We start from the raw sequence: 46,201 nt of genomic DNA on the forward strand, positions 1-46,201 counted from the left end.
CGAGTGCTGCCGGGCGTTGAGCACCGGGCGGCCCTGGAAGGTGCCGATCTCGTTGTAGGGCGTGCTGATCACGACCGCTTCGCCGTCGGCGTCGAAGTCCCGCAGGACCTCCTTCACCTCGGCGCTCGGCCTCGTCAGCAGCTTGCCCAGGCGGCGCTGTTCGACGGCGACGAAGCCGCCCTTGATGCCCAGCGAGACCCAACGGGCGATCACGGAATCATGCAGCGGGGCGTGATCGTCGGTATCGAGCACGAGCGTATGGCGAGCGCCGAGCGCATGGAGCTCTTGGGCGCGCTTGGCCAGACGCGTGCCACCGGCCAGCACGACGAGCCGGTCACCGAACAACCTGCCGAGGCGCTCGTTGAGCGCTGCGAGAACATGATTCATCGCCGAGAACCCGCTTTGAGAGAAGCAGAAGGATGCGACCGGCGATCGCCGGGTGACGCGTAGCGTAGAGCCACCCGGTATGCGTGTCGAAGCACGGTCCGGCAACGGCCGGATGAATCTTGCGGAGGGCCTGTCGGCGCGAGCCTCGCGGCAAGTGGATCAGTGGGCGAACCCGCTGGTCAGAGAGCGCGCGACGCGTCCCGGAGAACCTGGTCGACGCGGGTCAGGAAGCTGCGCCTGGGGTTGGTCGAGGGCAGCGGCGCCGTGAGTCCGGCGGGGGCGGGCTGCGGCGCGGGTGCGGCTCCCACGATGTCAGCCACGTTGCGAAGGAACTCCTGCCGCTTGAACTCGTGCACGGCGTGGTCGTGCAGAAGCTCGGCGATGCTTGTGTGCACAGCGCGATGGGGGTAACTCACTCGTGTGTTATCGGCGGGGTCAACGTCGACCTTTAGGGTCAACCCGTGCGAGTTCTGGTGACCGGTGCCACTGGCTATGTCGGCCGCGCCGTGGTGCGTGAGCTGCGGGTTCACGGCCATGAGCCTGTTCCGTCCCGGCAACGCCTCTCCGAACCGTTCGAGTTGCACGACGTGGACGCCGTCATCCACCTGGCGGCCGCGGCCCGCGTCCGGGAGTCGTTCCTCGACCCGCTGCCCTACTGGGAGACGAACGTGGGCGGGACGCTCAACCTGCTCAAAGCCTTGCGGGGCCAGCGGTTCCTGCTCGCCTCGACGGGCACCGTCTACCGGCCGTCGGACGCCCCGCTGACCGAGGGGTCCGTCCGCGAACCCTCCTCCCCGTACGCCGCTTCGAAAGCAGCCGCCGAAGACCTCGTGGCGTGGGCGGCGCGGTCGGGACGGATCGGCGCGACCACTCTCCGGTTGTTCAACGTCGCTGGAGGTGGTGACACGGACACCAGTCGGGTGATCACGCGTGCCGTGGCGTGCGCCGCCGGGATCCTGCCGGGCATGGAGGTCTACGGCGACGGCACGGCCGTGCGCGACTTCGTGCACGTGCACGACGTTGCTGCTGCTTTCGTCGTGGCTCTGGAGACCTGCGCCGTGGGCACGTCGTCGGTCTACAACGTCGGCGCCACCGCGGCCTCGGTGGAGGACGTGCTGTCGACGGTCGCGGAGGTCACCGGCCGGTCCGTGCACGTCGACTGGAAGCCCGCGCACGCCGGCGAGGTCCGCACGCAGCGCGCCGACGCCTCGAAGCTGCGCGCGCTGGGCTGGGAGCCGCGGTCGTCCTCGCTGACCGGGATCGTCACCGACCAGTGGCGCGCTTCGGCACCGGCACCCGGTCCAGGTCCTTCGCGATGACGATCTCGCCGTCGAACTCCGCGGCGGCCTCGGCGTGGAACTCGGCGGGGTCGTCGTAGCGCTGGGAGAAGTGCGTGAGGACCAGCTTGCGCACCCGGCAGTCCCTGGCGACGCGGGCGGCCTGCTGGGCGGTGAGGTGACCGTGGTCCCCGGCGAGCTTGGTGTCGCGCGCGAGGTAGGTCGACTCGATGACGAGCATGTCGGCGTTGTCCGCGAGCTCGTAGACGTTGTCGCAGAGCCTCGTGTCCATGACGAACGCGAACCGCTGCCCCTTCCGCGGCTCGCTGACGTCCTCCAGCCTGACGCCGCCGAGCTCGCCCTCCTGCTGCAGGACGCGGACCTGCGGCCCCCGGATGCCGTGCTCGTCGAGCTTCTCGGGCAGCATGCGGTGGCCGTCCGGCTCGACCAGGCGGTAGCCGAAGCTGTCGATGCCGTGGTCGAGCGCGAAGGCCTCGAGCCTGCCGAACCTCCCCTCGGCCTGGAGGCCGTCGCGTTCGACCGGCTCCTCCGAGATGTCCGCGGCGTCGTAGAAGGCGCTGGCGTACCGGAGGCGTTCGAAGAAGTGCGCGCCCGACTTCGGGAAGTGGGCGTGGACGGTGTGCGGGACCCGGTCCAGGGACAGCCGCTGGACGATGCCGGGGACGCCCAGGCAGTGGTCGCCGTGGAAGTGCGTGATGCAGAGCCGGGTGATGTCGCTCGCGGCCGCGCCCGACCTGAGCAGCTGCCGCTGGCTGCCGTCGCCCGGGTCGAACAGGAAGCCCTCGCCGTCCCACCTCAGCAGGTAGCCGTTGTGGTTGCGCTGGCGCGTGGGGACCTGGCTGGCCGTTCCCAGGACGATCAGTTCCCGGACTGTCACACCCTGACGTTAACGTCTGTCCCATGCAGAGCGTCGAAGTGGCAGCGTCGTGGCCCGTCGAGAACGTGGCGGTGGCCGTCGTGTCGTCCCCGGACGGCGTGGTCGGCACGCTGGGCGACCAGGAGCGCGTGTTCCCGCTCGCCTCGGTGACGAAGCTGCTGACGTCGTACGCCGTCCTGGTCGCCGTCGAGGAGGGCGCGGTCGAGTGGGACCAGCCCTGCGGCCCCGCCGGCTCGACCGTGCGGCACCTGATCGCGCACACCGCCGGCTACGCGTTCGACAAGCCAGAGGCGCAGGCCGCTCCGGGCACCCGCCGCATCTACTCGAACGCGGGCTTCGACGTGCTGGCGTCATTCGTGGGCGAGGCGTGCGAAATGCCGTTCGCGACTTATCTGCACGAAGCCGTTTTCGCGCCTTTGGGCATGAAATCCTCGGCCCTGGTCGGCTCGGCGGGCGCCGGCGCCGAATCCTCCGCCGCCGACCTGGCACTTTTCGCCGCGGAACTGCTTTCCCCCCGGCTGGTCTCGCCCGAACTGGTCGCCGAGGCGACGTCGGTCGTCTTCCCGGGCCTGAACGGCGTCCTGCCCGGCTACGGAATGCAGAAGCCGAACGACTGGGGCCTCGGTTTCGAGATCCGTTCCACGAAATCGCCGCACTGGACGGGCAACTCGTCCTCCCCGCGCACCTTCGGCCACTTCGGCCAGTCCGGCACGTTCCTGTGGGTCGACCCGGAGATCTCCGCCGCCTGCGTCGCCCTGACGGACCTGCGCTTCGGCCCGTGGGCGGTCGAGGCGTGGACGCCGTTCTCCGACGGCGTCCGCGCGGAACTGGTCAGTCGGCGAGCCTGAGAGCGAGCTGCCGCAGGATCTCCTGCACGTCGGCGTCCTCGTAGTCGTTCTCGTACGCCTGCGCCACCCCGTGGAAGGCGTACAGCAGGCCGGCGGTGAACCACCCGAACTGCGACAACACCTGGTCCATCGCCTGCTTGAGGGCCTGCGCACCGGCCTCGTTCAGCTCGCCGTCGACCTTGACCTCGTAGCTGAACACGCCCTCCTGCAACGACTTGAGGGCCATGCGCAGGTAGTCGTTCGACCCGGCGCCGTCGTAGGTGAGCGTGAGGACGCCGAGCGCCCGCTGCATGATCTCCCGCTGGTCCACGCCGCCACTCTGCCTCGTGGGCGTGGCTGCGTCACCACCCGACACCCCGACGGCGTCAGTCGAAGTCGTACACAGTGGTCGGGAGTCGACTGGTTTACGAGGTCACGGGCTCGTGAGACGCACGCGTCGCCGGGAGCCGGCGGCCGTCGGCTCGGTCTTGAAGCGGTCGCGGCGCAACGCGGGACTGGGCAGCGCGGTCGCGTCAGCGATGCCGCCGATCTGTTCGCGCGCGCACTCCGCACTGGTCTTCAGCGGCGCCCAGCCGAGCTCCTCGCGGGCTCGGGTGGTGTCGATGAGCGGAGACTTAGTGCCGACGTCGAACCACCCCGGCGACATGTGCAGGGCGCGCAGCCTCCACAACGCGCTGACCACCGCCTTCACCGCCCGCACGGGCACGGGCACGGCCCGCGCGCCGGCCGCGGCGGCGAGGTCCTCCAGCTCCAACGCGTCGGCGGCGACGTTGAACGGCCCTCGTGCGCGCCTGTGCAGGATCCGCACGATCGCGTCACCCACGTCGTCGGCGTGCACCAGCTGCACCCGCAGCGGCGAAGGCAAGGGCAGCAGCCGCAGCCGTCCGCGGCGCATCAGACCGAACACCTGCCGGGGCACCACCGGGTCGAGGAACAGCGCCAGGAAGCTCGCCGAGGCGCCGGCCTGGGCCACCAGCGCCGGTCGCACGACCGCCACCGCGACGTCCGGGTTCTCCGCGGCGAACCGCGCCACCTCGGCCTCGACCTCGGACTTGCCCTCCCCGTACGCCGAACCGGTGACCCCCGTGGTCGGCGCCTCCTCGGAGACGGTCGAGGTCGGCGCGGACCCGTAGGCCGCGATCGACGACCCGTGCACGACGTGCGGGACACCGGCACGCCGGGCCGCCCTGAGCACAGCCGCGGTGCCCTTGAAGTTCGTGCGCTGCAACCGCGCCCCGTCCCGGACGGGCTGGAACATCCACGCCAGGTGCACCACCGCGTCGGCGCCCCGCATGACGTCCTCCAGGATGTCCGGCGCGTCATCAGCCGCCAGGTCGCACACCTGCCACGTGACCGAGTCGTACGGCGCCACGGCCTCCGGTGGGCGCCGGCACACGCCGACGATCTCGTGGTCGGGGCTGTCCGCCGCCAGAGCGCGGACCAGACCGGTGCCGACGTTCCCCGACGCCCCGGTGATCACAACCTTCACCATCGACCTCTTCTCGCATAGGCCCCCGTTCCGGGCCGTGTACCCGGCCTAATGGGCGGTATGCGTTCGGTCGGGGTCCCTCGCACCGTCGAGAACAGCGATGGCCCAGAACGGTTCCTTGCCCGAAGCGACGCCACGAGGCACCTCGACGACGTCCTCGGTACCCGTCCGGGTGTCGGTGACCTCGGGTTGCTGAGCGAGCCGACGCAGGTTCTCCCCGACGGACCGGTAGAACCGGTGCTGCGCACGCCGGCCGAAAAGCGACCAGCCCAGCCTGATGAACGGATGCGCGCGGGGGTTGACCTGGTTGTAGCTGTTCACCTCCAGCGTCACCAGACCGGACTCGAGGTCTTTGACGACCCGGTAGTCGACCCGGCCGCGCTCGATGTGCCCCTGCAGCGTCTCGTAGCTCCAGCCCCACGAGTAGCGCACACCGTCCTCGTCGAACCCGGTCTCGGTGATCCGCACCCCCATCACGAACCGCACCACGGCGAACCGGCCCACCAGCAGCAGGTCCTTGCCGAGCAACGGCGCCTCGCGCAGGTAGTGGGCGCGCAACAGCCCGGCGGGCGTGAAGGCGTACGCGGCCACCTCCTTGTAGGCGTGCCACCACACCGAGCCCTCCTTCGGACGGCCCGGCGGGTCGGTGCCCAGCACGAACCGGTGGTGGTCGAAGTGCCACTCGGATCCGCGGATCTCTTCCACGTCGTAGTTGACGGCTCTGTCGTGGAGCTGGGTGACGGCTTCGTGGACCGGGAGCTTGTTCGCCCGCATGATGCGCATCCGGGCGGATACCCCGGGACGGCCGGTTGATCCGCGGGTCGTGGCGACGAGTTCGGGAGCGAGCACCGCGAAGGTATTCCACCTCGGCAGAATGACGTGCGCGCGATCTTCATGGATTCCCGTTCAGCCAGAATTGGACGCCAGAAGTGGTACGACGAGCGAATGTCCATTGTTTGTCATTAATCGGGTTGCGACATTCGAGTTAACCTCGGTCGCCGAACACTGATTCGCCATCGAACTGCGACACGATCACGAGGCCCCATCGAACACAATGACTCGCGGTCGACACGAGGAATCGCAGGTGATCAACATGTCGCAGTGCGACGGCGCCGACTTCTGCGAGGAAATCGCCGGAGCCGCCGATACGTCGTTCCACCGTTTCTACGAAGGCGATCCCCCACATCGGCGAGCCTGGTCCACTGCGAACTTCGAGGTCCTGGCGGACATGTCCCCTCTGGTGACGGGCCACCTCCTGCTCCTGCCCCGCAAGCACTACCTGTCGTTCGCCCAGGTGCTCGGCGACCACCCCGGTGAAACGGAAGAGCTGCTGTCCGACATCTCGGACCGCTACCGCCGCACGTTCGGCGAGCCTCTGGTCCTGGAACACGGCTCCGGCACCGACGAGCACACCCACGCCTGCATCACGCACGCCCACCTGCACCTGTTGCCGGCCGATGGAACAGCAGTGGACGAATTGCTGATCCGCGACGAACTGCTGTACGTCGACCTCGAATCGATCACACAGCTCGGCGACGCCCCGTGGCCCGAATCGGCCTACTTCCTCCGCCACCACCTCGGACGCAGTCGCGTCTACATGCCGAACGGGAACCAGCGGCGCCAGTACCTCCGATCGGTCGTCGCGACCACGCTCGACATTCCCGATCCCGAGTGGGATTACGCGGTCGTCGTGCGCAAGGACTGCTTGCGGAGAACCATGGAAATGGTCGAGAGCTGGTCATGACGAGATCCGACGAACCGACCCGGCTGGCGAACGTCATCATGAACCTGTTCCGCGACCAGAGTGTCGCGACCAAGCAGGTGGTGGCCGACGAGGGAAGCACGGTCGATCTCATCGCCGGCGCCGACGCACAGGACGACTGCGCCGTCTTCAGGATGAGCGGCGACCAGGAACTGGTCGTGGGATCCGACTACGTGCGCGGCCCGAAGTTCCGCCTCTACGAAATGGGGCATCTGACCGAGTACGACTTGGGCTACTACCTGGCCGCCGCCAACGTGAGCGACATCGCCGCCATGGGCGCTCATCCCATCGGCCTTCTGTCGGTCGTGCGCTACCCGGCGGACATGAGCGACGAGACCTTCGAAAGCATCATGCAAGGGATCAAAGACGCTTGCCGCAGGTTCCGCTGTCCCAACATCGGTGGTGACATCGGGAGCGCCGAGAGGTTGATCCTGTCCGCGACGGCACTCGGCACGTGCAGGCGTGGAGGCGCGTTGTTCCGGAGCGGGGCAAAGCCGGGCGATCTCGTCTGCGTCACAGCGCCGACCGGTTTCGCCGGAGCGGCGATGGAGTACCTCCGCGCTCAGCGCCCCGATCCGGCCATCGATGAACTCCACCTCGCGACGCTGCTCGCGAGCTGGCGCCGGCCCAGTGCCCGAGTCGACGAAGGCATCGCGCTTGCCGCCTGCGGGCGCGTCACGTCCTGTCAGGACACGTCCGACGGGCTGAAGGCGACCGTCGAGTGCCTTGCCGCGGCCAGTGGCGTCGGAATCACCATCTTCGAGGATTCCGTCCCGCTGCCGGAACCCGTGGCCGCCGTCGCCCACCACCTCCGTCTGGACCCGCTCGGTCTGGTCTTCGGTGACTCCGTCGACTTCGAACTCGCCTTCACCGCGCCGCCCGATGCGGTGGAACAGCTGAGGCAGGAGATGGCACTGCACGCGATAGGCGAGGTCACGGACTCCGGCAGTGCCGTGATGCTCGGATCGAACGGTGAGCTCACCTCACTGCCCGGCAAGGCGTGGCGGCACGTTCCGGACCAAGCCGGCAGGTAGCGCGTGAAGCAAGTGATGGCCGTGGCGCTGGACAGAGCCGCTCTGCTCGTCGCGACGGTAGGACTCGCCGGCAAGGCCTACAACGTTCCCTCGAAGCTGTTCTGGGACTCGCTCCTGCAGGGGCACGGCTACGTACCGCTCGTCCTGCTCGTCGCGGCAGGTGTGTTCGGCGCGCTGACCCCGTTCGAGAGCCACCAGAAACGCTCGGTCCTCGACCGCAACGTCAACATCCGCCGAAGGATCCTCGCCGGCTTCGGGCAGATGCTCGAGATCAGCGGCAACGTCCAGCCGCCGTTGGAGACAGGTGACCTGGCAATGCACGTCTGGCGGCGCAAGCGGACCCTGCGCCACCCCCTGGTCGGGGTGCTGGTGCGGGTGAGCACCTACCGGATGTCCACCTACCCGCTCAACCAGCCGTTCACCCCTCAAAAGGGGGTCGGTGTGGTCGGGATGTGTTGGCAGTCCAACAAGGAGACGTTCTTCGACGCCGCCCCGCTCATCGACGAGCTGACGACCGAGGCCCAGTTCGACGCCCATGTCGAGCAGCACGGTCCTGAGTCGGTGATGAACCTTTCGTGGAGGAAGTTCCGCGCGTTCAACCACCGCACCGCCCTGCTGGCCACGCCGATCCGCGACGGGCGGAGCCGGTTCATCGGGTGCATCAGCGTCGACGCGAGCCACGGCTTCGAGGTGCTCGACTGCCGCGCGGTGCGCGAGGAGATGACCAGGCTCGGCCTGGTGATAGGTCAGGAGGACTTCGAGTGCACGTAGAAGATCCGCAACTGCCACTCATCACCGCGGCTACCCGGCGGGCGTACGACCGGGATGCGTCCGCCTACGCCGACAAGACGGACCGCTTCAGCGACTTCCCGGGTTTGGAGGAAGAACTCGAGAGGTTCCGCGGGAGGGCGCCGAAAGGTCCTGTGCTCGACCTCGGCTGCGGTGCGGGACGTGACACCCGGCATCTCATCTCGGCCGGACATGACGTGATCAGCGGTGATCTGAGTGCCGAGCTCCTCAAGCTGCTCCGAGCCGGACCGTCGTCGAAGCCGGTCCAACTCGATCTGCTGACGCTGCCGTTCCGCGATCGCGTCTTCGCCGGGGTCTGGGCGTCGGGAAGCCTGCTGCACATCCCCGGCTCCGCCTATCCGCGAGCCTTCGGAGAGATCTACCGGGTGCTCGCGGAGGGGGGTGCGACTGCGATCAGCCTGCGCGACGACGACAAGGAGGGGTGGCACCGAGGCGAGCGCATGGACGTTGACCGGTGGTTCACCTGGCGTCGCCCGCACGACGTCGTGCGGGAGCTGATCGCCACGGGATTCGCGTCGGTCGAGTGGGCCTACTGCGGACGGAAGGACTGGTACATCGTCGAAGCGGTCAAGACCTGGGCGCCCAGTCGTCGGGATGGTGAACGCCGGGCAGGATCTGCCTGATGCCGCCGCGCGGGTCCTCGACATCCCCCTCGTACCGCGGGATGAGGTGGATGTGCAGGTGATCGATGGTCCTGCCGGCAGCGGTGCCGTCGTTCACACCGATCGTGTACGCCGCCGGGCCGAAGGCATCGTCGATCTTCTTGCGGGCTTCCTGCATGAGCTCGAACGCTTCGGCGACCTCCGCCGCCGTCAAGTCGAAGAAAGACTCGACGTGTCTGCGCGGCACCACTTCCACATGCCCCCTGGAACTCGGGAAGTTGTCCCGCCGCACGACGAAATTCTCGCTGTACGTCATTATGTCGTTCAGCGAGCTGTCATCCAGGTTGCAGAACAGGCAATCAGCCTGAGCACGCGGCCTGCCTTGATCGCGGTTCGCCTCGACTGACTGCCTCATGACGCCCCTTTTCTCACGTTCCGTCACAGTCACCCCGCTCAGCTCCGCAGCGGACGGCCAACGTAGCGCGACACCCGCACGAATCGATCAGGTGTCCACCGGTCGAGTTCGCTCGTTTTGATCTTGTCTCGGAAAGCACTGGCACGTCAACCTCGTTCGAGGTCATGAAAACGTTACGCTTCGACGTTCACAGGCGGCACCCATTCGGGCAAGTACTTCTTCCAGATCCATGGTCGTGGTGTCGATGACTATTGCGTCGTCGGCGGGAACGAGCGGCGAAACTGCCCTCGACATGTCCGCCTCATCGCGACGGACGACGTCCGCGAGCACCTCCTCGTAGGAGGCTCCCCCCTCTTGGCCCAAGCGTCGGCGCGCCCGCTCCTCGGGACTCGCCGTCAGGTAGAACTTCACCGGCGCAGCGGGGAAGACCACTGTGCCTATGTCCCTACCTTCGACGATGCACCGCCCCTGGTGCCGAGCCCAGAGCCGCACCAGCTCGGTGACCCGCTTGCGCAGCTCGTGGATCCGCGCCACGTCCGACACGGCCACGTTGACCGAGGGAGATCTGAGGTCAGCGCTCCCGTACCGCCCCGAAGTCAGCAAGTCCTGTTCACGGCTCTCGCGGAGGAGCTCATCGCACAGATCCACAACATTCACCGGGTTGTCAGGTGGAAGACCGCGACGTAACGCTTCGAAGGCAATTATTCGGTAGGTTCGCCCGCTTTCGAGATAGCCCAAGCCGAATCGCCTGGACAGCGCCTTGCACGTGGTCGTCTTGCCGGCGGCAGCAGGACCGTCCACCGCCACCACCAGGTGAGGTGACACACCATCGAGCGAATGCTTCCCTTTATGTTCCAGCGAGTGATCCAAGGCCATCAAGTCCATGCACAACATTAGCATGATTCGTTCTTGACAGAAGATGCGCCACACGGTTATTCAAGCCAAGCTGTTGGATGAATTCCATTCAGCCGAGAAAGCCGTTTTGGTCATCTCCCCAGGTCACAGCACGAAAGCTCTCATTCTAGTCGATGTGGAATCAATTCCAATCGGGAAAGCAAGATGACAAATCATTGCCACAAGGCTCGAGAACAACACACGTAATCACTGGCTCGCACGCACCACCCGCCACAGGGGAGCAGCACGCGACGCCGCCTTGATCGACTCACCCACGGGTCGGTGGCCCGACCGACGACAGCTGACCGATGACGAGTCGGCCTCTCACGCCGTCAGCTGTCCACCATGTAATGCACAGCACAACCTTGCTTTCACGGCACCAGGATGCGCGTCCGCTTCCGTGAACACAGAAAAGCCCGGTTGCGTCTCCGCAACCGGGCTTCCTCTCAAGTGCGCTCGGCAGGATTCGAACCTGCAACCTTCTGATCCGTAGTCAGATGCTCTATCCGTTGAGCTACGAGCGCGAGCTATTCAATTGTAACCGATCCTCTAGAGGCTCGGCCTTGCGGAGGCTCCGGGATTTGAACCCGGGATGGGGGGTTACCCCAAACCGCATTAGCAGTGCGGCGCCATAGACCAGACTAGGCGAAGCCTCCCGGGACCATCCTTGGCCACGGGACATAGGTTACACAGGTCCTCAACCGACTTGCAAAACGCCCCCCTCCTAACCCGAAACGTGCTGGTCAGAGCACGTTCAAAGGGCCGGAGAAGGGCGCTGAACGCCTGGTCACCGCGAACGGAGTGACCTAGATCATTCCGAGGCGAGTTCCAGGAAGGGCCTGAGGGACTCCGGATTGCGCAGCGCGCCCCTGCTCACGGCCTTGTCGGGGTCGGCGCCGGCGAGGATCTTCTTGACCGGGACCTCGCACTTCTTGCCGTTCAGGGTCCTCGGGATCTCGGCCACGGCCACGAAGCGGTTCGGGACGTGGCGCGGGGACAGGGACGAGCGGAGTTCGCTGCGCAGCAACGGTTCCACGTCGGCCAGGGAGACGCCGTCCAGGACGACGAAGCACAGCAGCTCGCCCTCGGTGACGCCGGAGGTGTCGATCACGAGGGAGTCGACGACGCCGTCGACGCCTTCCACGACGCGGTAGAACTCCGAGGTGCCCATGCGGACGCCGCCGCGGTTCAGGGTCGAGTCGGAGCGGCCGTAGATCACCGCGGAGCCTCGCGGGGTGATGCGGATCCAGTCGCCGTGGCGCCAAATGCCGGGGTACGTGTCGAAGTACGCGTCGCGCAGCCGGGAGCCGTCCTCGTCGCCCCAGAAGAAGACCGGCATGGACGGCATCGGCTTGGTGATCACGAGTTCGCCGACCTCGTCCTCCAGGGCTCGGCCGGCTTCGTCGTAGGCGTGGACCGAGGCGCCCAGGGCTCGGCAGGAGAGCTCGCCGAGCCAGACCGGGCGGTCCGGGGAGGCGGCCACGAAGGCCGTGCAGAGGTCGGTGCCGCCGGAGACCGAGGCGATCTGGACGTCCTCGCCCACGGCGGAGGCGATCCAGCGGAAGCCTTCCGGGGTCAGGGGTGCGCCGGTCGAGCCGACGACGCGCAGGCCCGTCAGGTCGTAGGTGGACGACGGCTCGAGGCCCTCCTTCAGGCACGACTGGACGTACGGGGCCGAGGTGCCGAAGTAGGTGACGCGGTGCTGTTCTGCCAAGTGCCACAACGCGTTCAGCGACGGGTAGGCCGGGCTGCCGTCGTACAGGACGATGGTGGTGCCGACCATCAGGGCGCCCACCAGGTAGTTCCACATCATCCAGCCGGTGGTGGTGAACCAGAAGAAGCGGTCGCCGGGGCCGAGGTCGCTGTGCAGGCCGAGCATCTTCAGGTGTTCCAGGACGATGCCGCCGTGGCCCTGGACGATGCCCTTGGGCAGGCCCGTGGTGCCGGACGAGTAGAGCACCCACAGCGGGTGGTCGAACGGCACCGGCGTGAACTCCAGCGGAGCGCCCTCGTGTGCGGTCAGCAGCTCGGAGAACGACAGCGTGTCCGGCAGGGTGGCGCCGTTGTCGAGGTAGTCGACCAAGATCGTGGCGCGCAGGCCCGGCAGCTGCGCGCGGATCTCCTCCACGACCGGGCGGCAGTCGAACGACCGTCCGTTGTAGACGTAGCCGGAGACGGCGACGAACACGGCGGGCTCGATCTGGGTGAAGCGGTCGGCCACGGCCCGTGCGCCGAAGTCCGGCGAGCACGACGACCACGTGGCGCCGAGCGAGGCGGCCGCCAGGAAGGCGATCAGGGCCTCGGGGGCGTTCGGGACGAGTGCCACCACCCGATCGCCCCGGGAGACGCCCTGCGCGGCCAATGCGGCCCGGAAAGCGGCCACGCGTGATCGCAGCGCACCGAACGTCAAAGAAGAAGCGACACCGTCTTCGCGATGGAAGATCACGGCGAGGTCGTCGTCGGCGCCACGGCGCAACGCGTGCTCGGCGTAGTTGAGCGTGCTGCCGGGGAACCACCGGGCGCCCGGCATGTCCGCCGAGCCCAGCACGCGCTCGTGGGCCGAGTGGAACTGGACGTCGAAGTACGAAGCCACGGCGCCCCAGAACCCCTCGAGGTCGGAGACGGACCACTCCCACAGCGACTCGTAGTCGGGGAAGTCGTGGCCGCGTTCGGAGCGCAACCACGTCCGGAAGGCGGTCATCCCGTTGTCCCTCGTGGGGTCGGGGCGCCACAGCAGTTCGACGTCGGTGTCGGTCATGCCCCATGTCTAATCGAGGCACAACCGCACGTCCATGTGTGATTGGCGGACTTGCGCGAGCCCGCCGGTGTGGACCTACGCGGCGGCGATCAGCTCGTCGACGGCGGTGGTCAGCCGTGCCGCGTCCGCCGGGGCCAGCACGAGCCAGCCGTCCTGCTTGCGCAGGAGGTACCGGCCCTCCCGCGTGTCGAGCCACGACACCGAACGACCGGTCGGGCGCGGCACGCCGTCGCGGTTGCGGGCGGTCAGGCCGAGCTCTCCGCCGCCGATGCGGGACGTGACGATGCGCATCAGGTTGTGCGCCTCGGGCTCGCGGATGCCGGCGTCGCGCAGGACGTCGAGGAACGCCTGCTTGCCCTCCTGCTCCCCCGCCTTGCCCGCGCGCACGTAGTCGTCCCAGCGGACGTTGACCGAACGGCCGGTCCCCGGCGCGAGGCCCGGCAACGACGACACCGTGGCCGCCGCCAGCGCGTTCGGCCGGAACGGGTAGAGGTGCACCTGGTCGTTCACGCGGGCGGCGAAGGCACCGCCCCAGCCCGCGCAGGCGATGCCGCGGGCCAGTTCGGTCCCCTTGAAGTACGCGATCTCCACCGCGCGGTCGAACTCGCCCAGGCCGCTGACCAGTGCCCTCAGGTCGGGGTCGGGACGCTGGATCGTGCCCAGACGACGAGCGTGCAGCGTCCGGGAGCTCTCCTCGACGAGGCGCTGCCGCGCCGCCCGGGTCGCCCCGACGTGGGGCGTTCCGAGCGGCACGACGCGGTCCTCGCCGTGCACGGCCTGCCACAGCAGGAAGAACTCCTGCGAGCTCACCGTGAACTGGCGTTCGTTCACTGACCGATCACCGGCGGGGCCGCCTTGCGGTCCAGACCGAAGACGTTGTCGTCCTCTTCCAGGTAGCTCGCGGTCTTGTGCTCCCGCGAGTCGTCACGGCCGCCCGCCGCGGGGGCACCGGCGGCCATCGGCGCGCCACCCATCGCGAGCGGGTTCTGGAACGCCTTGGTCTGGCCACCACCGGTCGTGGACGACGCAGCGGCAGCGGCACCGCCGGCACCACCGCGCGGGCCGTCGCTCACGCCGGCCGCGCCACCGCTCGAAGCGGCCGCGCCACCGGCACCGGCGCCACCCGCGGCGCCCTGGTTGCCGGAGCCGGAGCCGAACGGACGGGCCATGCCGCCGCGGAAGCCGCCGGCCCCTCCGGCGCCACCGCGTCCGCCACCGCCACCGCCACCTCCGCCGCCACCGAAGCGCGAGGAGGCGTTCGTGGTGCCGCGGTTCTGGTTCTGCGTCCCGGTCGCGACCGGAGCACCCGTCGCACCGCCCGCGGTGCCGTCCGGCGGCGTTCCCGGCGTGCGGGTGCCACCGATCTCGGGACCGGCCGGCGTCGGGTTGATCGGGTTGACGGGGGGCGTGAACTGCGCGGGCACGGTCTGGTCGACCGCGGCGGAGTTGCGCTGGAACGCCGCCATCACGTCCGCCGCGCGGCGGTGCGAGGCGTCGTTGGCCGCGAGGGCGTCGACGGGGCTGGTGCCGATGGTCTCGAAGCCCGCGAACTCGCCCGGCACCGTGCTCGTACCCGCCACCAGGCGGGGGTCCTTGACGCTCGTGAACCCGTCGACCTGGTCGAAGCGGTCCTGCGGGGTCAGGATCGGCCGCTGGACCACGGCGTCCGTCGGCACCGGCGGCTGGGGGGCCGCGGGAGGCGGTGGCATCGCGGCACGGGCGGCCTCGACGTTGCTGGTCTCGGTCGTGATCGCGACGGACACCTTGGTGGCGTAGTTCGCGGTGTCGTCGACCCAGTTGGTGACCTCGGTCAGGCCGTCACGGGCGAGCCGGGCGGACTCGCTGTCCCAGCCGACCGCGGAGTCCTCGACGGCCTTGAGCAGGCTCGCCCGGACGCCGGCGATGTCCTCGCCGATCTTCTGCCAGTTCGCCGCGGCGGTCTGCGCACCGTCGAGGTTCACCCCGGTGTGCACCATGTTGTAGAGCTGCTCGTGCGTGTACGTCATCCAGTCGACCGGCTCGTGCAGGTCGCTGCGGTCGTACTTGTGGTCGTCGTGGTGGTGGTTCGAGGACCTGTCGTCCCGGTTGCCGTTGCCCTTGTTGTCGTTCGATCCCTGACTCACCAGGACCCCCCGGCGTTCTTCATGGCCTGCTCGGCCTCTTCGTCGGTGTCGCGGATGCTGTCGCGGCTGCGGCGCAGGGCGTCGCCGATGTCGTCGAGGACCTTGAAGAGGTCCAGCAACGCCTTGGCCGCCCCGGAGTCCTCACCGACGGCGAGGTCGGCGAACCGCGCGCTGATCGCCTTGGCGACCGGGTTCTCCCCCAGCTGCAGCGGTGTGGCCAACTGGTCCGTCGTGCGCTTCCACAGGTCCATCACCTGGTCGCGCGCGGTGTCGACGGCCTTGATCAACGCGTCCGCGGACTCGACGTCGAGCGTCAGCTTGCCGTCGTCGGCGGCCTGGTCGAGCTTGGCCGCCGCGTTGCTGGCCTCCGCCTTGTCCACCAGCATCTGCTGCTGGAGGGCGGGTTTCGCCGCTGCCAGCTGCTCGGCGGTGATCGGCGCGGTGACCGACGTCGAGACGTCCGGGGTCACCGGCGGTGCTTCCGCGGCGGTGGGCCCGGTGGTCGTCGTCGTGCCGGTCGTGCCAGTCGTCGTACCAGTCGTCGTACCCGTGGTGGTGCCTGTCCCAGTGCCTTCAGCCATCCCTCACAACCCCCTGCACTGCATAACTCGTCACCGCAGCACTGGGCGTTACGCAGCGCTACACCCAGTCAGCCGTCCGAAGCACTCCTTAGATGTACCTGGACGACGGTTCGGTTCCAATCCGCCGGAAAGACTCTTACCTCATGTGAGCGTCGAACCAGTTCAACGCACGAGACCACGCTTCGTCACTCGAAACGTTGAAACGCACCAGATCTGACGCGGTTTCCGAGCTGATCACAGCATCACGAAGCTTGCTCACTTCTTCCGAGTCCTCGTCGCGGAAGATCCCGAGCCACGGGCACGACAGGTCCGCGGCGACGTCGACCAGCGCGGGCAGCCCGTCGGAGAGCGGTTCGAGGATGCCGGGGGCCTGCACGGTGACGGCCGCGCCGATGGTGCGGCTCGCGGCGACCACCATCGCGACGGTGCCGCCGATGTCGAAGCCGACGACGCCCATCCGGTCGGCGCTCACGCCCTGCTGGCCCAGCCAGACGAACGCCACGTCGGTGTCCGCGAGCAACCGGTCGCCGTTGAGCTTGCTGACCCGGTCCTTGATGTCGGCACCGTGCACGCGGTCCTCGTCGTAGAGGTGCGGCGCGATCGCGAGCCAGCCCTCCTCGGCGAGGCTGCTGACCAGCGTGCGCACCCCCGTCGTGATGCCGCGGGCCTCGTGCAGCACCACGAGCCCGCCCCGCACCGCGGAGTCGGGCTCGGCGATCGTCACCCGCAGCTCACGGCCGTCGGTGAGGGAAAGCGTCTCGATGCGGGTAGTGGTCATGATTCCCAGCCTTCCACGCCGGGGTGAACTCCAGTCAACGTGACCAATCGGACGGAGCAATGCGAGGATCGGGCGTATGACCGTGCGAACCCGTGCTGACCTGGCGTCCCTGCCGTCCTACGTGCCCGGCAGGACCATCCCCGGCGCCATCAAGCTCGCGAGCAACGAGGTGTCCGCCGGACCGCTGCCGAGCGTCGTCAAAGCGATCGCCGACGCGGCCACCGGCATCAACCGGTACCCCGACTCGGGGAGCACCGAACTCACCGCCCGCCTCTCCGACAAGCTCGGCGTGCCGGCGGACCACCTGGCGCTCGGCTGCGGCTCGGTGACCCTGTGCCAGCAGCTCGTCCAGGCCACCTGCACCGAGAACGACGAGGTGCTGTTCGCGTGGAGGTCCTTCGAGGCCTATCCGATCGTCACGCACGTGGCGGGCGCGCGGCAGATCCGCGTGCCGTTGAACTCGGAGCACACGCACGACCTCGACGCGATGCTGGCGGCAATCACGCCGAACACGCGGATGGTCTTCGTCTGCAACCCGAACAACCCGACCGGCACCGCGCTGCGCACCGACGAGATCGAGTCGTTCATCGCGCGCGTGCCCCGGGACGTCCTCGTGGTGCTCGACGAGGCCTACAAGGAGTTCGTCGACGACGCCCACGTCCCCGACGGCGTCGAGCTCGCGAAGCAGCAGTGGGCCGCGGGCCACAACAACGTGGCGGTGCTGCGGACGTTCTCCAAGGCGTACGGCCTCGCGGGCCTGCGGATCGGCTACGCGGTCGCGCCGCCGGTCGTCGCGGACGTGCTGCGCAAGGTCTACGTGCCGTTCTCGGTGAACGCCCTCGCGCAGGTGGCCGCCATTGCCTCGCTGGACGCCGAGGACGAGCTGATGGTCCGCTGCCGCGCGATCGTCGCGGAACGCATCCGCGTGCGCGGCGAGCTGCTGGCCATGGGCTACGACGTGCCGGAGACCCAGGCGAACTTCGTGTGGCTGCCGCTGGGCGAGCGCACGGGCGCGTTCAACGAGCACTGCCTGGAGCACAAGGTCGTGGTGCGCGCGTTCGTGGGCGAGGGCGCCCGCGTGACGATCGGTGAGCCGGAGGAGAACGACGCCTTCCTGGCCGCCGCCCGCGCGTTCACGGTCTGAGCGGCTACTTCACGAGCAGCTGGACGATCGCCGCGACTCCCACCACCACGATGACGCCGCGCAGCACGGCGGGTGGGAGTTTGCGGCCGATCTTGGCCCCGATCTGGCCACCGACGACCGAGCCGACGGCCAGCAGCAGCACGGCCAGCCACGCCACGTCCGCGATGAAGATGAACATCACGCCCGCGACGAGGTTCACGAACGCGGTGAGCACGTTCTTCAGGGCGTTGAGCCGCTGCAGGTGCTCGCTGACGAGCACGCCCATCAGCCCCATGACCAGCACGCCCTGGGCGGCGCCGAAGTAGCCGCCGTAGATGCCGGCCGCGAACACGCCGAACCACAGCAGCACGCCGCCGTCGTTGTCGTTGCGCCGGTGGGAGAGCTTGCGGTTGAGCCACGGCTGGACCACCACGAGGACCAGCGCGATCACGATCAGCACGGGCACGATCGCGGTGAAGGCCTCGTCCGGCAACGTGACGAGCAGGATCGCGCCGACGACGCCACCCAGGATCGACGCGGGCAGCAACCGCTTGACCCGGTCCGCCTGCCCCTTGAGCTCCTCGCGGTAGCCCCACGCCCCGGACAGCGAGCCGGGCACGAGGCCGAGGCTGTTGGACACGTTCGCGACCACGGGCGGGTACCCGACGGCGAGCAACACGGGGAACGTCACCAGCGTGCCGCTGCCGACGACGGTGTTGATGCCGCCGGCGAACACACCCGCGATGACCACCGCGATCGCTTCCCAGACCGTCATGCCACCCCCGTTACCCGATGGTTCGCGACGCTAACACTCCGTTCGGACCAGCGAGGTGTGGCGCTGCTGACAGCGGGACCGGTGCCGGTCAGGCCGTCCTGGAACGCCGGCCGAGCACGCCGGCGCCGAGGCCGAAGGCCACGAGCAGCGCACCGACGAGGCCGAGGCCGAGCACGGAGGCGCCGGTCCTGGCGAGCGCGCCACCTCCCCGGTGACCGCCGGTGTCCCCGGTGCCCGGCGGTGCGGGAGGTGACCCCGGCACCACGAAGACCAGGTGGAAGGCGTCGCCTTCGGGGGAGGCCCTGACCTCGCCGGTGTAGCCGCCCTCGAACCGCCACGGTCCGTCGACCTGCAGCCAGTAGGTGCCGGCGGGCGCCCGGTCGTAGACCAGGACCCCCTCGGCGTTCGTGACGGCCTCCGCGACGACGCCGCCGTACTCGGGCTCGGTCATCAGCCGGACCCGGACGCCGCGGAGCAGTTCGCCGGGATCCGCCCGGAAGTCGCGGTCCTCGTCGTGCGCGAGCTGCGCCCGCACCGTGCCGGTGCCACCGGGAACGCTCGCCCAGTCGTAGCCGACGACGACGTCCTCGTTCCACCTCACCCACGGCGCGAACCCGCAGTGCACGACCACCTTGCTGGTCCTGCGCGCTTCCTCGGGCACCTTCTCGGAGACGACGACGGTCTTCGTCTCGCCGGCGGCGAGCGTCAGACCGGGTTCGTGCAGTTCGCCCCAGTTCGCGTTCACCGGCCAGCTGTTCTCGTCCCTCGCGCAGCCGGCCTGGACGTCGGTCAGCGCGTAGGAGGCCTTGTTGGTCAGCGTGACGGTGATCCGGACGTCGTCGCCGACGGCGTAGACCGGCCTGTCGAGCACGGTCGTCACCTTGAGCGCCTCGGTGTACGGGCGCTCCGCGCGTGCGGTGAGGCGTCCCGGTGTCCCCGGGAGCACGCGGACCTGCGGCTCACCGCTCTCGCGGTGCACGACCCAGCCGCCGTCGAGCGCGTAACCGGCGGTGTAGTCGCCGGAGGGGACGTTCTCGAACTCGTAGCGCCCCTCGGCGTCGGTCTCCGTCTTGAAGGACCCGTGGGGCGTGCCGCCGCTGATCTCCACGACGACGCCCCCAGCGGCCTCACCCGGGTCCTGCTGCCGGTTGTGGTTCCGGTCGACGTGGACGACGCCGGTCAGGTCCCCGTAGGTCTGCACGACCTCCGCGCTCGCGCTGACGTGCCTCGGCTGGTCGTTCGGCATGCCGCTGTAGCCGAAGTACAGCCACAGCCGCAGCTTGCCGCCGGTGAAGTGGCGGATCCCGCCCGACAGGCTGAACGTGCGGGACTCCCCGCCCGCGATGCGCACGCCGGGGCCGTGCCGGTCCGCGTCACCCCACTGCTCGTCGGCGATCTCCACGTCGTAGGTGCCGTTGTCGACCCGGAACTGTTCCGCGGCCTTTCCACCGGTGTTCGTCACGACCAGTTCCGCGCGCACGGTCTCGTGCGACTCGTAGCGCGGCTTGTCGAACTTCACCTCGTACTTCAGCGAGGCGGGCTTGAGGCCGCGGGACTCGGGCACGGCGAGCACCCGCGTGGGGTCGACGCCGCCGGTCACCTGCTTCTCGACGTGCAGCCGCACGCCGTCGCGGTTCCACGCGGCGTTCGGCGCGAACTCGCAGTCCAGAGTGAACTTCCCGGCTTTGACGGCCTCTTGCGGGATCTTCGCCGTGCTCTCGACCGTGCGCCGCTCCCCGGCCGCGAGCGTCTGGCCGGCCGCGTCGAACTCGAAGGCGAGCGCGTTGCCGGCCTTCGCGCGATCACACACGGCCTGGATGCCGTCGATCCTCCGGCCGGTGGTGTTGGTGAGCTCCACCGCGACGGTCGCGGACGCCGGGTGCTCGTAGCTGTCGCGGTCGAGGGTGGCGGTCGCCTTGAGCTGCTCCGAGTACGGCCGCTCCGCCCGCACTGCCACCTCCGCGGTGACGCCATCGGTGACCGAGATCCTGTCCGGTCCCCCGGCGTGGACGTGGTGCACGACCCAGCCGTCCGGCAGCTCGTAGGACGGGACGTAGTTGCCCGGGGCGAGGTTCGTGAAGGAGAACCGGCCGTCCGCGTCGGTGGTCGTCTTCTTCCGGGCGACGGTGACCACGCCGTCCTCGACCGCCTCGCCGGGGTCCTGCTGCCCGTTGCCGTTCTTGTCGGCGTAGACGACACCGGAGACGCTGGGCTCGGCGCTTGGTGGCGTTGGACCGTCCTGAGCGAACGCCGTGACGCCCGCCGTGCTGAACGACAGCCCGGCGACGATGGCCACAGCGCCGCACTTGAGCACGGCAAGGCACGACCTGCTGGACAACGGTTCCCCCCGGTGACTTGATCGTCCGCCGGGTGCCCCCGCACGCCTCCGCCGGACGTTCGGAAAGTACCGCGAACGGACTTCTCCCCGAAGCTTTTTTCGGCGATTCAAGGGGTCTGGTCTCCGGGTTTGCGTCATTCCGATGACATTTCAAGATTTTCTCCCAGGTGGGGCAACCGACCTCGCGGGAAAAGCGTGAGCACAGCGAGGGACGGGTGTGTCCGCGGCCTGGCATGCTGGTCGGCGTGACACCGGAGGACCTAGCGCACCTGCGCCGGGCACGTGACCTGATGGACCGCGAGTACGCGAGTCCGTTGGACGTGCCCGCGATGGCTCGTGCCGCCCTCATGTCGCCGTCGCACTTCTCGCGCCAATTCCGCACGGCATACGGCGAAACCCCGTACGGCTACCTCATGACGAGGCGCATCGAGCGCGCCAAAGCGTTGCTGCGCCTGGGAACGCTGTCCGTGACCGAGGTGTGCGTCGAGGTCGGCTGCACCTCGCTCGGCTCGTTCTCCGCCCGGTTCACCGAACTGGTCGGCGAGACCCCGTCCGCCTACCGCGCACGGGCGCACGACGCGCTCGCCGTCGTGCCGGGATGCCAGTTGAAGGGCCTGACGCGACCGAGCAGGTTTCGAGAAGCGACGCGCGCACGTTCTACCTAGGGTTTCGTCCCATGAAGCTCTCGCACACCTTCCTCTTCGTCCACGACCAGGACGCGGCCCTGGAGTTCTACCGCGACGTCCTCGGCCTCGAAGTCCGCACCGACGAGACCATCGAGAACGACTACCGCTGGCTCACCGTGGGCCCCGCCGAGCAGCCGGAGGTCGAGATCGGCCTGTCGCGCATCGGCCCGCCCGTCCCGCCGACCGACCACGAAGCGCTGGAAGCGTTGCTGGCCAAGGGGTCGCTGCTCGGCATCATCTTCGAGGTGCCCGACGTCGACGCGAAGTTCGACCAGGTCCGCGCGGCCGGCGCCGAAGTCATGCAGGAGCCGATCGACCAGTACTACGGCGTCCGCGACTGCGCGTTCCGCGACCCGTCCGGCAACATGATCCGCTTTTCTTCGCCACGCAAGTAAATCGCTTCCGCTTTCCGCGCGCCATGTGCTTCAGTGGTGCCTCCAGGCGCACTCAGAGACAAGGTCGATGCCATGGGCAGCCCCGGACACACCGGGTGCCTTCGCAGTACCCGGTGACCCTCGCGTTCTTTTCCCGCGATCACCAGGAGCACCACCTTGACTTGGTACACCTCTTTCTTCACCGATCTCGCCAACACCTTCTGGCGTGGCGCCGTCCACCCGTCGCAGACCACAGCGGAGATCGACTTCGCAACCGGTCTCACCGACGGCCGGCGCGTGCTGGACGCACCGTGCGGCAGCGGCAGGCACAGCATCGAACTGGCCAGCCGCGGCTACACGGTCACCGGCATCGACATCTCGGCCGAAGCCATCGCCCACGCCCGAACGCTCGCTCCCGCACTGGACTGGCGCCAAGGCGACGTGGCGGCGCTGGGCTCGTTCGGCGTGACAGCCGACCTGGCCCTGTGCATGGGCAACAGCTTCGGCTACCTCGACCACGAGGGCTCACGGCGGTTCCTGCGCGACCTGGCCACCGCCGCACCACTGCTCGTCATCGACTACAGCTGCGCGGCCGAGTCGCTGCTGCCCTCGCTCCCCGGCGAGATCCGCATGTCGGCGGGCGGCATCGACATGGTCGCCGTGAACACCTACGACGTGGCCACGGGCCGGTTGCTGATCGACTTCACCTTCACCGACGGCGAGCGGACGCAGCGGTCGACCTGCGTGCAGCACGTCTACACGGCCGGTGAGCTGACCCGGATGCTCGTCGAGGCCGGGTTCTCGTCGGTCGAGCTGCACGGGGGCGTGGCGGGCGAGGCGTTCTCGGTGGGCAGCCACCGGTTGCTGGCGGTGGCGCGCCGCTGACGCGGACGGGGCTGTGGAGGACGACCTCCACAGCCCCGTCCGGCTTGCGGAAGCGGAGGGATTTGAACCCCCGGACGGTTGCCCGTCTCCCGCTTTCAAGGAGCTGGCATTACCGTACGGACTCGTTCGCTGAGGTCCTTTTTGCTGGTTAACGGGTCCTCCCAGTTATGGATGAACGCTCCTGAACAGCCGTGTATGAGACTGCCCCTGAGACTGGATAGTCCATAGTGGACTCTCACCTCGCGGAGTCCTCGGGAGAACCCAAGAGCACCTTCAACTGCCCCCGCAAGATTCGCCAGCGGACCAGACGTGGTCAAGATCGACCAATACAGACACAGCAGTGCCACCATTGCCCGCACTGAACGCCATTACCACATCCCATCGGTCTGGCAGGCCATCCTGCCGCTGATCGCGGCGCAGTAACACAATGGGTGAGTTCGCGATTCTGCCTGCGTGACGACTGCCGATGCTTCGCCGCCCAGTGACCGCCCTGCCGGCCGGGTGGTCCGTATCCGACGGTTGGTAACCGGACGGCGTAGGTTGGGTGTGTTGGCGTGGCTGTTTGCCGCTGCGGGCCTCGGTATGGCGGCGTGGATAGCGAGATCCTGGTTCTGGTGGTCGGCGGCGTGGATGTGGCTGGGCCGGTGGTGGACGGTCCCGGTCATGGTGCTGCTACTGGCATCTGCGGCAGCGCTCGGGGTGCTGCGGTCTCGTCATCCAGCCTCACCACCCCGCCTGGCGGAAGCGGGGACAGATGTAATGCCGGCGTTGACACCTCGAGCGATCCTGCTCGGCGGACTCGTCCTGCTCGGCTTGGGCATCACCGCGGCGGCGCTGCTGCTGATCAATTTCGCCGGGACCGAGCCACGAGAACGCTTGGACGCCATCCGGACTGCGGCCACGTTGATAGTGGGCACCGGTGGCGCCGCCGCGCTGCTACTGGCCGCCCGGCGTCAACGCGCGGCTGAACTGACTCTTGCTGTGCAGCACAAGGCCGCCGCTGACACCGCTCACGACGCGGCGGCACGTCGAATCACCGAGCTGTATTTGAAAGCGGTCGAGCAGTTGGGGTCAGACAAGGCAGCAGTTCGTCACGGTGGCCTGTATGCATTGGAACGCGTCGCGCAAGACAACCCCAACCAGCGCCAAACGGTGATCAACGTGATCTGCGCCTATCTGCGCAGCCCGTACACTCCGGTAATTGAGCGGCTTAGCACCCGCAAGGGTGGACTATCTGCGGTTGCACGCCAAAGCACCGCAGCCGACCGCGTGGCCGCTCAAGCAGCGGCTGCGCGTCGCATCGGCCTCAGACCACCCACTTCGCCTGTAACATCTGAGCAGTTGAGGCAGGAACGCGAAGTTCGGCTCACTGCGCAACGCATTCTCACCTCCCATCTATGCCCCGGCCTGGATAGGACTTCCAACCAGCATACTGATTCCCTGTACTGGGCAGAAAACTACGACCTTGACCTCACCGGCGCCACTCTTATCGACTTCCGCGCCACCAACCTCACCGCACGAAAAGCGGCCTTCACCGACGTGCATTTTTCCGGTGATGCGGAGTTCAGCAACGCGAATTTCACTGATGACGCGGAGTTCAGCAACGCGAAGTTCACCGGTGGCGCGGAGTTCAGCGGAGCGAGATTCACCGGCCGCGCATGGTTCAGTACTGTGGCGTTTACGGGAGATGCAAACTTCCGCGAGTCGACATTTATCGGTAATGCAGAATTCATCGAAGCAACGTTCATCAGCGATGCGGAATTTAGTGATACCACCTTTGCTGCCAACGCGTGGTTCAATAGGGTTAAAATCACCGAAGACGCATGGTTCGGGAGAGTAAAATTTAACGGCGAGGCGGTGTTCAGCGAGGCCAAGTTTACCGGCAATGCATGGTTTGACGAAGCGAAATTTGCCGGTAATGCGGAATTTGGCGAGGCGACATTCAACTACGACTTGACGTTCACTGACACCGAGTTCACCAGCAACGCATGGTTCAACGAAGCGAAATTGACTGGTGACGCGGATTTCAGCAAAGTAAAGTTCAACGGTGAAGCAGAGTTCAGCCACGTGACATTCACCGGCGACGCGGAGTTCAACGATTCCACGTTCGTCCAAGACGCCATCTTTGATCGGGTAGAATTTAGCGGCGACACGACGTTCCGCAAGGCAAAATTTGTCGAAAGCGGAGACTTCGGCATGGCGATATTTATGGGCCCCGCACGGTTCGACGAGGTGAAATTCGTCGGCGACGCGTGGTTCAACAAGGCCATTTTCGCTGGCGATACGTGGTTCGACCAAGCCATATTCACCGGCCGCGCGCAGTTCGATCACGCAATGTTCCTCACTACCGCCTCGATGATGGAAACTAAGGTATCCGAGATATTCGATTGGTGCGTATTGCCGACGGGATGGACAATTGACAATTGCCAACAGGGAGCCGTGACAAACAACGAAGGGTCGGACATGTTGCGACTGGTGCCGGTACCCGTGGTATTAACCTGGAATGAATCTAGCGACGGGTTTTAAACCGGGTATAGCAGTAGCCGACCAGAGTGAGTACTCGCAGACGAACCCGCAATCTTCGATCCTCTTAAGGGTCTTACCAATGCGGAGACGGTAGATTTTTGACCTACCGTTTCGCGGCATCCGCTACTTGCGGAACGGTCACTTCGGCGCTGAATCCCCCGACGACAGTTGCGAGCGCGGCACTTCGTTCGGAACGGCGTTGCTAAACCGCGCCTCGTTGAACGAGGCTTCACCGTTGAACTGCGCGTTGTCGAACGAGGTTTCGCCGTTGAACTGCGCCCTGTCGAACGCGGCGTCTTTGAACTGCGCCCTGTCGAACGAGACATCGTTGTTGAACTGCGCCTCGTCGAACCGGATGGCGCCATCGTTGAACCGTGTCCCGTTGAAAAAGGCGATGCCGCCGAATCGCGTCCCGTTGAAAACGGCACTACCCCCGAACCGCGCGTCTCTGAACAAAGCTATACCACCGAACGACGCCTCCTTGAACGAGGCGTTGCCGTTGAACTGTGTCTTGTCGAACCAGGCAGTGGCGCCGAACTGCGCCTTTTTGAACAAGGCGTCGCCGTTGAATTGTGCCTCGGCGAACCAGGCGGATCCGAATCGCGTCATATTGAACCAGGCGTTGTCGTTGAACTGCACCTTGGAGAACCAGGCGTCGCTTTTGAACTGCGCTCTGCTGAATGAGGCGGCGGCGCCGAACTGCGCCTTTTCAAACGAGGCGGCGCCGATGAACTGCGCCTTTTCAAAAGAGGCGTCGCCGATGAACTGCGCCTTTTCAAAAGAGGCGTCGCCGTTGAACTGCGCGTTATCGAACCGGGCATTGCGAATGATTGCGTTGGTTAGGTCGAAGTCGATGAGGGTGGCGTCGGTGACGTCGATGTCGATGTCGGGCCAGAACGTGCGGACTGGGCGTGGGAACCATCGCATCCAGCTACGGGCGGGTGTGCGCGGTTGAAGGTGGTCGCGCAGGATGCGTTGGGCGGTGAGCCGGACTTCCCGTTCTTGCCGGGCTTCCTGATCGGCGTCTTTCGGCGTGGTCTCCGGGACGGTGTCTGGAAGAGGGCGTGCCCACCCAGGTCGCAGAGGTGCGCGTAGACCTTTGAGCTTGCTAGAGCCTGGAGCGCGGGGCGGGGTGTAGGGAGACCGCAGATAGGCACAGATGACGTCCACGATGGTCTGGCGGTGTGCCGGGTTGTCCTGGGCGACGCGTTCAAGGGCGTAGAAGCCGCCGTGGCGCACAGCGGCCTTGTCCGAGCCGAGCTGGTCAACGGCCTTGACGTAAAGCTCGGTCAATCGGCGTTCGGTGGCGTCGTACTCGGTGGCTTGCTGGCGTCGCAACGCCAGCGCCAGGGTGATCACAGCGCCGATGCCCGCGCCGATGGCCAACCCCGTGCGGATGGCGTCAAGCCGCTCCTGCGCGGTACCGGGGGCCAGCACCTTAATCAGTACCGTCATCGCGGCCGCCGTGCTGAGCAGCACAGGCACGACGACGGTCAGGCCCGGCCGCCACCAACTTGTCCCGCTACGTGATCTGCGCATCAGGTGATCATCGCGCAACCGGCCAGGTTCTCCGCCCGGAATCGACTCGTCGGCGCCGTCGACCGCGCGCATCGCCGCAGCGGGCCGGATCTGAGCATCCGCTGCGGCACCGCTACGACGTTCTCGGGTCCTTCGTTTCGCGTCAGAACAGACTATGCATTAGCGACTCAGGATTCCGCTTCTGAGCTTGGATATATGGAAGTAGAGTTAGTGGCATCTTCGGCCGTTTCCCCGACAGCAGGTCAGCCACCGTCATGACTTGCACCCGCGCGGCAACGGTCCTGCTGTTGTTGAACGTGCCTCAGCGGGTCGTCCAGGAGTTCATGGGCTGGTCCAACGCGAAGGTGGCGGAGCGGTACATGCACGTCACCGAGTCCATGCGGCAGGACGTCGCGGGCAGGCTCAACGGGTTCCTCTGGGCACCCGAATGAGACTGGACGCAGCAGGGGTGGCTCACCGACTGGTGAGCCACCCCTGTTTGTCCTGATCAGACTGCGGAAGCGGAGGGATTTGAACCCCCGGACGGTTGCCCGTCTCCCGCTTTCAAGGCGGGTGCATTCGGCCGCTCTGCCACGCTTCCCCGACGCCACCGGCGTCAGCCGAGAAGCCTAGCCGTTCGACTCCCGCAGGTGTGTGATGACCCGGTCGAACACCTTGGCCAGCACCTCGCCCTCCTCGGGGGTGAGCAGGTTGACGATGTGGGCGCGCACGCCGCGGAGGTGGGTGGGGGCGGCCTCCACCAGTTGGGACATGCCCTTCTGGGTCAGTTCGGCGAGTACGCCGCGGCCGTCCTCCGTGCACTCGCGGCGGGTGACGAGGCCTGCCTTCTCCATGCGGGCGACCTGGTGGGAGACGCGGGACTTCGAGGAGGCGACGTCTTCTGCCAGCTGGGTCATGCGCATGCGCTGGTTCGGTTGTTCGGAGAGGCGGACGAGGACCTCGTAGTCCGCCAGTGAGACCCCGTGGGTGTCCTGCAGCTCGCGGTGCAGGCGGTCCATGAGCATCGAGGAACCGTTCACGTAGGTGCGCCACGCCCGCATCTCGCCCTCGTCGAGCCAGCGCGGCTCCTGCTCGCTTGGTGTCACGAGAACAAGGCTAGACGGCAGGATGACGATCCTGTCATTCCTCTGGAAAACGCGGCCTTCGCGAGGCAGACTCCTCCGCCGTACACGCGCGTTAACCTTGCCTTCGAAAGGCTTCACCCATGAGTTCGTTCAGACGGCTCTCCGTTCTGGCGATCACCGCCGCCGCGGCCACTGTCATCAGCGCTACCGGGCCTGCCCAGGCCGATGTCCAGTCACTGCGCGGTCGGGGCACGGTTGACGTGCGCCTGATCGGCATCAACGACCTGCACGGCAACATCGAGCCGCCCTCCGGGTCGTCGGGGCGCGTCATCCTGCCGGACGGCACGACCGTCGACGCCGGTGGCGCCGCTTTCAACGCCACGCACATCAAGAACCTCCAGAGCGAGGTCAAGAACTCCGTCATCGTCGGGCAGGGCGACCTGATCGGTGCTTCGCCGATCGTGTCGGCGCTGTTCCACGACGAGCCGACGATCGAGGTGCTCAACAAGGTCGGGATGGACACGACCGCGGCGGGCAACCACGAGTTCGACGAGGGTTACCAGGAACTGCTGCGCATCCAGCGCGGTGGCTGCCACCCGGTGGACGGGTGCCAGTTCAACGAGAAGTACGAGGGTGCGAAGTTCCCGATCCTCGGCGCGAACGTCACGCACGCCAAGACCGGGCTGCCGGCCCTTCCGCCGTTCTGGGTGGAGATCCGCGACGGGATCCCGATCGGCTTCATCGGCATGCCGCTCAAGGACGTGCCGATCCTGGTCGACCCCAACGGCATCAAGGACCTCGCGTTCGGTGACGAGGTGAAGGCGGCCAACAGGTACGCCAACCTCCTCGACGCCATCGGCGTGAAGTCGATCGTGCTGCTCGTGCACCAGGGTGACCAGGTCACCTCGTCCGGTGGCGGCCCCAACGCGTGCAACGTCGCCGCCAACAACCCCGGCAGCTACATCGCCACGAACGTCAGCCCGAAGATCGACGCGGTCTTCTCCGGCCACAGCCACCAGCACTACAACTGCGTGATCAAGGACCCGGCCGGCAACCCGCGGCCGTTCATCGAGGGCCTCGCGTTCGGCCGTGAGCTCAGCGTCGTCGACCTCAAGATCGACCGCCGCACGCGCGACGTCATCCGCGGCGAGACCAAGGCCGACAACAAGATCGTCACCCGCACGGTCACGCCGGACCCGACCGTCCAGGCGATCATCGACCTGGCCAAGCAGAAGTCCGGCCCGATCGCGAACAAGCCGGTCGGCACGATCAGCTCGGACATCCCGCGGGCGCAGAACACCGCCGGTGAGTCGCCGCTCGGCAACCTGATCGCCGACTCGCAGCTCTTGGCCACCAAGGGCAACGGCGCGGTGCTCGCGCTGATGAACCCCGGCGGTGTGCGCGCGGACCTCACGTTCGCCAGCTCGCCCGTGGGTGAGGGCAACGGCGTGGTGACCTACGGCGAGATGTTCACCGTGCAGCCGTTCGGCAACATCCTGCAGACCGTCACGCTGACCGGCGCGGAGATCAAGAACGTGCTGGAGCAGCAGTTCACCGCTGCCCGCCAGTTCGTGCTCCAGCCGTCGTCCGGCCTGAAGTACACCTGGTCGAAGGGCGCGGCGTTCGGCTCGAAGGTCTCCGACGTCACGCTCAACGGCGCCCCGCTGGACCCGAACGCGAGCTACCGCGTGACGATCAACAGCTTCCTGCAGGGCGGTGGTGACGGCTTCAGCGAGTTCACCAAGGGCAGGGACATCACCGGCGGCGGCATCGACCTGGACGCGTTCTCCGCCTACCTGGCGGCGCACCCGAACCAGGGCGCACCGGCGCTCGACCGCATCACGCAGCTGCCGTAGCGGCGGCAGGCGGAACGCCGCCCCGGTGACCCTGGTCGCCGGGGCGGCTTTTTTGCGTGCCCCCGTTGCTCCGTTTGATCTAGGGTGGGGGCCGATGTCGTGGTTGCATCGGCTCCTGCTGCTCGCCGGTCTGGTGACCGGTGCCTGGCTGCTGGGCGGCACCGGGCACGCGAACGCCGACGTCCGGGTCGAGATCGACCGGCTGGAGGTCGGGCTGGAGATCCCCCTCGTCGACGTCGGTCTCCAGGTCGGGACGGGGCTCGCACCGCCCCAACCGGAAGCGCCCGTTCCGCCGAAGCCGGCCCCGCGCGTCGAGAACCCCGCGCCATCGGAGGAACTCCCGCCGCCCGCCCGGCCTGCCGTGAAGCCTCCCGTGCAGGCTCCCGTGCAGGCCGAGGCGCCCCAGCAACAACAACCGGCACCACAGCAGCAGCACCACGCACAGCCCACGAACCCAGCGCACGTTCCCGAGCAACCCCAGGCGGAGCAGCCGACGCCCGGCACGCTCCCGCAGAGCGGCGCGGGGACGTCCACCGGCACGCAGATCCCGGTGGGCACGCTGCCGCACGCGACGCGGCCGCCCACCACCACGACAGCGCTCGTCAGCACGGAACAGCACGACGTCCCGCGCTCCGTGCGCGCGGAGGAACCGACGTTCTCCCCGGACTGATCCCGGCCCGCACCTCCACGGCCAGACACAGGGATCCGTCTTCGCACTCCAGGGAGAAACAGCCATGCGCGAGAACCTCAACCGCACCCTGTCCGCCGCTCTGCTGACCGGTGGCCTGCTGGTCGCCACCGCCGGCTTCGCCCAGGCCGTCCCGGTGCCGCTCGACGTCGACGAGGAGGTCCGCGTCGGCAGCCTGCTGAGCGTTCCGGTCGAGGTCTGCGGCAACGCGGTCAACGTGCTGGGCACCGGCGACGCGACCTGCCGGGACAAGCCCGCCGAGCGCGTCCAGGCCGACAAGGCCCTCGTCTCCGCGCCCGTCACGGTGTGCGGCAACGCGGTCGGCGTCGCCGGTGGCGGCAACGGCAGCTGCGGCGACACCGGGCCGAAGCAGGCCAACGGCTCCGTCGAGGCCCCGGTGACGGTCTGCGGCACCAGCGCGGCGGTGCTCGGCACCGCGAGCGGCGACTGCGGCGAGACCGGGACGCCCGAGCAGCCGCAGCCGGAACCGGAGCAGCCCGAGCAGCCCGAGGAGCCGCAGCCGGAGCCCGAGCAGCCCGGCGAGAACCCCGGCGACGAGAACCCGGGCAACGGCACGCCGGGCGGCGACAACTCCGGCAGCGACAACTCCGGCGGCGGCGACACCGGCGACGACTCGGGAGCCGGCGCCCCGCAGACCGGCGACAAGGCCTCGCAGCGGGCTTCCGCGGTGGTCCCGGCCCTGTCGAGGACCGGTGCCGACCCGCTCGAGTTCCTGCTCGCGGGCCTCGGCCTGATGACCGCGGGTGTGATGGCCCGCCGCGGCGCGAGGCGCACCGGGAAAGCCTGATCGACAAATTCCGATCATTTTTCACAAATCGCCCGGTGGGAGTTTCTCCCGCCGGGCGATTGCTGTCCGCACTGTCGATCTCCGCAGGTCACCCGTCTGACTTCACCAATTCAGGTTTCGCGTGAAGTGTTGATAAATACGGCGATCAAGCGCATGCTCGACAATGAGCTGGCAACCGGCAGGTAAATGAAGTGGACCGCCCGGTGGCCACGCCCAGAAGGGGTAGGTGGTGCTGTGCAGGTATCTCCTCGCTGTGGCGAAACGCGGTCTGTCGCATCCCCGCGAGTGGATCGGACGTGACCGGTCCGGTCGCGACTGTGTAGCGACGGACACGAGGTTTCGGGTGCCCAGGCGCCGTCAGGCGTCGCTCCGCGCACTTCGACGCTGTTGAGCTCGGCATCGGTGTCGTCTCGTGGCGTCACCGGCTGAGCGCCACGCCAACCTCCGTGGGCCGTAGTCGTCACAACCACATGGGAAAGCCTTGGTGCGGTGCCCCGAAGTCGGGCGCCGCACCAAGGCGCGTTTGGTGCTTTATCGTTTGCGGCACCCAGGGGGTCCTTGGCAGGAGGATGCGGTGCAGTTCAACGAAGGCGCGGGACTCGACCTTTCCCAGGTCTCGGACCAGCGGGGCGTCGGCGGCAGGGTCGCCGGCGTCGGCGGTGGCCTCGGCGTGGTCGGTCTGATCATCTACTTCCTGTTCCAGCAGTTCACCGGCATCCAGCTGCCGGCGGGCGGGCTGGAGGGCCTGGGCAGCAACACCCAGGTCGAGTCCGGCCAGCTGGCCGAGAAGTGCAAGACCGGCGCGGACGCGAACCGCGACAGCGACTGCCGGGTCGTGGCGACGATCAACTCGATCCAGGCCTTCTGGACCGACCAGTTCGCCCGCTCCGGCCGCAGCTACCAGGTCACCAAGACGAACTTCTTCCGCAACAGCGTGAACACCCGCTGCGGCAACGCCACCTCGGCCGTGGGCCCGTTCTACTGCCCGGCCGACTCCCAGGTGTACATCGACCTCGACTTCTTCAACGAGCTGCGCACCAAGTTCGGCGCGACCGGCGGTCCGTTCGTCGAGGCCTACGTGCTGGCCCACGAGTACGGCCACCACGTCCAGAACCTCCTCGGCACGTCCGACCGCGTCAACTCCCGCACCGGCCCCACCTCCGACTCGGTGCGCCTGGAGCTGCAGGCCGACTGCTACGCGGGCGCCTGGGCCAAGGCGGCGACGACCACCCCGTCGGCCAACGGCCAGCCGCTCATCACGAACATCACCCAGGAGGACGTGACCGCGGCGCTCGACGCGGCGGCGCGCATCGGTGACGACTTCATCCAGCGCGAGCTCGGCGGCGGCCAGGTCGACACGACCCAGTTCAGCCACGGCAGCTCGGCGCAGCGCCAGAAGTGGTTCACCACGGGCCTGGAGACGGGCGACCCGGCCCGCTGCAACACGTTCGACACCAACAACCTGGGCTGACACCCACCGACGAGAAAGGCCGGGCCTCCCGAGGGAGACCCGGCCTTTTCGTGCGAGACCTACGAAACGGCGGCGTGCGAGTGGTCCTCGTGCGCCGTCAGCGACATCTTGGCCGCGGCACGGGCCTCGGCCCGCTTCGAGCGCGGCGGCACGCCGTTGACGTCCTCGGTGGACACGCCGTAGGCGGCCGTCACGAACGCGATGGCACCGGCGTTGCGTCCCAGGGCGACCCGGTCGACGTTGCCGAGGTTGTCACAGGCGGCGTGGTAGCACGGGTCGTAGGCGACCCCGGCCGTTCCGCCCCACTTGGCGGCCTGGGCCGCGGTCTTCACGCCCTCGGCACCGGTGAAGAGGCCACCGGCGGGAATGCCCTGGGCGATGAACTCGCCGTAGTCCGAGCGGCCCGAGAAGTCCGTGCCCTCGGTGGGGACGCCCTTCGCCGCGAAGTAGTCCGCGAACGCCTTCTCGATCTGCGCCGAGCCGAACGGGCCGGGGCCCGCGCCCACGCCGTCGGAGTTGTCGCCGTCGTAGATGAAGTACGCGGCGTTCGGCGAGCCGACCATGTCGAAGTTCAGGTACAGCGCGATGTCGAGCTGCTGCTCGAACGTCAGCGAGCGGACCCATTCCTCGGAGCCGATCAGGCCGCGCTCCTCGGCGCCCCACCAGGCGAAGCGGACCGCGTTGTCGACCTTGGGGCGGGAGCCCAGCTGCAGCGCGGTCTCCAGCAGGGCCGCGGAGCCCGTGCCGTTGTCGTTGATGCCGGCGCCGAGCTCGACGCTGTCGAGGTGTGCGCCCGCCATGACGACGTTGTTCGTGCGGCCGGTGCGGGTCTGGGCGATGACGTTGCGCTCGGTGCGGGTCTCCGAGTGGAAGCGCATGTCGACCGTGACGGCCGACCCGGCCTTGCCCGCGAGCGTGGTGCCGTCCGCCTGGGAGATGCCGCCGGTGGGGATCTTGCCGGGGTTGGTCAGCGTCACGTCGGAGAGCGGGCCCGCGGTGTTGTTGGACACCAGCACGGCGATGGCCCCGGCGGCGTGCGCGTTGAGGTGCTTCTGCTCGAACGTGCAGCCACCGCGGCGGATCAGCGCGACCGAGCCGGTGAAGTCCTGGCCCGCGAAGTCGCTCGCCTCGCACCCGGTGGTGGCGTCCTCGGGCACCACGCGCAGCGGGCCGGTGACGCCGCCGACGGGGGTCTGCGGCGAGGCGGTCATGATCAGGGCCTGGTAGTTCACGCCGTCGACGCGGGCGGTCTCCGCGTCGTTGACGTTGATCTCGTAGCTGAACGTCGGCGTCGTCACGATGAAGCCCTCGTCGCGGAGCTTGCCCGCCACGTAGTCGACGCTCGCGTCGTAGCCGGGGGTCAGGGCGGCGCGGGTGCCGCCGTTGCGGTCGGCGATCCGCTGGAACGCGATCAGGTGCCGGTTGACGCCCTCGACGGTCACCTTCTTCGAGAGCTTCTTCGCCAGCGCGGGGCCGGCGGGTTCGGCGGCGGACGCCGTGGCGGTGGGGGCCGCGACTAATGCCGAGATGGCAAGCACAGTCGCCAGCTTGGTTCTGCCGGACATGAACGTTCCCCTTCGTTCGAGATGGCAGAACCCTCACAAGAAGGAGACCTGGGACACAATCCGACGGTCGGCGGGTGTTCAGCTCGTGATCAGCCGAACACACTCAGCGAGCCCCTCGACGGCCACGTTCCACTCCGGGCGCACGAAGTTCTCCTTGTCCAGACGCAATCGCACGTGCTCAAGGCGTTGTCCGCGCGGTGCGGCACAGGTGGTGCCGTCGTGCACGTAGCCGAGCTTCTCGCTGACGCGGTGGGAGGCGTGGTTGCCCAGCCAGGCCGCCGAACGGGCGACGTCCGCGCCCAGGTGGTCGAACGCGAACTGCAGGACCGCGATCCGCATCTCCGTGCCGATCCCGCCGCCCTGGTGCTCCAGACCGAGCCACGAGCCGGTGCTGACCTCGCGCAGCACGCCGAAGTCCTTCGCGGAGACCTCCTGCATGCCGATGACCCGGCCCTCGCGCCGTGCGAGGAAGTTGATCGTCCAGTCCCCGGCGGCGAACGCGGAGCGCGCGCCCCAGTAGTGCTTGATCATGCCGAACCCGCCGTCGTCGCGGACCCAGTCCGTCCACGGCACGAGGAACGGCATCTCCTCCGGGTCGTGCACGCCCTGCTTCGCCACCTCGACGAGCTCGTGCAGGCCCTCGTCGTCGTCCGGGCGCAGCTCCAGCCGCGGGGTGCGGAGAACCAGGTGTCGCAGGGGCCAGGGGTCCATGCTCCGATGGTGCCGGAGGTGTCGAACGGTATTACCGTCGACCGCGTGCATGCGATCACTGTTCGCGAACCCGGCGGCCCGGAAGTGCTCACCTGGACCGAGGTAGAAGACCCGGTGCCGGGTCCCGGCGAGGTGTTGATCGACGTCGCCGCGAGTGCGGTCAACCGCGCCGACCTGTTGCAGCGGCAGGGCTTGTACCCGCCACCGCCCGGCGCGTCGGACATCATCGGGCTGGAGTGCTCCGGCACGATCGTGGCGCTCGGCGAGGGCGTCACGGGGTGGCACGTCGGCGACGAGGTGTGCGCGCTGCTCGCCGGTGGCGGCTACGCCGAGAAGGTCGTCGTGCCCGCGCCCCAGGTCCTCCCGCTGCCGGACGGCGTCGACGTCGTCACGGCCGCGGCGCTGCCTGAAGTGGCGTGCACGGTGTGGTCGAACGTCGTGATGGACGGCCGGCTCGAGCTCGGTGAGACGTTCCTGGTGCACGGCGGCGCGGGCGGCATCGGCACGCACGCGATCCAGGTCGCGAAGGCGCTCGGCGCGACCGTCGCGGTCACCGCGGGCTCGGGCGAACGCCTCGCGAAGTGCGCCGAGCTCGGTGCCGACGTCCTGGTCAACTACAAGACGCAGGACTTCGTGGCGGAGGTGGGGAAGGCCGACGTCGTCCTCGACAACATGGGCGCCTCCTACCTGCCGCGCAACATCGACGTGCTCGCGCCGGACGGCCGGTTGATGATCATCGGCATGCAGGGCGGCGTGAAGGGCGAGCTGCCCATCGGCAAGCTGCTGTCCAAGCGCGCCTCGGTGATGGCGACCGGGCTGCGCGGCCGGTCCGTCGAGAACAAGGGCGCGATCGTGGCGCAGGTCCGCGAGCACCTGTGGCCGCTGGTCGGCAGCGGTGCGGTGAAGCCGGTCGTCGGCAGGGTCGTGCCCATGCAGGAGGCCGCCGAGGCGCACCGGTTGCTGGAGGCGAGCGACGTCTTCGGCAAGGTCCTGCTCAGGCGAGAGCGGTAGCGGACGCCAGCGAGGTCCGGGGAGCCGTGCGGAACTCCATGCCGAACTCCTCGGACCACCGCGTCAGCACGGCCTGCTCGTCGGGGCGGTCGGCGTCGTCGGCGAGCACCGTCGCACCCGGTGCCAGCACGGCGCGCAGCACGGGCAGCGCCGGGTAGCGCGAGTCGCCGGAACCCGGCCCGTCCACGAGCAGCAGGTCAACCAGGCCGAAGCGCTCGACGTACCCGAGCACCTCGTCGTGCACCTGCTGCGGCGCGTACCACTGGCCGTGCCGCGACAACGCCGCCGGATGCCGTGACATCGGCGCGTGCACGACGCGGGCGATCGAGCCGAGGCCCTCGCGTCGTAGTTGTGAGGCGGCGAATGCAGCCGTGCGTTCGTCGTGCTCGATCGACAGCAGGTGCCCGAAACCGCGCTGCTGGAGCAGACGCGCGAGCAGGACCGAGGACGAGCCGCAGCCGAGTGCGACCAGGACGGTCCTGGCGCCGAGGACGACCTCGTCCATCACCGCGACGAGCGCGGCCGGCCGGAGGTCGTCGGAGAACCGCGGCAGGTACTCGGTGTTCAGCGACCCGATGCGGTGCAGGGCCGAGAGGTCCGCGAGCTCGCGTGCCAGCGAGTCGTCCAACGGTGCTCTCCCGTGTTCCCTCAGCCCGTGTTCCCCCAGCCCGTGTCCCTCAGCCCGTGTTCCCTCAGGCCGTGTTCCCTCAGCCCAGTTCGGCCACCGCCCGCACCAGGTCGTCCACCTCGACCGCGTTCGTGTAGTGCGCGAGCCCGACGCGGATGGCGCCGCCGACCTCGCCGACGCCCAGCACCGAGAACACGCCGTGCTGGCCGGGGTCGGCGAACGCGCAGACGCCCCGCGACGCGAGGTGTTCGACGCCGTCCTCCGCCTTGACCCCGGCGATCGTGAACGCCAGCGCGGGCACCCGCCGCATGGCGTCGCCGATCACCATCACGTGGCGCAGCGAACGCAGCTCGTTGATGAGGTTGGCGAGCAGACCCGCCTGGTAGGCCTTCACGGATCCCAAAGAGGTGAGCAGGCGCTCGCGCCGCGTGCCGGAAGCCGCGTCGTCGAGGTCCGCGAGGTACTCGACGGAGGCGACGAGCCCGGCGAGCATCGGGTACGCGTGCGGACCCAGTTCGAGACGTTCGGGGCCGCGGGCCGTCGGGTCGACCGAAACCGACGGCAGCCGTTCCAGCACCGACGGATCGCGGAACACCAGCGCGCCGACGGGCGGCCCGCCCCACTGGCCGGCGGAGAGGGCGACGACGTCAGCACCCATGCCAACGATGTCCAAGGGGACGAAGGGCGCCGCCGACGACGCGTCCACGACCACCAGCGAGCCGTGCGCCCGGGCGACCGCCGAGATCTTGGCGAGGTCGGGCCTGGTGCCGACGACACCGGACGCCGCCGTGATGGCGATCAGCTTCGTGCGGTCGGTGACGAGGTCGTCGTACTGCCAGCTCGGCAGCTCGCAGGTCTCGATGTCGATCTCGGCCCACTTGACCGCGCTGCCGGTGCGCTGCGTTGCGCGCAACCACGGCGCGATGTTCGCGGCGTGGTCAAGGCGGGAAACCAGGACCTCGTCGCCCATGAACCAGTCGTCCGTCATCACCTCGGCGAGGCGCTGCAGCAGGACGGCGGAGGACGGGCCGAGCACGACACCCGCCGGGTCACCCCCGACCAGGTCCGCGACGGCCCTGCGGGCGGCGTCCACGATGCCCTGGGCCCGCTGGGAGGCCGGGAAGATGCCGCCGGGCCCGGAGACGGGAGCGCGCAGCGCGGTGGAGACGGCGGTGGCGACCTGCTCCGGCACCTGCATGCCGGCCGGAGCGTCGAGGTGGACCCAGCCGTCGCCGAGCGCGGGGAAGAGCCCTCGTACCCGTGCGACGTCGAACGCCATGCCACACACCGTACGTATGAACGCAACCACGGTGTCGAGCAGCCCCCACCCGGATAATCGTCACGAGGTGAAAGACGCGAGGATGGAGACCATGAAACAGGAGCAGCCCGTCGTAATCGTCGGTGGCCAGGACGGCGACATCGCCGACCTGGTGGAGCAGCCGGCCAAGGTGATGCGGATCGGCACGATGATCAAGCAGCTCCTGGAGGAGGTGCGGGCGGCACCTCTGGACGAGGCGAGCCGCAACCGCCTCAAGGAGATCCACAAGCGGTCCATCGAGGAGCTCGAGGACGGCCTGGCGCCGGAGCTGCGCGACGAGCTGGAGCGCCTGTCGCTGCCGTTCACCGAGGACGGCACCCCGTCCGACGCCGAGCTGCGGATCGCCCAGGCCCAGCTCGTGGGGTGGCTGGAAGGCCTCTTCCACGGCATCCAGACCGCGCTGTTCGCCCAGCAGATGGCGGCACGCGCCCAGTTGGAGCAGATGCGCGGCCGCGCCCTGCCGGCAGGTGGCGGCGAAGGTAACGAAGGCGGAACAACCGGCAAAGGGACGGGTCAGTACCTCTAGCTAAGGCGGTCGGTGGTGGCTCTACGATGCGCTCACCGTTCTGGAGAGGAGCCCCCGTGCTCGACCGAGTCCGCACAGGTCTGCAGGCCAAGCAGCTGCGCCACAAGCTGCGCGTCAAGGCGATCGAGCTCATCCAGGACGCGTTGCAGCCGCAGCAGGAGCAGATCGCGCGCCTCCACGCCCAGCTCGACGGCCTGCGCGACGAGGTCGCGCAGCAGGCGAACCGCATCGTCGACCACACCGTCGGGCACGAGGTGCGGGCCCGCCGCGACATCGTGTTCGCCGCGGACAGGGACGCCGCGTCGCAGAGCGCCCGGTTCGTGCACGAGAACATGCCGCGGGTCCCGCACTTCGGCTCGCCGCACGAGACGCTCGAGTTCGCGCTGGACCAGGCGCCCGAGGGCGGCATGGCGCTCGAGTTCGGCGTCTACACCGGCGGCACGCTGAAGATCATCGCGAACGCCCGCGAGGGCGGGGTCTACGGCTTCGACTCCTTCGAGGGCCTGCCGGAGAGCTGGCGCAACGGGTTCCCCGCGGGCACCTTCACCATGGACGGCCTGCCGGACGTGCCCGGTGCCGAGCTCGTCGCCGGGTGGTTCGACGAGACGCTGCCGAAGTTCCTCGCCGACCACGAGGGCCCCGTCACGTTCCTGCACGTCGACTGCGACCTGTACTCGTCGACGAAGACCGTCCTCGACCTCGTCGGGCCGCGGTTGGTCGAGGGCAGCGTGATCGTCTTCGACGAGTACTTCAACTACCCGCAGTGGCAGGACCACGAGCACAAGGCCTGGCTGGAGCACGTGGCGGCGCACGGCGTCGAGTTCGAGTACCTCGGGTACACGTACGACCACGAACAGGTGATCGTCAAAGTGATCAAGGTCTGACCGCACCGTGACCGCCCGGTGAGCACGGCTCCGGGCGGTCGCCGGTACGCTCAGTCCTCGTGCAAGCCACCAGTACGCTCGACCAGGCTGAGGCGCCCCCTGCCGTGAAGTCGCGCAGCTTCAAACGCGCGTTCGCGGATGTGCGGGAGGCGTGGGACCACCGTGAACTCTGGGGTCACCTCGGCTGGCAGGACATCAAACAGCGCTACCGCCGCTCGGTCATCGGTCCGCTGTGGATCACCATCTCGATGGCGACGACGGCCCTGGCGCTCGGCCTGCTGTACTCGACGCTGCTGGACACGCCCATCAACACGTTCCTGCCGTACGTGACGGTCGGCTTCATCATCTGGAACTTCATCCTCGGGTGCGTCACCGAGGGCACGGACGTCTTCATCGCGAACGAGGGGCTCATCAAGCACCTGCCCGCTCCCATCACGATCCACGTGATGCGGATGGTGTGGCGCCAGGTGCTGTTCCTGATGCACAACCTCGTGGTCTACGTGATCGTGCTGGCGATCTTCTTCGGCGCGCTCGACGAGCCGTACAAGATGACCCCGACCGGTCCGACGAACCCCGGCCTGAGCTGGGAGATCGTGCTGGCGGTCCCGGGCCTGGTGCTGCTCGCGGTGAACGCGGTGTGGGTCGCCCTGCTCTTCGGCGTGATCAGCACCCGCTTCCGCGACATCCCGCCGGTCGTGAACAGCTTCATCAACCTGGTGTTCTTCATGACCCCGATCGTCTGGGACGCCAGCATCCTCACCAGGGTCACCGGTGGCGGCGACGTCGGCTGGCGCGTGCTGGTCGCCGAGCTCAACCCCGTGTACCACTTCGTCGAGATCGTCAGGGCCCCGCTCCTCGGCCACACCGTGGACTGGCACCACTGGGTGGTCGTCGGCGGCTTCACCGTCCTCGGCTGGTTCGCCGCTCTGGTGATCCTGCGCAACTACCGCGCCCGCGTTTCCTACTGGGTCTGAGAAGGAGGTCGACGAACAATGGTCAGCATCGACGTCTGGAACGCATCGGTCGACTTCCCGATCTTCGACGCGAAGTCGAGGTCGCTGAAGAAGCTCGCCCTCGGCAAGGTCGGCGGCAAGATCGAGTCCGAGGGCCGCGTCCCGATCATCGAGGCGCTGCACGACATCACGCTGTCGCTCAAGGACGGCGACCGGGTCGGCCTGGTCGGCCACAACGGCGCCGGCAAGTCCACGCTGCTGCGCCTGCTGGCGGGCATCTACGAGCCGACGCGCGGCCACTCGCGCATCATCGGCAAGGTGGCGCCGGTCTTCGACCTCGGCGTCGGCATGGACCCGGAGATCTCCGGGTACGAGAACATCATGATCCGCGGCCTGTTCCTCGGCATGAGCCGCAAGCAGATGGAATCCCGCGTCGACGACATCGCGCAGTTCACCGAGCTCGGTGACTACCTGCAGATGCCGCTGCGCACGTACTCGACGGGCATGCGCGTCCGGTTGGCCCTCGGCGTCGTCACGTCGATCAACCCGGAGATCCTGCTGCTCGACGAGGGCATCGGCGCGGTCGACGCGGCGTTCATGGCCAAGGCCCGCGACCGCCTCAAGGACCTGGTCGCCCGCTCCGGTCTGCTGGTGTTCGCGAACCACTCCGACGAGTTCCTCGCGGAGTTCTGCGACAAGGCGATCTGGATGGACGAGGGCCACGTCAAGATGTTCGGAGGTTTGCGCGAGGTGCTGACCGCGTACAAGGGGTTCGACCCCTTCGAGCGGACGCACCAGCACGACGAGACCCCCGTCCTCAGCGGAAATGGTGGCGAGTAGACCGTGAACCTCGAGGCACTGCCCAAGGGCTCCGTGGTGGCCGTGGTGGTCACCCGCCACCGCAGGGACCTGCTGGCCGAGTCGCTGAAGGCCCTGGCGACCCAGACGCGCGTGCCCGACCACCTGGTCGTCGTCGACAACGGTCCGGACCAGCCGGTCAACGACCTCGTCGAGCAGTGCCCGCTCCCCACGACCTACCTGCCCTCGCACCGCAACCTCGGCGGCGCCGGCGGCTTCGCGCTGGGCATCCTGCACGCCCTCTCGCTGGGCGCGGACTGGGTGTGGCTCGCCGACGACGACGGCCGCCCGGCCGACGAGAACGTCCTGGCGGTGCTGCTGGAGGAGGCAGAGCGGCGCAAGCTCGCGGAGATCTCCCCCGTCGTCACGAACATCGACAGCCCGGAGAAGCTCGCGTTCCCGTTGCGCCGCGGCCTGACGTGGAAGCGCTCGGCCGCCGAACTCGGCACCGACTTCCTGCCGGGGATCGCGTCGCTGTTCAACGGCGCGCTGTTCCGGGCCTCGACGCTCGACGTCGTCGGCGTGCCGGACTACCGGCTGTTCTTCCGCGGCGACGAGGTGGAGATCCACCGGCGCATGGTGCGGTCCGGCCTGCCGTTCGGCACGTCGCTGCGGGTCGCGTACGTGCACCCGGACGGCTCGGACGAGTTCAAGCCGATGCTGGGCGGCAAGTTCCACGCCCAGGACCCGGAGAACCCGGTCAAGCGCTACTACACCTACCGCAACCGCGGATACCTGCTGTCGCAGCCGGGCATGCGCAAGCTCGGTGCGCTCGAGGTGTTCCGGTTCGGGCTGTACTTCCTCGCGGTGAAGCGGGACCCGAAGGCGTTCGTCGAGTGGGTCAAACTCGTGCGCCTCGGCCAGCGGGAGCGCTTCTTCCGCAAGTGAGCTGGTTCGCTCGAAGGGCGGGACTCCCCGGAGTCCCGCCCTTCGGCCACTTCGGGTAATCACTCGCGCACGCGAGGTGATCGGAGTAAGACGGGACGGGTGATCTCCCGACGCGGACTCCTCTCCCTGGCCGGTGCGAGCGCGCTGCTCGCGGCGTGCGGATCGAACACCGGCAGAGGCGGCAACGGCGCAGCCCTCCAGCAGTGGTACCACGCGTACGGCGAACCCGGCGTGCAGCAGGCCGTGGAGCGCTACGCCAAGGCGTTCACCAAGACCCCGGTCGACGTGCAGTGGAACCCCGGCGACTACGACTCGAAGCTCGCCACGAGCCTGCTGTCCGACGGCGGGCCGGACGTCTTCGAGTCCACGCCGCAGATCAGCTCCGTCAGGGCGGGCCAACTCGTGCCGCTCGACGACCTCTTCGGTGACGCCAGGACCGACTTCTCCGCGTCCATCCTCGAGACGCACACCGTCGAGGGGAAGATCTACGGCATCCCGCAGGCCGTGGACATGCAGATGCTGTTCTACCGCAAGAGCATGCTCGACCGGGCCGGCGTGCAGCCACCGTCCACTGTGGATGAACTGCTCGACGCGGCCCGCAGGCTGAGCACCGGCGGCGTCAAAGGGCTCTTCGCCGGCAACGACGGCGGTGGCGGCGTGCTCGGCGGTCCCGCGCTGTGGTCGGCGGGCCTCGACTACGTGCGCGACCGCCAGGTCGGCTTCGACGATCCCCTGGCGGCGAAGGCGATCGGCAAGCTCCGCGACCTCTACACGAGCGGCAGCCTGCTGCTGGGCGCGGTGAAGGACTGGGCCGAGCCGGACGCGTTCACGCAGGGCCTCGTCGCCATGCAGTGGACCGGTCTGTGGGCGGTCCCGGCGGTGCGGAAGGCGCTCGGTGACGACTTCGGCGTGCTGCCGTTCCCCTCGCTGGGTGCCGGCGGCAGGGCGAGCGTGCCGGTCGGGGCGTTCGGCGCGATGGTCAACGCGAAGTCGAAGCGGATCGACGAGGCCAAGGAGTTCGTGCGCTGGCTGTGGGTCGAGCGCACCGACTACCAGGAGGACTTCAACCTGAGCTACGGCTTCCACATCCCGCCGCGCAAGAGCATCTCGGACAAGGCCTCGAAGCTCACCTCGGGCGCGGCGGCGGACGCGGTGAAGTTCGTGCGGGACAACGCCAAGGCGTCCAACCCGCCGGACTGGACCTCGGTGATGCGGACCGCGTTCAACGACGCCGTGTCCCGGGTGGTCCGCGACGGCGCGCCCGCGGACGCCGAACTGCGCAGCGCGGCCGGAGTGGTCCGGGACGAGTTGAAGCGCCTGTACGGATGAGTCACGCTCGCGCTTTCTGGCTCTTCGTGGGGCCGTTCGCCGCCGGGCTGCTCGTGTTCGTGTACGTGCCGATCGGGTGGAGCGTGCTGCTGTCGTTCTTCGACGCGCGCAACACGGTGACGCCGGTGGAGTTCGTCGGGCTGCGCAACTACGCGGACATGCTGACCGACGGGCCGTTCCTGAGGAGCCTGGGCACCTTCAGCGTGTTCGCGGCGTTCATCGTGCCGTTGACGTTCGTGCTGGCCCTGGTTCTGGCCCTGCTGGTCAGCCAGATCAGCTTCATGCAGGCGTTCTTCCGCTCGGTGTTCTTCCTGCCGACGGCCTGCTCGTACGTCGTCGCGTCCCTGGTGTGGAAGCTGTCGGTCTTCAACGGCCTGCGCTCCGGCCTCGCGAACACCGTGCTGAGCTGGTTCGGCGCGGATCCGGTCGCGTGGACGGTCTCCACGTCGCCGCCCTGGTACTGGCTCGTGCTCGTGACGCTGCGGCTCTGGTTGCAGCTCGGGTTCTACATGATCCTGTTCATCGCCGGCCTGCAGCGGATTCCGCCCGTGCTGTACGAGGCGGCCGCCCTGGACGGTGCCCGCTCCTGGCAGGCTTTCCGGTTCGTCACGCTGCCGCAGCTGCGCACCACCTCGGTCGCGGTGCTGCTGCTCCTGCTGATCGGCGCCTACCAGGCCTTCGACGAGTTCTACAACGTCCTCGGCACCGACCGCGGCTACCCGCCGTTCGCGCGGCCGCCGTTGATCTACCTCTACTACACGGCTCTGGGCAGCGGCGGGCAGGACTTCGGGCACGGCAGTGCCGGTGCGGTGATCCTGACGGTGCTGATCGTCGGCGTGACGCTGCTGCAGGGCCGGGTGGTGCGGCGGTGAAAGCGTTGCGGTACCTGGCTTTGAGCATTGCGGCCGTGCTGTTCCTCGTGCCGTTCTACCTGGTGGTGCGCAACGGCCTGGTGTCGGAGGCCGAGATCAGCGCGGCATCCTGGACGTTCCTGCCGTCCTCCGTGCGCTGGGAGAACTTCGCCGAGCTGTTCTCCGACCCGGCCGTGCCGTTGGTGCGCAGCATGGTGAACTCGCTGGTGGTGGCGGTGTTGCAGACTCTTGGCCAGCTGCTGCTGTGTTCACTGGCCGGGTACGGGCTCGCTCGCATCCCCTACCGGTACTCGGGCGTGATGTTCTACTTCGTCGTCGCGACGCTGATGATCCCGGCGGCGGTGACGTTCGTGCCGACGTTCGTCGTCGTGTCGACCCTCGGGTGGGTGTCGGACCTGCGCGGACTGGTGATCCCGGGGCTGTTCAGCGGGTTCACGGCGTTCCTGTTCCGGCAGTACTTCCTGAACTTCCCGCGAGAGCTGGAGGAGGCCGCGCGGATCGACGGACTCGGGCACTGGGGCACGTTCTGGCGCGTCGTCGTGCCGAACTCGCGCGGGTTCTTCGCCGCCCTCGGCGTGATCGCGTTCGTCACCTCCTGGAACCAGTTCCTGTGGCCGCTGGTGATCGCCCAGGACCAGGAGTCCTGGACGGTGCAGGTGGCGTTGTCGACGTTCCTCACGGCTCAGTCGATCAACGTGCACGAGCTGTTCCTGGCGGCGGCGGTGTCGATCACGCCGTTGGTCATCGTGTTCGTGGCGATGCAGCGGTGGCTGGTGCGCGGGGTGGCGGAGACCGGGATCAAGGAGTGATCCCGGTTGACCTCACGAACGAATCCACTTCTTGAAAGCGGTCCGATACGACATCGATCCGGACCCAGCCTTCATTCGAACGTCGAATATTGCGTTCTGATCCAGAGCACTCGACTCTCGGAAAATTTGAGAAGCCAGAGCTGCCTGCTCGATCAGCTCGAAAGCAACCCAAGAATTATGACCCTCCGGCGGATCAATAATGGAGCGATCGAATTCTAGAGCAACCGAAACGGACTCGGAAAAAACTAAAGAGAATTTCGGAGAACTTTCTGACCACTCCCTCATCGGCGATTCGGCCGCCCCGAGAGCGTGATCCACTGCTAAGCCTCCTATAATTTCTGAGCTCCGTAGACGAGTGCGCAGATCGCCAACTTTTCGCGCAGCATCGAGCCGCAGAGCCGACTCATCCTCTAGTCCACCGAGCTCCCGCCATGATGCCTCGACACCATCTATTGCCGGAAAGGCGTCGCCCTGATTCCCCTGCGCTTCAAAAAAGATCGAGATGATCGACCTTACCCGAGTGGCGCAAGCTGCAGCCAAGGACCGTTCGGCCTGTCTCATAGCCTCTGCAGAGGCTTTTGCAACCAACGTCAAACTCCCTTAGACGCGACATCGAACACCGACCAGAGGCTACCATCTATCTACCTGCACCTACCTTCGCCGCTGCCAAACCGCCACCGTCGGGGATTGAATTTGACCACCCATTTTTTCAACCAACGGATAACAGTAGCTGTCACAGAAGTCTCGGCTAGTGGCTCGTCCCAGAACGTTGACCCGGTAATCGGTCTTCTGGGCTGACCGGCAGGCTGGTCCCGCATGTCGAGTGCGGGAGGTGGTTGTGGCTCGTCGTCCGGAAGTGTTCGTCCGGCCGCTGTCGATGGAAGACGGCCGGAAACTGGCTCGGATCAGCCGGACCGCGAAGAACCCGGTCAAGTTACGTCGGGCGATCGTGGTACTGATGTCCAGCCAGGGGCAGACCGTCCGCGATATCACGTCGTTGATGCAGGTCAGCGCCGACTATGTGCGTGATGTGATCCACGCGTTCAACGAGCGGGGGTTC

At 67.9% G+C, this 46,201-nt stretch carries 49 protein-coding genes and 3 tRNA genes (1 of these 52 cut by a window edge); 27 read left to right on the forward strand and 25 right to left on the reverse strand.

What is annotated here, in order from left to right:
* Positions 1–213 carry the 5' portion of an ATP-grasp domain-containing protein gene (locus BLQ91_RS16455; RefSeq protein WP_245733477.1) on the reverse strand. It extends 1,041 nt beyond the left edge of the window, so 213 of the gene's 1,254 nt are visible here — the first part of the coding sequence; the start codon lies at positions 211–213; its stop codon lies off the left edge, out of view.
* A gap of 18 nt (positions 214–231) precedes the next feature.
* On the opposite strand from BLQ91_RS16455, the gene BLQ91_RS42675 reads away from it, so the two are divergent.
* On the forward strand, positions 232–450 hold the full coding sequence (locus BLQ91_RS42675; RefSeq protein WP_236217792.1) for a hypothetical protein: 219 nt from the start codon (positions 232–234) through the stop codon (positions 448–450).
* Between the two features lie 116 nt (positions 451–566).
* Here the strand turns inward: BLQ91_RS42675 and BLQ91_RS16460 are convergent, their stop codons facing one another.
* A complete protein-coding gene (locus tag BLQ91_RS16460; protein WP_090097675.1) occupies positions 567–782 on the reverse strand; it encodes a hypothetical protein in 216 nt (71 codons plus the stop codon).
* 66 nt (positions 783–848) lie between these two features.
* Here BLQ91_RS16460 and BLQ91_RS16465 point away from each other — a divergent pair, with 66 nt between their 5' ends.
* Positions 849–1,706, forward strand: a complete 858-nt coding sequence (locus tag BLQ91_RS16465) for an NAD-dependent epimerase/dehydratase family protein (RefSeq protein ID WP_090097676.1) — start codon at positions 849–851, stop codon at positions 1,704–1,706.
* Here BLQ91_RS16465 and BLQ91_RS16470 read toward each other — a convergent pair.
* The gene (locus BLQ91_RS16470) at positions 1,651–2,562 is read right to left on the reverse strand and encodes a ribonuclease Z (RefSeq protein WP_090097677.1); all 912 of its coding nucleotides are present in this window, start codon (positions 2,560–2,562) and stop codon (positions 1,651–1,653) included. The genes BLQ91_RS16465 and BLQ91_RS16470 overlap by 56 nt on opposite strands.
* 23 nt (positions 2,563–2,585) lie before the next feature.
* Between BLQ91_RS16470 and BLQ91_RS16475 the strand changes: the two genes are divergently transcribed.
* Complete coding sequence (locus BLQ91_RS16475) at positions 2,586–3,410, forward strand: serine hydrolase domain-containing protein (protein WP_090097678.1); 825 nt, start codon at positions 2,586–2,588, stop codon at positions 3,408–3,410.
* Here the strand turns inward: BLQ91_RS16475 and BLQ91_RS16480 are convergent.
* The 3 genes from BLQ91_RS16480 to BLQ91_RS16490 all read right to left on the reverse strand — a co-directional run bounded on the left by BLQ91_RS16480 (position 3,394) and on the right by BLQ91_RS16490 (position 5,682).
* On the reverse strand, positions 3,394–3,720 hold the full coding sequence (locus BLQ91_RS16480) for a hypothetical protein (protein WP_090097679.1): 327 nt from the start codon (positions 3,718–3,720) through the stop codon (positions 3,394–3,396). The two genes, BLQ91_RS16475 and BLQ91_RS16480, sit on opposite strands and share 17 nt — an antisense overlap.
* A gap of 102 nt (positions 3,721–3,822) precedes the next feature.
* Positions 3,823–4,902, reverse strand: coding sequence for an NAD-dependent epimerase/dehydratase family protein (locus BLQ91_RS16485; protein ID WP_090097680.1), 1,080 nt, complete (start codon positions 4,900–4,902; stop codon positions 3,823–3,825).
* A gap of 45 nt (positions 4,903–4,947) precedes the next feature.
* A complete protein-coding gene (locus tag BLQ91_RS16490) occupies positions 4,948–5,682 on the reverse strand; it encodes a DUF1990 family protein (RefSeq protein WP_090097681.1) in 735 nt (244 codons plus the stop codon).
* 301 nt (positions 5,683–5,983) lie between these two features.
* Here BLQ91_RS16490 and BLQ91_RS16495 point away from each other — a divergent pair, with 301 nt between their 5' ends.
* The 4 genes from BLQ91_RS16495 to BLQ91_RS16505 are packed head-to-tail and all read left to right on the forward strand — an operon-like array spanning position 5,984 to position 9,128.
* Positions 5,984–6,643 (forward strand): HIT family protein, encoded by a 660-nt coding sequence (locus tag BLQ91_RS16495; protein ID WP_090097682.1) that lies wholly within the window; start codon positions 5,984–5,986, stop codon positions 6,641–6,643.
* A complete protein-coding gene (gene thiL, locus BLQ91_RS16500; RefSeq protein ID WP_245733479.1) occupies positions 6,640–7,695 on the forward strand; it encodes a thiamine-phosphate kinase in 1,056 nt (351 codons plus the stop codon). Before BLQ91_RS16495 ends, thiL begins: the two co-directional genes overlap by 4 nt.
* 3 nt (positions 7,696–7,698) lie before the next feature.
* On the forward strand, positions 7,699–8,466 hold the full coding sequence (locus BLQ91_RS41355; RefSeq protein ID WP_176959775.1) for a hypothetical protein: 768 nt from the start codon (positions 7,699–7,701) through the stop codon (positions 8,464–8,466).
* On the forward strand, positions 8,457–9,128 hold the full coding sequence (locus BLQ91_RS16505) for a class I SAM-dependent methyltransferase (protein WP_176959776.1): 672 nt from the start codon (positions 8,457–8,459) through the stop codon (positions 9,126–9,128). The genes BLQ91_RS41355 and BLQ91_RS16505 overlap by 10 nt, the downstream gene beginning before the upstream one ends.
* On the opposite strand, the gene BLQ91_RS16510 is transcribed toward BLQ91_RS16505, so the two are convergent.
* The 9 genes from BLQ91_RS16510 to BLQ91_RS16550 all read right to left on the reverse strand — a co-directional run bounded on the left by BLQ91_RS16510 (position 9,073) and on the right by BLQ91_RS16550 (position 16,656).
* Positions 9,073–9,522, reverse strand: a complete 450-nt coding sequence (locus BLQ91_RS16510) for an HIT family protein (RefSeq protein WP_090097684.1) — start codon at positions 9,520–9,522, stop codon at positions 9,073–9,075. The two genes, BLQ91_RS16505 and BLQ91_RS16510, sit on opposite strands and share 56 nt — an antisense overlap.
* Positions 9,523–9,684: 162 nt before the next feature.
* Positions 9,685–10,407 (reverse strand): (d)CMP kinase, encoded by a 723-nt coding sequence (gene cmk, locus BLQ91_RS16515; RefSeq protein ID WP_176959777.1) that lies wholly within the window; start codon positions 10,405–10,407, stop codon positions 9,685–9,687.
* Between the two features lie 460 nt (positions 10,408–10,867).
* Positions 10,868–10,940: transfer RNA gene (locus tag BLQ91_RS16520), tRNA-Arg, on the reverse strand.
* Between the two features lie 42 nt (positions 10,941–10,982).
* A tRNA-Ser gene (locus BLQ91_RS16525) sits at positions 10,983–11,072 on the reverse strand.
* Between the two features lie 155 nt (positions 11,073–11,227).
* Positions 11,228–13,174, reverse strand: coding sequence for an acetoacetate--CoA ligase (locus BLQ91_RS16530; protein ID WP_090097686.1), 1,947 nt, complete (start codon positions 13,172–13,174; stop codon positions 11,228–11,230).
* A 75-nt stretch (positions 13,175–13,249) separates the two neighbouring features.
* Positions 13,250–14,005, reverse strand: coding sequence for an ESX secretion-associated protein EspG (locus BLQ91_RS16535; RefSeq protein ID WP_090097687.1), 756 nt, complete (start codon positions 14,003–14,005; stop codon positions 13,250–13,252).
* Positions 14,002–15,297: a PPE domain-containing protein gene (locus BLQ91_RS16540; RefSeq protein WP_090097688.1), complete on the reverse strand. Its 1,296-nt coding sequence runs from the start codon at positions 15,295–15,297 to the stop codon at positions 14,002–14,004. Before BLQ91_RS16540 ends, BLQ91_RS16535 begins: the two co-directional genes overlap by 4 nt.
* Entirely contained in the window at positions 15,294–15,878 is a 585-nt protein-coding gene (locus BLQ91_RS16545; RefSeq protein ID WP_090097689.1) for a hypothetical protein, read from the reverse strand. The genes BLQ91_RS16540 and BLQ91_RS16545 overlap by 4 nt, the downstream gene beginning before the upstream one ends.
* Before the next feature lie 136 nt (positions 15,879–16,014).
* The gene (locus BLQ91_RS16550) at positions 16,015–16,656 is read right to left on the reverse strand and encodes a dienelactone hydrolase family protein (RefSeq protein WP_090097690.1); all 642 of its coding nucleotides are present in this window, start codon (positions 16,654–16,656) and stop codon (positions 16,015–16,017) included.
* Between the two features lie 76 nt (positions 16,657–16,732).
* Between BLQ91_RS16550 and hisC the strand changes: the two genes are divergently transcribed.
* Positions 16,733–17,800: a histidinol-phosphate transaminase gene (hisC, locus tag BLQ91_RS16555; RefSeq protein WP_090097691.1), complete on the forward strand. Its 1,068-nt coding sequence runs from the start codon at positions 16,733–16,735 to the stop codon at positions 17,798–17,800.
* A gap of 4 nt (positions 17,801–17,804) precedes the next feature.
* Here the strand turns inward: hisC and BLQ91_RS16560 are convergent, their stop codons facing one another.
* Entirely contained in the window at positions 17,805–18,554 is a 750-nt protein-coding gene (locus BLQ91_RS16560) for a sulfite exporter TauE/SafE family protein (RefSeq protein WP_090097692.1), read from the reverse strand.
* 88 nt (positions 18,555–18,642) lie between these two features.
* Positions 18,643–20,850, reverse strand: a complete 2,208-nt coding sequence (locus tag BLQ91_RS16565; protein WP_176959778.1) for an SdrD B-like domain-containing protein — start codon at positions 20,848–20,850, stop codon at positions 18,643–18,645.
* A gap of 275 nt (positions 20,851–21,125) precedes the next feature.
* On the opposite strand from BLQ91_RS16565, the gene BLQ91_RS16570 reads away from it, so the two are divergent.
* From BLQ91_RS16570 to BLQ91_RS16585, 4 genes are all read left to right on the forward strand, one after another.
* Entirely contained in the window at positions 21,126–21,557 is a 432-nt protein-coding gene (locus BLQ91_RS16570; RefSeq protein WP_218130283.1) for a helix-turn-helix transcriptional regulator, read from the forward strand.
* A gap of 11 nt (positions 21,558–21,568) precedes the next feature.
* Complete coding sequence (locus BLQ91_RS16575) at positions 21,569–21,973, forward strand: VOC family protein (protein ID WP_090097694.1); 405 nt, start codon at positions 21,569–21,571, stop codon at positions 21,971–21,973.
* Positions 21,974–22,129: 156 nt separating this feature from the next.
* Positions 22,130–22,837, forward strand: coding sequence for a class I SAM-dependent methyltransferase (locus tag BLQ91_RS16580; RefSeq protein ID WP_245733481.1), 708 nt, complete (start codon positions 22,130–22,132; stop codon positions 22,835–22,837).
* A gap of 546 nt (positions 22,838–23,383) precedes the next feature.
* Complete coding sequence (locus BLQ91_RS16585) at positions 23,384–25,363, forward strand: pentapeptide repeat-containing protein (RefSeq protein WP_143022670.1); 1,980 nt, start codon at positions 23,384–23,386, stop codon at positions 25,361–25,363.
* Positions 25,364–25,501: 138 nt separating this feature from the next.
* Here the strand turns inward: BLQ91_RS16585 and BLQ91_RS16590 are convergent, their stop codons facing one another.
* Positions 25,502–26,974: a pentapeptide repeat-containing protein gene (locus BLQ91_RS16590; protein ID WP_090097697.1), complete on the reverse strand. Its 1,473-nt coding sequence runs from the start codon at positions 26,972–26,974 to the stop codon at positions 25,502–25,504.
* A 182-nt stretch (positions 26,975–27,156) separates the two neighbouring features.
* Between BLQ91_RS16590 and BLQ91_RS40315 the strand changes: the two genes are divergently transcribed.
* Entirely contained in the window at positions 27,157–27,333 is a 177-nt protein-coding gene (locus BLQ91_RS40315; protein ID WP_143022671.1) for a tyrosine-type recombinase/integrase, read from the forward strand.
* 64 nt (positions 27,334–27,397) lie between these two features.
* On the opposite strand, the gene BLQ91_RS16595 is transcribed toward BLQ91_RS40315, so the two are convergent.
* Together BLQ91_RS16595 and BLQ91_RS16600 are read right to left on the reverse strand one after the other, a co-directional pair.
* A tRNA-Ser gene (locus BLQ91_RS16595) sits at positions 27,398–27,482 on the reverse strand.
* A 28-nt stretch (positions 27,483–27,510) separates the two neighbouring features.
* On the reverse strand, positions 27,511–27,942 hold the full coding sequence (locus BLQ91_RS16600) for a MarR family winged helix-turn-helix transcriptional regulator (RefSeq protein WP_090097796.1): 432 nt from the start codon (positions 27,940–27,942) through the stop codon (positions 27,511–27,513).
* Positions 27,943–28,106: 164 nt separating this feature from the next.
* On the opposite strand from BLQ91_RS16600, the gene BLQ91_RS16605 reads away from it, so the two are divergent.
* The 4 genes from BLQ91_RS16605 (at position 28,107) to ypfJ (ending at position 32,789) form a co-directional block, all read left to right on the forward strand.
* A complete protein-coding gene (locus BLQ91_RS16605) occupies positions 28,107–29,822 on the forward strand; it encodes a bifunctional metallophosphatase/5'-nucleotidase (protein WP_090097698.1) in 1,716 nt (571 codons plus the stop codon).
* A 94-nt stretch (positions 29,823–29,916) separates the two neighbouring features.
* Positions 29,917–30,492 (forward strand): hypothetical protein, encoded by a 576-nt coding sequence (locus BLQ91_RS16610; protein ID WP_090097699.1) that lies wholly within the window; start codon positions 29,917–29,919, stop codon positions 30,490–30,492.
* Between the two features lie 64 nt (positions 30,493–30,556).
* A complete protein-coding gene (locus BLQ91_RS16615) occupies positions 30,557–31,318 on the forward strand; it encodes a hypothetical protein (RefSeq protein ID WP_090097700.1) in 762 nt (253 codons plus the stop codon).
* A 574-nt stretch (positions 31,319–31,892) separates the two neighbouring features.
* A complete protein-coding gene (gene ypfJ / locus BLQ91_RS16620; RefSeq protein ID WP_090097701.1) occupies positions 31,893–32,789 on the forward strand; it encodes a KPN_02809 family neutral zinc metallopeptidase in 897 nt (298 codons plus the stop codon).
* A 59-nt stretch (positions 32,790–32,848) separates the two neighbouring features.
* On the opposite strand, the gene BLQ91_RS16625 is transcribed toward ypfJ, so the two are convergent.
* Positions 32,849–34,354 (reverse strand): M28 family metallopeptidase, encoded by a 1,506-nt coding sequence (locus tag BLQ91_RS16625; RefSeq protein WP_090097702.1) that lies wholly within the window; start codon positions 34,352–34,354, stop codon positions 32,849–32,851.
* Between the two features lie 78 nt (positions 34,355–34,432).
* On the reverse strand, positions 34,433–35,065 hold the full coding sequence (locus tag BLQ91_RS16630; RefSeq protein WP_090097703.1) for a GNAT family N-acetyltransferase: 633 nt from the start codon (positions 35,063–35,065) through the stop codon (positions 34,433–34,435).
* A gap of 45 nt (positions 35,066–35,110) precedes the next feature.
* On the opposite strand from BLQ91_RS16630, the gene BLQ91_RS16635 reads away from it, so the two are divergent.
* A complete protein-coding gene (locus BLQ91_RS16635) occupies positions 35,111–36,076 on the forward strand; it encodes an NAD(P)H-quinone oxidoreductase (protein WP_090097797.1) in 966 nt (321 codons plus the stop codon).
* Here the strand turns inward: BLQ91_RS16635 and BLQ91_RS16640 are convergent.
* Positions 36,060–36,704: a class I SAM-dependent methyltransferase gene (locus BLQ91_RS16640; protein WP_090097704.1), complete on the reverse strand. Its 645-nt coding sequence runs from the start codon at positions 36,702–36,704 to the stop codon at positions 36,060–36,062. The two genes, BLQ91_RS16635 and BLQ91_RS16640, sit on opposite strands and share 17 nt — an antisense overlap.
* A gap of 79 nt (positions 36,705–36,783) precedes the next feature.
* On the reverse strand, positions 36,784–37,983 hold the full coding sequence (locus tag BLQ91_RS16645; protein WP_090097705.1) for a cysteine desulfurase-like protein: 1,200 nt from the start codon (positions 37,981–37,983) through the stop codon (positions 36,784–36,786).
* A gap of 82 nt (positions 37,984–38,065) precedes the next feature.
* On the opposite strand from BLQ91_RS16645, the gene BLQ91_RS16650 reads away from it, so the two are divergent.
* From BLQ91_RS16650 to BLQ91_RS16685, 8 genes are all read left to right on the forward strand, one after another.
* Complete coding sequence (locus tag BLQ91_RS16650; RefSeq protein WP_425412492.1) at positions 38,066–38,548, forward strand: bacterial proteasome activator family protein; 483 nt, start codon at positions 38,066–38,068, stop codon at positions 38,546–38,548.
* A 56-nt stretch (positions 38,549–38,604) separates the two neighbouring features.
* The gene (locus BLQ91_RS16655) at positions 38,605–39,432 is read left to right on the forward strand and encodes a class I SAM-dependent methyltransferase (RefSeq protein WP_245733483.1); all 828 of its coding nucleotides are present in this window, start codon (positions 38,605–38,607) and stop codon (positions 39,430–39,432) included.
* A 59-nt stretch (positions 39,433–39,491) separates the two neighbouring features.
* Positions 39,492–40,406, forward strand: a complete 915-nt coding sequence (gene wzm, locus BLQ91_RS16660) for a galactan export ABC transporter permease subunit Wzm/RfbD (protein WP_090097707.1) — start codon at positions 39,492–39,494, stop codon at positions 40,404–40,406.
* An 18-nt stretch (positions 40,407–40,424) separates the two neighbouring features.
* Complete coding sequence (gene wzt / locus BLQ91_RS16665; RefSeq protein ID WP_090097708.1) at positions 40,425–41,225, forward strand: galactan export ABC transporter ATP-binding subunit Wzt/RfbE; 801 nt, start codon at positions 40,425–40,427, stop codon at positions 41,223–41,225.
* Between the two features lie 3 nt (positions 41,226–41,228).
* The gene (gene glfT1 / locus BLQ91_RS16670) at positions 41,229–42,131 is read left to right on the forward strand and encodes a galactofuranosyltransferase GlfT1 (RefSeq protein WP_090097709.1); all 903 of its coding nucleotides are present in this window, start codon (positions 41,229–41,231) and stop codon (positions 42,129–42,131) included.
* Between the two features lie 99 nt (positions 42,132–42,230).
* Positions 42,231–43,460, forward strand: coding sequence for an ABC transporter substrate-binding protein (locus tag BLQ91_RS16675; protein WP_218130284.1), 1,230 nt, complete (start codon positions 42,231–42,233; stop codon positions 43,458–43,460).
* Complete coding sequence (locus BLQ91_RS16680) at positions 43,457–44,332, forward strand: carbohydrate ABC transporter permease (RefSeq protein WP_090097710.1); 876 nt, start codon at positions 43,457–43,459, stop codon at positions 44,330–44,332. The genes BLQ91_RS16675 and BLQ91_RS16680 overlap by 4 nt, the downstream gene beginning before the upstream one ends.
* Complete coding sequence (locus BLQ91_RS16685; protein ID WP_090097711.1) at positions 44,329–45,141, forward strand: carbohydrate ABC transporter permease; 813 nt, start codon at positions 44,329–44,331, stop codon at positions 45,139–45,141. The genes BLQ91_RS16680 and BLQ91_RS16685 overlap by 4 nt, the downstream gene beginning before the upstream one ends.
* Before the next feature lie 12 nt (positions 45,142–45,153).
* Here BLQ91_RS16685 and BLQ91_RS40320 read toward each other — a convergent pair whose 3' ends face one another.
* Positions 45,154–45,702, reverse strand: coding sequence for a hypothetical protein (locus BLQ91_RS40320; protein ID WP_143022672.1), 549 nt, complete (start codon positions 45,700–45,702; stop codon positions 45,154–45,156).
* 277 nt (positions 45,703–45,979) lie between these two features.
* On the opposite strand from BLQ91_RS40320, the gene BLQ91_RS16690 reads away from it, so the two are divergent.
* Positions 45,980–46,201: helix-turn-helix domain-containing protein (locus tag BLQ91_RS16690; protein WP_143022673.1), on the forward strand; the 222-nt coding region annotated here is incomplete at its 3' end.

The organism is Lentzea jiangxiensis, from assembly GCF_900104175.1.
Lineage (GTDB): Bacteria > Actinomycetota > Actinomycetes > Mycobacteriales > Pseudonocardiaceae > Lentzea > Lentzea jiangxiensis.

What these genes read in the sequence shown, in the direction of transcription:
- BLQ91_RS16475 (WP_090097678.1), top strand. Translation starts at nt 2,586, where the DNA reads ATGCAGAGCGTCGAAGTGGCAGCGTCGTGGCCCGTCGAGAACGTGGCG.
- BLQ91_RS16485 (WP_090097680.1), bottom strand. Translation starts at nt 4,902, where the DNA reads ATGGTGAAGGTTGTGATCACCGGGGCGTCGGGGAACGTCGGCACCGGT.
- BLQ91_RS16490 (WP_090097681.1), bottom strand. Translation starts at nt 5,682, where the DNA reads ATGCGCATCATGCGGGCGAACAAGCTCCCGGTCCACGAAGCCGTCACC.
- thiL (WP_245733479.1), top strand. Translation starts at nt 6,640, where the DNA reads ATGACGAGATCCGACGAACCGACCCGGCTGGCGAACGTCATCATGAAC.
- BLQ91_RS16510 (WP_090097684.1), bottom strand. Translation starts at nt 9,522, where the DNA reads ATGAGGCAGTCAGTCGAGGCGAACCGCGATCAAGGCAGGCCGCGTGCT.
- cmk (WP_176959777.1), bottom strand. Translation starts at nt 10,407, where the DNA reads ATGGACTTGATGGCCTTGGATCACTCGCTGGAACATAAAGGGAAGCAT.
- BLQ91_RS16530 (WP_090097686.1), bottom strand. Translation starts at nt 13,174, where the DNA reads ATGACCGACACCGACGTCGAACTGCTGTGGCGCCCCGACCCCACGAGG.
- BLQ91_RS16545 (WP_090097689.1), bottom strand. Translation starts at nt 15,878, where the DNA reads ATGGCTGAAGGCACTGGGACAGGCACCACCACGGGTACGACGACTGGT.
- BLQ91_RS16550 (WP_090097690.1), bottom strand. Translation starts at nt 16,656, where the DNA reads ATGACCACTACCCGCATCGAGACGCTTTCCCTCACCGACGGCCGTGAG.
- hisC (WP_090097691.1), top strand. Translation starts at nt 16,733, where the DNA reads ATGACCGTGCGAACCCGTGCTGACCTGGCGTCCCTGCCGTCCTACGTG.
- BLQ91_RS16560 (WP_090097692.1), bottom strand. Translation starts at nt 18,554, where the DNA reads ATGACGGTCTGGGAAGCGATCGCGGTGGTCATCGCGGGTGTGTTCGCC.
- BLQ91_RS16570 (WP_218130283.1), top strand. Translation starts at nt 21,126, where the DNA reads ATGCTGGTCGGCGTGACACCGGAGGACCTAGCGCACCTGCGCCGGGCA.
- BLQ91_RS16575 (WP_090097694.1), top strand. Translation starts at nt 21,569, where the DNA reads ATGAAGCTCTCGCACACCTTCCTCTTCGTCCACGACCAGGACGCGGCC.
- BLQ91_RS16590 (WP_090097697.1), bottom strand. Translation starts at nt 26,974, where the DNA reads ATGCGCGCGGTCGACGGCGCCGACGAGTCGATTCCGGGCGGAGAACCT.
- BLQ91_RS40315 (WP_143022671.1), top strand. Translation starts at nt 27,157, where the DNA reads ATGACTTGCACCCGCGCGGCAACGGTCCTGCTGTTGTTGAACGTGCCT.
- BLQ91_RS16600 (WP_090097796.1), bottom strand. Translation starts at nt 27,942, where the DNA reads ATGCGGGCGTGGCGCACCTACGTGAACGGTTCCTCGATGCTCATGGAC.
- BLQ91_RS16605 (WP_090097698.1), top strand. Translation starts at nt 28,107, where the DNA reads ATGAGTTCGTTCAGACGGCTCTCCGTTCTGGCGATCACCGCCGCCGCG.
- BLQ91_RS16610 (WP_090097699.1), top strand. Translation starts at nt 29,917, where the DNA reads ATGTCGTGGTTGCATCGGCTCCTGCTGCTCGCCGGTCTGGTGACCGGT.
- BLQ91_RS16615 (WP_090097700.1), top strand. Translation starts at nt 30,557, where the DNA reads ATGCGCGAGAACCTCAACCGCACCCTGTCCGCCGCTCTGCTGACCGGT.
- BLQ91_RS16625 (WP_090097702.1), bottom strand. Translation starts at nt 34,354, where the DNA reads ATGTCCGGCAGAACCAAGCTGGCGACTGTGCTTGCCATCTCGGCATTA.
- BLQ91_RS16630 (WP_090097703.1), bottom strand. Translation starts at nt 35,065, where the DNA reads ATGGACCCCTGGCCCCTGCGACACCTGGTTCTCCGCACCCCGCGGCTG.
- BLQ91_RS16645 (WP_090097705.1), bottom strand. Translation starts at nt 37,983, where the DNA reads ATGGCGTTCGACGTCGCACGGGTACGAGGGCTCTTCCCCGCGCTCGGC.
- BLQ91_RS16650 (WP_425412492.1), top strand. Translation starts at nt 38,066, where the DNA reads ATGGAGACCATGAAACAGGAGCAGCCCGTCGTAATCGTCGGTGGCCAG.
- wzt (WP_090097708.1), top strand. Translation starts at nt 40,425, where the DNA reads ATGGTCAGCATCGACGTCTGGAACGCATCGGTCGACTTCCCGATCTTC.
- BLQ91_RS16680 (WP_090097710.1), top strand. Translation starts at nt 43,457, where the DNA reads ATGAGTCACGCTCGCGCTTTCTGGCTCTTCGTGGGGCCGTTCGCCGCC.
- BLQ91_RS40320 (WP_143022672.1), bottom strand. Translation starts at nt 45,702, where the DNA reads ATGAGACAGGCCGAACGGTCCTTGGCTGCAGCTTGCGCCACTCGGGTA.